This window comes from Actinacidiphila acididurans, from assembly GCF_016918855.1.
Taxonomy (GTDB): domain Bacteria; phylum Actinomycetota; class Actinomycetes; order Streptomycetales; family Streptomycetaceae; genus Actinacidiphila; species Actinacidiphila acididurans.
This window is the reverse complement of sequence record NZ_JADKYB010000010.1, coordinates 57,672-114,936: the sequence shown is the minus strand read 5'-3', so window position 1 is coordinate 114,936 and position 57,265 is coordinate 57,672. Positions and strand designations below refer to the sequence as shown.

Annotated in this window: 49 protein-coding genes and 3 pseudogenes (2 of these 52 only partly in view); 11 read left to right on the top strand and 41 right to left on the bottom strand. The window is 71.4% G+C overall.

Going from position 1 to position 57,265, the window contains the following annotated elements:
- A protein-coding gene (locus ITX44_RS19860) for a hypothetical protein (RefSeq protein ID WP_205358638.1) crosses the window boundary here: on the top strand, positions 1-1,070 show its 3' portion. Its footprint begins 46 nt before the window's first position; 1,070 of the gene's 1,116 nt are visible here — the last part of the coding sequence; the start codon falls outside the window, past its left edge; it ends in the stop codon at positions 1,068-1,070.
- 65 nt (positions 1,071-1,135) lie between these two features.
- On the opposite strand, the gene ITX44_RS43055 is transcribed toward ITX44_RS19860, so the two are convergent.
- Positions 1,136-1,717, bottom strand: a complete 582-nt coding sequence (locus ITX44_RS43055) for a transposase domain-containing protein (RefSeq protein WP_372440953.1) — start codon at positions 1,715-1,717, stop codon at positions 1,136-1,138.
- A gap of 109 nt (positions 1,718-1,826) precedes the next feature.
- Between ITX44_RS43055 and ITX44_RS43215 the strand changes: the two are divergent.
- A pseudogene (locus ITX44_RS43215) lies at positions 1,827-2,532 on the top strand (ISAzo13-like element transposase-related protein); the annotation flags it as partial.
- A 22-nt stretch (positions 2,533-2,554) separates the two neighbouring features.
- Here ITX44_RS43215 and ITX44_RS19840 read toward each other — a convergent pair.
- The 9 genes from ITX44_RS19840 to ITX44_RS19800 all read right to left on the bottom strand — a co-directional run bounded on the left by ITX44_RS19840 (position 2,555) and on the right by ITX44_RS19800 (position 12,100).
- Positions 2,555-3,670 carry a hypothetical protein gene (locus ITX44_RS19840; RefSeq protein WP_205358634.1) on the bottom strand — a complete coding sequence of 372 codons (1,116 nt, stop codon included), beginning with the start codon at positions 3,668-3,670 and terminating at the stop codon, positions 2,555-2,557.
- Positions 3,667-4,545, bottom strand: a complete 879-nt coding sequence (locus ITX44_RS19835) for a thiopeptide-type bacteriocin biosynthesis protein (RefSeq protein WP_205358633.1) — start codon at positions 4,543-4,545, stop codon at positions 3,667-3,669. The genes ITX44_RS19840 and ITX44_RS19835 overlap by 4 nt, the downstream gene beginning before the upstream one ends.
- Positions 4,546-4,561: 16 nt before the next feature.
- Positions 4,562-5,806: a lanthionine synthetase C family protein gene (locus ITX44_RS19830; protein ID WP_307795381.1), complete on the bottom strand. Its 1,245-nt coding sequence runs from the start codon at positions 5,804-5,806 to the stop codon at positions 4,562-4,564.
- Positions 5,803-8,832, bottom strand: a complete 3,030-nt coding sequence (locus ITX44_RS19825) for a lantibiotic dehydratase (RefSeq protein WP_307795380.1) — start codon at positions 8,830-8,832, stop codon at positions 5,803-5,805. Before ITX44_RS19825 ends, ITX44_RS19830 begins: the two co-directional genes overlap by 4 nt.
- Before the next feature lie 89 nt (positions 8,833-8,921).
- Positions 8,922-9,110 (bottom strand): FxLD family lanthipeptide, encoded by a 189-nt coding sequence (locus ITX44_RS19820; protein WP_205358631.1) that lies wholly within the window; start codon positions 9,108-9,110, stop codon positions 8,922-8,924.
- Positions 9,111-9,192: 82 nt separating this feature from the next.
- Complete coding sequence (fxlM, locus tag ITX44_RS19815; RefSeq protein ID WP_236061113.1) at positions 9,193-10,356, bottom strand: methyltransferase, FxLD system; 1,164 nt, start codon at positions 10,354-10,356, stop codon at positions 9,193-9,195.
- Positions 10,357-10,600: 244 nt separating this feature from the next.
- Positions 10,601-11,485 (bottom strand): endonuclease/exonuclease/phosphatase family protein, encoded by an 885-nt coding sequence (locus ITX44_RS19810; RefSeq protein ID WP_205358629.1) that lies wholly within the window; start codon positions 11,483-11,485, stop codon positions 10,601-10,603.
- A 76-nt stretch (positions 11,486-11,561) separates the two neighbouring features.
- Positions 11,562-11,801: a helix-turn-helix domain-containing protein gene (locus ITX44_RS19805; protein WP_205358628.1), complete on the bottom strand. Its 240-nt coding sequence runs from the start codon at positions 11,799-11,801 to the stop codon at positions 11,562-11,564.
- Entirely contained in the window at positions 11,798-12,100 is a 303-nt protein-coding gene (locus tag ITX44_RS19800) for a hypothetical protein (RefSeq protein WP_205358627.1), read from the bottom strand. The genes ITX44_RS19805 and ITX44_RS19800 overlap by 4 nt, the downstream gene beginning before the upstream one ends.
- Positions 12,101-12,808: 708 nt before the next feature.
- Here ITX44_RS19800 and ITX44_RS19795 point away from each other — a divergent pair.
- Entirely contained in the window at positions 12,809-13,015 is a 207-nt protein-coding gene (locus tag ITX44_RS19795) for a hypothetical protein (protein WP_205358626.1), read from the top strand.
- 89 nt (positions 13,016-13,104) lie between these two features.
- On the opposite strand, the gene ITX44_RS19790 is transcribed toward ITX44_RS19795, so the two are convergent.
- Both ITX44_RS19790 and ITX44_RS19785 read right to left on the bottom strand, forming a co-directional pair.
- Positions 13,105-13,530, bottom strand: a complete 426-nt coding sequence (locus tag ITX44_RS19790) for an ATP-binding protein (RefSeq protein WP_205358625.1) — start codon at positions 13,528-13,530, stop codon at positions 13,105-13,107.
- Entirely contained in the window at positions 13,523-13,993 is a 471-nt protein-coding gene (locus ITX44_RS19785; RefSeq protein WP_205358624.1) for a hypothetical protein, read from the bottom strand. Before ITX44_RS19785 ends, ITX44_RS19790 begins: the two co-directional genes overlap by 8 nt.
- A gap of 188 nt (positions 13,994-14,181) precedes the next feature.
- Here ITX44_RS19785 and ITX44_RS19780 point away from each other — a divergent pair, with 188 nt between their 5' ends.
- The 4 genes from ITX44_RS19780 (at position 14,182) to ITX44_RS19760 (ending at position 19,251) form a co-directional block, all read left to right on the top strand.
- Positions 14,182-15,447, top strand: a complete 1,266-nt coding sequence (locus ITX44_RS19780) for a helix-turn-helix domain-containing protein (RefSeq protein WP_205358623.1) — start codon at positions 14,182-14,184, stop codon at positions 15,445-15,447.
- Positions 15,444-15,995 carry a GNAT family N-acetyltransferase gene (locus tag ITX44_RS19775; RefSeq protein WP_205358622.1) on the top strand — a complete coding sequence of 184 codons (552 nt, stop codon included), beginning with the start codon at positions 15,444-15,446 and terminating at the stop codon, positions 15,993-15,995. Before ITX44_RS19780 ends, ITX44_RS19775 begins: the two co-directional genes overlap by 4 nt.
- 616 nt (positions 15,996-16,611) lie before the next feature.
- On the top strand, positions 16,612-17,016 hold the full coding sequence (locus tag ITX44_RS19765) for a hypothetical protein (protein ID WP_205358621.1): 405 nt from the start codon (positions 16,612-16,614) through the stop codon (positions 17,014-17,016).
- 3 nt (positions 17,017-17,019) lie between these two features.
- Positions 17,020-19,251, top strand: coding sequence for a tetratricopeptide repeat protein (locus ITX44_RS19760; RefSeq protein ID WP_205358620.1), 2,232 nt, complete (start codon positions 17,020-17,022; stop codon positions 19,249-19,251).
- A gap of 345 nt (positions 19,252-19,596) precedes the next feature.
- On the opposite strand, the gene ITX44_RS19755 is transcribed toward ITX44_RS19760, so the two are convergent.
- From ITX44_RS19755 to ITX44_RS19715, 9 genes are read right to left on the bottom strand one after another with little or no spacing between them, the layout of a single operon-like run.
- Positions 19,597-29,943 (bottom strand): helicase-like domain-containing protein, encoded by a 10,347-nt coding sequence (locus ITX44_RS19755; protein WP_205358619.1) that lies wholly within the window; start codon positions 29,941-29,943, stop codon positions 19,597-19,599.
- Between the two features lie 44 nt (positions 29,944-29,987).
- Positions 29,988-30,521 (bottom strand): hypothetical protein, encoded by a 534-nt coding sequence (locus ITX44_RS19750; RefSeq protein ID WP_307795379.1) that lies wholly within the window; start codon positions 30,519-30,521, stop codon positions 29,988-29,990.
- Positions 30,514-32,241: a type IV secretory system conjugative DNA transfer family protein gene (locus ITX44_RS19745; RefSeq protein ID WP_205358618.1), complete on the bottom strand. Its 1,728-nt coding sequence runs from the start codon at positions 32,239-32,241 to the stop codon at positions 30,514-30,516. The genes ITX44_RS19750 and ITX44_RS19745 overlap by 8 nt, the downstream gene beginning before the upstream one ends.
- A complete protein-coding gene (locus ITX44_RS19740) occupies positions 32,241-33,785 on the bottom strand; it encodes a putative type IV secretion/conjugal transfer ATPase (RefSeq protein ID WP_205358617.1) in 1,545 nt (514 codons plus the stop codon). The genes ITX44_RS19745 and ITX44_RS19740 overlap by 1 nt, the downstream gene beginning before the upstream one ends.
- Complete coding sequence (locus ITX44_RS19735) at positions 33,785-35,314, bottom strand: SCO6880 family protein (protein ID WP_205358616.1); 1,530 nt, start codon at positions 35,312-35,314, stop codon at positions 33,785-33,787. The genes ITX44_RS19740 and ITX44_RS19735 overlap by 1 nt, the downstream gene beginning before the upstream one ends.
- Positions 35,315-35,316: 2 nt before the next feature.
- Positions 35,317-37,158: a hypothetical protein gene (locus ITX44_RS19730; protein ID WP_307795378.1), complete on the bottom strand. Its 1,842-nt coding sequence runs from the start codon at positions 37,156-37,158 to the stop codon at positions 35,317-35,319.
- On the bottom strand, positions 37,155-37,931 hold the full coding sequence (locus ITX44_RS41210) for a hypothetical protein (RefSeq protein ID WP_236061111.1): 777 nt from the start codon (positions 37,929-37,931) through the stop codon (positions 37,155-37,157). The genes ITX44_RS19730 and ITX44_RS41210 overlap by 4 nt, the downstream gene beginning before the upstream one ends.
- On the bottom strand, positions 37,928-38,287 hold the full coding sequence (locus tag ITX44_RS19720; RefSeq protein WP_236061109.1) for a hypothetical protein: 360 nt from the start codon (positions 38,285-38,287) through the stop codon (positions 37,928-37,930). The genes ITX44_RS41210 and ITX44_RS19720 overlap by 4 nt, the downstream gene beginning before the upstream one ends.
- Positions 38,284-39,138, bottom strand: a complete 855-nt coding sequence (locus tag ITX44_RS19715) for a hypothetical protein (RefSeq protein WP_236061108.1) — start codon at positions 39,136-39,138, stop codon at positions 38,284-38,286. The genes ITX44_RS19720 and ITX44_RS19715 overlap by 4 nt, the downstream gene beginning before the upstream one ends.
- A 398-nt stretch (positions 39,139-39,536) precedes the next feature.
- Here ITX44_RS19715 and ITX44_RS19710 point away from each other — a divergent pair, with 398 nt between their 5' ends.
- Positions 39,537-40,595 carry a C40 family peptidase gene (locus ITX44_RS19710; RefSeq protein ID WP_307795377.1) on the top strand — a complete coding sequence of 353 codons (1,059 nt, stop codon included), beginning with the start codon at positions 39,537-39,539 and terminating at the stop codon, positions 40,593-40,595.
- Between the two features lie 203 nt (positions 40,596-40,798).
- Positions 40,799-41,380: a hypothetical protein gene (locus ITX44_RS19705; protein ID WP_205358614.1), complete on the top strand. Its 582-nt coding sequence runs from the start codon at positions 40,799-40,801 to the stop codon at positions 41,378-41,380.
- On the opposite strand, the gene mobF is transcribed toward ITX44_RS19705, so the two are convergent.
- The 6 genes from mobF to ITX44_RS19675 all read right to left on the bottom strand — a co-directional run bounded on the left by mobF (position 41,332) and on the right by ITX44_RS19675 (position 47,839).
- Positions 41,332-45,333 carry a MobF family relaxase gene (mobF, locus tag ITX44_RS42255; protein ID WP_205358613.1) on the bottom strand — a complete coding sequence of 1,334 codons (4,002 nt, stop codon included), beginning with the start codon at positions 45,331-45,333 and terminating at the stop codon, positions 41,332-41,334. The genes ITX44_RS19705 and mobF overlap by 49 nt on opposite strands.
- Positions 45,334-45,514: 181 nt before the next feature.
- Positions 45,515-45,802: a hypothetical protein gene (locus ITX44_RS19695; RefSeq protein ID WP_205358612.1), complete on the bottom strand. Its 288-nt coding sequence runs from the start codon at positions 45,800-45,802 to the stop codon at positions 45,515-45,517.
- Positions 45,799-46,866, bottom strand: a complete 1,068-nt coding sequence (locus ITX44_RS19690) for a hypothetical protein (protein WP_205358611.1) — start codon at positions 46,864-46,866, stop codon at positions 45,799-45,801. The genes ITX44_RS19695 and ITX44_RS19690 overlap by 4 nt, the downstream gene beginning before the upstream one ends.
- 46 nt (positions 46,867-46,912) lie before the next feature.
- Positions 46,913-47,158, bottom strand: a complete 246-nt coding sequence (locus tag ITX44_RS19685; protein ID WP_205358610.1) for a hypothetical protein — start codon at positions 47,156-47,158, stop codon at positions 46,913-46,915.
- Position 47,159: 1 nt separating this feature from the next.
- Positions 47,160-47,453 carry a hypothetical protein gene (locus tag ITX44_RS19680; RefSeq protein ID WP_205358609.1) on the bottom strand — a complete coding sequence of 98 codons (294 nt, stop codon included), beginning with the start codon at positions 47,451-47,453 and terminating at the stop codon, positions 47,160-47,162.
- A complete protein-coding gene (locus tag ITX44_RS19675) occupies positions 47,450-47,839 on the bottom strand; it encodes a hypothetical protein (RefSeq protein WP_205358608.1) in 390 nt (129 codons plus the stop codon). The genes ITX44_RS19680 and ITX44_RS19675 overlap by 4 nt, the downstream gene beginning before the upstream one ends.
- Positions 47,840-48,102: 263 nt before the next feature.
- Between ITX44_RS19675 and ITX44_RS19670 the strand changes: the two genes are divergently transcribed.
- Positions 48,103-48,369 carry a hypothetical protein gene (locus ITX44_RS19670; protein ID WP_205358607.1) on the top strand — a complete coding sequence of 89 codons (267 nt, stop codon included), beginning with the start codon at positions 48,103-48,105 and terminating at the stop codon, positions 48,367-48,369.
- 242 nt (positions 48,370-48,611) lie between these two features.
- Here the strand turns inward: ITX44_RS19670 and ITX44_RS19665 are convergent, their stop codons facing one another.
- From ITX44_RS19665 to ITX44_RS19610, 12 genes are all read right to left on the bottom strand, one after another.
- Positions 48,612-48,926, bottom strand: a complete 315-nt coding sequence (locus tag ITX44_RS19665) for a hypothetical protein (RefSeq protein WP_205358606.1) — start codon at positions 48,924-48,926, stop codon at positions 48,612-48,614.
- On the bottom strand, positions 48,907-49,365 hold the full coding sequence (locus ITX44_RS19660; protein ID WP_205358605.1) for a hypothetical protein: 459 nt from the start codon (positions 49,363-49,365) through the stop codon (positions 48,907-48,909). Before ITX44_RS19660 ends, ITX44_RS19665 begins: the two co-directional genes overlap by 20 nt.
- Complete coding sequence (locus tag ITX44_RS19655; protein WP_205358604.1) at positions 49,362-50,417, bottom strand: hypothetical protein; 1,056 nt, start codon at positions 50,415-50,417, stop codon at positions 49,362-49,364. Before ITX44_RS19655 ends, ITX44_RS19660 begins: the two co-directional genes overlap by 4 nt.
- Positions 50,418-50,451: 34 nt before the next feature.
- Complete coding sequence (locus ITX44_RS19650; protein ID WP_205358603.1) at positions 50,452-50,763, bottom strand: hypothetical protein; 312 nt, start codon at positions 50,761-50,763, stop codon at positions 50,452-50,454.
- Between the two features lie 63 nt (positions 50,764-50,826).
- Positions 50,827-51,072, bottom strand: coding sequence for a helix-turn-helix domain-containing protein (locus ITX44_RS19645; RefSeq protein WP_205358784.1), 246 nt, complete (start codon positions 51,070-51,072; stop codon positions 50,827-50,829).
- 73 nt (positions 51,073-51,145) lie between these two features.
- Positions 51,146-51,370 (bottom strand): WhiB family transcriptional regulator, encoded by a 225-nt coding sequence (locus tag ITX44_RS42680; RefSeq protein WP_307795375.1) that lies wholly within the window; start codon positions 51,368-51,370, stop codon positions 51,146-51,148.
- Between the two features lie 193 nt (positions 51,371-51,563).
- Positions 51,564-51,812, bottom strand: a complete 249-nt coding sequence (locus tag ITX44_RS19635; protein WP_205358602.1) for a hypothetical protein — start codon at positions 51,810-51,812, stop codon at positions 51,564-51,566.
- 564 nt (positions 51,813-52,376) lie between these two features.
- Entirely contained in the window at positions 52,377-52,859 is a 483-nt protein-coding gene (locus tag ITX44_RS19630; RefSeq protein WP_372440951.1) for a RusA family crossover junction endodeoxyribonuclease, read from the bottom strand.
- A 59-nt stretch (positions 52,860-52,918) separates the two neighbouring features.
- Entirely contained in the window at positions 52,919-53,623 is a 705-nt protein-coding gene (locus ITX44_RS19625) for a hypothetical protein (protein WP_205358600.1), read from the bottom strand.
- Positions 53,624-53,807: 184 nt separating this feature from the next.
- Positions 53,808-54,527: an exonuclease domain-containing protein gene (locus ITX44_RS19620; protein ID WP_205358599.1), complete on the bottom strand. Its 720-nt coding sequence runs from the start codon at positions 54,525-54,527 to the stop codon at positions 53,808-53,810.
- Positions 54,524-54,874, bottom strand: a complete 351-nt coding sequence (locus ITX44_RS19615) for a hypothetical protein (RefSeq protein WP_205358598.1) — start codon at positions 54,872-54,874, stop codon at positions 54,524-54,526. The genes ITX44_RS19620 and ITX44_RS19615 overlap by 4 nt, the downstream gene beginning before the upstream one ends.
- 257 nt (positions 54,875-55,131) lie before the next feature.
- Positions 55,132-55,674, bottom strand: a complete 543-nt coding sequence (locus tag ITX44_RS19610) for a helix-turn-helix domain-containing protein (protein ID WP_205358597.1) — start codon at positions 55,672-55,674, stop codon at positions 55,132-55,134.
- Positions 55,675-55,868: 194 nt separating this feature from the next.
- On the opposite strand from ITX44_RS19610, the gene ITX44_RS19605 reads away from it, so the two are divergent.
- Positions 55,869-56,348: a helix-turn-helix transcriptional regulator gene (locus tag ITX44_RS19605; protein ID WP_205358596.1), complete on the top strand. Its 480-nt coding sequence runs from the start codon at positions 55,869-55,871 to the stop codon at positions 56,346-56,348.
- Positions 56,349-56,651: 303 nt separating this feature from the next.
- Here ITX44_RS19605 and ITX44_RS41200 read toward each other — a convergent pair.
- Together ITX44_RS41200 and ITX44_RS41195 are read right to left on the bottom strand one after the other, a co-directional pair.
- A pseudogene (locus ITX44_RS41200) lies at positions 56,652-57,070 on the bottom strand (transposase); the annotation flags it as partial.
- A 55-nt stretch (positions 57,071-57,125) separates the two neighbouring features.
- Positions 57,126-57,265 (bottom strand): annotated as a pseudogene (locus tag ITX44_RS41195) (DUF4158 domain-containing protein) (its annotated part continues 370 nt past the right edge of the window); the annotation flags it as partial.

The following is a 57,265-nucleotide window of genomic DNA, read 5'->3' as shown; positions in this document are numbered from 1 at the left end:
TCGACATCGTGTGGACCGTGTTCCACGAACGGGACCGGTTCCCGGGCTTCTTCTATGTCGACCACATGATGCGCGAGCAGGAACGCGACGCGACGCAGACCCTGATGAGCTTCCCCGCAGTCGGCCAGCACCTCGTGGCGTACGGCTATCGCGCCGTGCACTGGATGAGCATCGGCGCCATGCCGGACCCCAACGGGCCTGTGCAGGTGACAGCGGCCGGCCTATACCACCTGCACAACCAGTCAGACGCCTTACGACGGGACGACGGGTTGGTGCAGGGCCTGCTCGCTTTTATGTCGCAGATCACCGCGCAGCGGCAGAAGATCAACAACAACCCCTTCGAGATGCCCAACGTCGATGTCGACCTCCGCACGGTGGACGCCCTCCTCGGCCGTGACGAGGAGTTCTTCGAGCGCCTGGCCCTAATCGCGCAGAAAGAGTGGCCAGGTCTCAACTACAACACCCACTCCTTCACCGGCAGCATGGGCCAGCTCTACAAAGCGGACTTCGTACGCTTGGACGACTACCTCGCCGCCGTCAGCGCTGCGCTCACCCGGCCCGAGCCGCCTCCGGCGGCCATGACGGTCACAGACCCGCGCTCCCTGGCGCGCGCCCTTGGTCACCTGGACGTGACCTGCGAACTCGTCCTCCACCGTGCCGTGGTGCCGCGGCCGTCGCTTGAGCGCTCCAGCACCCTCGTGCTGGGCGTCGACGACCAGGAAGGCTACAACTACGGCCTGGCCGTCCTCGCCGACCTGCTGCGTGACTTCGACGTGCCAGGCAGCAAACCCTCGCAGGGCCACAACCGGCTGCCTGGCTGGCTGGCCGGCGAGCTGCGCGGAATCGACCAGGACGCAGTCGTGCAGGCCGTACAGCTCCTCGACCAGGTCCGCATCGTCCGCAACAACGCGATCCACCCGAATTCGAGCCCGGACCTGGAGGCCGCGCACCGCGCCCTTGGCCTGCCCTGGCCGGTCCGTGACCACGCGGCGGCGTGGGACAGCGTCCGTGGCAACGTGGAGAAAGCTGTCAACGTCCTGCAGGAGACCATCCAGGCCGCCCGGCCCTGACCCGACCCTACGCGCGCGCACGGCCCGCCGTCCGGGGGCGGGCCGCGCTGCTGTTGCTCAAGGCGCTACGGTCTTGCCGGAGCGGCCGGTGCACGCGCCCTTGGGATGCCGAGCCAGCCAGTCCAATCGCCAGTTCCCGCTTGCCTCCGCTGAATCCGCCCACCACCGCATCGACCTGCGCATGCGTGCCGCACTCGGTCAGCGTCACCACCCGCACCTGCGGGAAGGCCGCCGGCTGCCCGTTCTTTACCGGGCCGCCGAACGCGGCCCGGTTGGCCGCCGTATCCGGCGCGTCCAGCTACGAACCCGTCCACTGCGGCCAGCCGCATCCCGCGGTAGAAGTAGCCCTCCAGACCGGCGGGGGCCAAAGGGCTGGCCAGCTCGCGGAACACGGACTCAAGGACCAGCGGCCCCAGACGCCTTCGCGCCCGCGTGAACGAGGACTTGTTCGGAATGCTCCCGCTCAACACCCCAATGGCGCCCACCAGCTGCTCCGCCACATCGTCATAGGAATCCTGCTGGAACAACGCCAGGGCAAGCGTGAAGTAGACCATGAACCCGGCCGGCAGTGCGCCGGGCTTCTTGTCCCGCACTCCGCACTTCTCCAGCACCCCGGCGACCAGTTCCGGGGTCACCCATCGGGTCACCACACCCACCACCCAAGGATGCCTGCCGAGCCCAACGACCCCGTTCCTCCAACGTCACTGGGAACTGCTTGACGAGCTCAAGCAACGGCATTGGCCCGGCGCCTCGAAGTGGAACAAGATCGAGCACCGCTCTTCTCCCACATCACCATGAACTAGCGCGGCAGGCCCCTGACCAGCGACGAAGTCATGCTCCAGACTGTTTCCTTGACCACCAACTGCACCGGTCTGACAGTGCACGCCGAGCTCGATAGCAGGGAGTACCCCGCTGGCATCCGCATCAGCAACGCGGCCATCGCAGCCCTGCAGATCACAAGGCACCGAACTACGCCCTCCACTCCGCGGATCACCCACCGTGTCCGGACCTTCCCCGGCAACACGGGCGGTTAGCCGAAGGCTCTCGCCCCCTCACGGTCCAGGATCTGCGGCACCCCGAGCTGACCGGCATGTCCCGAAAGCGACTCAGTGACCTGACCCGCACTTTGATCCCCGCGCTGGAAAAGCACCGCGAACAGTTCCGCCACGCAGCCCGGGGCGGACCACGCGGCGTCGCCCGCAGCACGGGCCGCAAACCCCCACTCACTCCCGCTGCGCAGATCCCGGCTACCACCCTCTGCCTGCAGAAACACACTCTTCAGGAGCTCCCCGGACAGCTCTTCAACACTGCCATGACCATCAGCCGTGCAGTCAAAGATGTCCGCTCGCTCCTGGATGCCCACGGTGTCACTATCCCCGCCTCCACAGCCCGTTTCCGCACGCCGGACGACATGGCCAGATTCCTTGGCCCCGACCAAACCAAGATCAAACCAGCATGTTGATTCCCGGCAAGCCCTTAACGAACTACCGGTAGCTGCGCTGAGCCCTTCGCAGGTTCTGGCGGATGACCTGATCGCCGACGCAAACCGCCTCCATCAGCTCGGTGAGGAGCCCGCCTGGAAGGGTTCCGGCACCCAAGGAGCAGTCCTTGACGAGCTGGCGATAGCCGGTCCTCCAGCCGGGCTGAGCGGCGGCGTCGAAAGCGAGGCTGGCCAGGCATTCGCGGGCGGCGTACCCGTCGGTTGTCGCGGTGCTGCGACGGTGGAGGCTCTCGGCGATCCGGTACGCGGCGGGGTGCTCGGCATGACCGATCGCGTCGAGCATCGAGAGCCCCAGACGCGTGGTGAAGACCGTCATCCCAGGTTCGGCGGGCATCCGTTCGTAGACGTCCGCCAGTCCGTCGAGGTCGTCCTCCACGAGCTGGCCGAGGGCGCGGTCGCAGAACACGGCGAGCGTCATGGTGACGGCTTGCTCCCACGGGTCTCCGGGCGCGGTGCCGGCCAGGAGCTCGGCGGCGCCATGGGCGTCGCCGGAGGTGAGCGCGGCCAGGACCGCGACCTGGCGGCCGTCCAGCATGCGCTTGCCGACTCCCCGGTGCTCCTTGATGTGGTCCAGGGCATCGGCCCATCGGCCGGCGGTGGTGAGGGCGCGGGTTCCGTCCGCGATGAGGACGCGCCAGAGCCACGCGCGGACCTCCTGCTGGTCCTGCGCCGTCGTGGTGAGGGCGGCCGGTACGTCGATGTTCTCGACTCGAGCGGCAACCCCGGCGGAGACGGATTCGTAGAGGGCGAGGAGGTGACGGCGGCCTTCGTCATGGCGGCCGGCGCGGATCAGCAGCCGAGCGAGGTTGACGACCGGCTCCAGGGCGCGGATCACGGTCGCCCCCGGCTGGGGGCAGGCATGGAGGTAGGCGGCGGCGTGCCGGTGGCACAGGTCGCTCGCCAGGTCCGAATCGCCGACGTCGGAGGCGAGGAGGGCGGTCTGGTTCAAGACGGTGGAGGCGACGCCGCTGTCGCCTCGTGTGACCGCAGAGTTGGCCAGGCTGGTGATGGACACGACGCGCTGCGGGAGGGGCAGGCAGGTTGGACGCCAGCGGGCGATGAGCGGGAAGCGCTGGGCCAGGGGGCCGTGCGGGTTCACACGGTCCCCCGGGGAGCAAGGGGAACGGGGGAAGAGACGCGGGTTTCTGCTGGTTCTGTGCCGGAAGGCACCGTGGCGTCGGGGCCGAACACGACGATCTTGGCGGTGGCCGCGAGGACGGCCTGGGTGTCGTAAGGCAGGCCGATCCGGTTCCAGGCGAAGAGCACGTGGTGGGCCAGGATGCCGCGTAGTCCGCGGTGCAGCGCTCCGGAGGCAGCGAGTTGCGCCAGTTCCTGCCCGGCGGTGGTGTAGGCGCGAGCCCACCCAGCGGCGTGGGCCAGGGGTCCGTCCTCGCGCGTCTGGTCTTCCGCGTCCACCGTGATCAGTCGCTCCACAGCGGCCTGCAGTCGGTTGAGGTGGCTACCGGCGGTCGTGGGCAATACCCGGTGTTCGGCAACTCGTGCCCAGACGTCGCCCTGCTCGTACCAGTCCAGGCCGGCGGACCGCATCAGGATGCTGCACAGCATGACGGACATCTCCCTCCGGTGGCCGCCAGCGGCCTGGTCGGGGCCTTGGAGGTGGGCCAGCAGGCTGCGGCTGTCGCGGTGGAAGAGGCGATGAGCGGCGGCCATGGCTTCGACTCCGCCGAAGGCGTGCACCTCGGGTTCGTAGATGGCCGTCGTCCAGCCGGCGATATGCCCTGCAGCCTCCAGCGCGTCCAGCTCCCGGCCGACGCGGGCGGTAGCGGCGGTGCCGGCGGCCAGGTAGCGCACTCGCCAGCACGGGCGTTTACGGATGAGGAACCATGCGTTGACCGCGCCTTCGTCCTCGACAGCGCACAGCAGGGGGCTGAGGAAGGTCAGCGCGGTTTGCTCGGCACGACTCCACTCGGGGAAAGCGATGTTGACCTGCTGCCAAGTGGGGGCGTTGTCCATCAAGGTCTCCAAGTGGTCACGCGAGGGCGAGAACGGCGTCCCAGTGCGGTGCGGTTGCGATTCCGGTGCCGACGATGTGCAGCGCGAGGGCCGCTCCGGCGGCGCCATCGAGGAGTTCGGGATCGTGGTCGGGCTGGTCCAGCGCGACGATCAGGCGGTCGGCCACGCGGGGAAGCTCCGCGATGATCGCGGGGCTGTTCGTCTGGTCGGCCATCCGCCAGGCGGCGTGCAGCAGACCGGCCGTACCGTGGCACAGCCCGATCTCGGGAACCCGGTCGAACTGCTCCTGATCGCGCAGGGCCGCCAGGATCGCGTTCTCTGCGACCTGAACGCGTGCGGGATCGCCCAGCGCCAGGCCGGCCAACTGCTGGGCGGGGGCGGTACCGCTGACGCCGTAGCACCACGAGGGCCGGGGCCGCAGCGCGGGATCGATCCTCCCGTCGGCGGCCTGCTCGATCGAGATGAGCCCTGGCCACCACGGGCCGGTCTCGTCACCCTGGCGCCACCGGTCGGTCCAGGCACAGATCCGCGCGACCGCTTCCGCCGTCCCCGGCACAGCCACGCCGCGCAGTAGCGCCAGCGACATCACGGACAGGGCCGAGCCGATGCCGTGGGAGAGTCCGACGTTGCCGTGCCCTTGGGGGTACTCGGAACTCGGTTCGCCGTTGGGTGCGACGCTCGTCCACCACGGCGGCAGCGCGTCTCCGTCGGTCAGCGGGCAGGTCAGGCGTACCAGGTAGGACAGGACGTCGCGGGTGATCTGGTGATCGGGATGGCGGCTGAGGTGGTAGGAGGCGAGGCCGGACAGGCCGCGGATCAGGTCGAATTCGGCCATGGGGACGCGCTCGGCGCGGTCGATGCGCGCGTGAGCTGCGGCCAGGTGATTGCGGGTGACGGTGAGGGTCGCCTCGTCCAAGCGGGCGAGGAGGCCGCCGTACCGGCCCGTTCCGCTGTGCGCGAGGTGCGTGACGAACGCGAGCGCCGGGGCGCCGAAGTACAGGTTCGCGTTGGACGCCGCGCTCACCTCGCCCTGGACGGATGCGGCCAGCCAGGCGTGCGCGGTGCTCCACTCGCCTCGCCCGGACCGGGCCCGCTCGATGTGCAGCAGGGTGATGCCCGCTTCGCCGCCAGCCAGGGACTGCGGCCACGATCGGCCACCGGGCGGCCGGCCGCCGGACCACACCCGGCTCGGATCGGCCAGCGTCTCGGCGACGTGGTCAGCCGCGTCCAGCGCGGCGGACGCGGACTCGGTGGTGATCACGATGTCCTCTTCTGTCGGGCCGTCCAGCTCAGCGCGGCGGCTCTGGCCAGGTGCAGGTGAGCGCGTTCCTCGGGCAGTCCAGGCCCGCTCATCCGGACGTGATGCAGGTGCAGCAGATCGGCGAGCACGTCCGGCGGGCGAAGCGTCCCGGAGCGCTCCAGCGCAGTGCGGTAGGCGGCCAGTGCCGTGCGGCGGGCGGCCCAGCTCACGGTGACGCGCGGGTCGAGGCGGGTGCCGGTGGTCGGATTGACCAGGGCGACGGCTTGGTCGTAGACGGTGCGCGGGGGCGCGGTCTCGGCGGTGCGGGTGCGCTCGATCAACCAGTGCATCGCCTCGTCGGCGCCGCCGATCAGGCCGACAGCGATGTCCACCAGACTTGCGGCGGTCACCGCGCGCACGTCGTGGGCGCCCTTGCCGGCCTGCGCCGCCAGTTGGGCTTGGGCGGCGGCCGAGTCGGCGGTGAAGTAGTCCTCGGCCGCGTCCATCGCCGCGGCGCCGCCGAAGCGCGCGGTCTCCGGGTAGTAGGTGTCCCAGCCCGCGTGGGTGATCAGGCCGTCGTGGCGAAGCCGCCGGGTCCACGCGCCGACCTGCTCGACTGCGGAGCCGAGGGCGCCGGGCGGGAAGGACAGGCGGACCCGCAGGTGTTCGTCGGGGTTGCGGTAGCGGACGAACCACCAGCGGGTCGCTCCCAGCTCATTGAGCAGGGACGGCAGGTGGCGAACAAGGAGGGGGTTCTGCCGGTCGGGATTCCCGTAGAGCTTGAGGTAGAGACGGCTGTCGCAGCCCGGCAGGTGGCCGTCCTCGCGGCTGACCGCATATCCCGGCCACCGGACCGGGGCGACAGCCTGACCGGTGGCGGCCATGGGGATGACGACCTCGTGGGCGCGCCCGCCGGTCCATCCCAGGTCCGTCGGCGTCGGCGCGGTCCGCAGCAGCGCCTTGCCGTGGCGTTCCAGGTGGGTCCGCAGCAGCGCCCGGTGCGAGGGCTCTGTCAGGTTCAGGCTCACGCACTGGTCGCCGTCGCCCAGGTATACGCGCTCGGGCAGGAGGGCATCCCGCCGCCAGCTTGTCAGGGCCTGCTCCCACTGCGGCCACGACGCCGTGGTGCCGGGCATCTGATCGGCGTCGAGTATCCAGCGGGCCGGAGAAAGGACCGTGCGCCCATAGCGCAGCGCGGGAAGGAACGGCAGGGCGGACGCGGCGCCCCAGGAGAACCCGGCGCAGGGGGCAGCCAGCGCCACCGGCGCCTCAAACAAGAACCGCGCCAGCGGATGGGTGTGGCGGGTCAGGTCCACCGCATTCAGCAGCATCGTGTGCACCGGGCGGCGGCGGGAGAGCGAGACCAGGTGCAGCCGTTCGGCGTCGGCGGTCACCGCCAAATCCGACACGGGAACGAGGCCCGCGTCCGGGTCGCGGTACTCACTGAGCGAGATCATCAGCTCTGCGGCCCGTGGGGCGCGCGCGACGTTCTCAGCGCGCACGTACAGCGGGGTGGTGCTGATCTGCGCGAGCAGCGCGCCCCGGTACACGCCGGGTATACCCGCGTACAGGTCGGTCATCCGGCGGCGGTCCTCGGGGTCGAACAGGTGCAGGAAGCGCCCGGTGGTCGCTCCGGCCGCACGTGCCACCCCGGTGACGTGGAGCGTGAAGTCGCCCTCTTTCAGGCTGGCCACGCTCGCGGAGTGGACGCGCACGGTGACCTCCGTGCTGGGCTGCACTGGTCGGTGCGCATCCACGACGCACAGCTCCGCGACCGACGCGTCATCGAGCTGGACTTCGAGGCGGCGCCGCATCACGGCGGTGTGTGCGAGCTTCAGCAGCCGTCTGTCCCGGTCGGTCACCGCCTCCTCTGCCGGGGTGGCGGTGGACCCGAGGTAACCGGACGGGTAGCCGAGCATGGCGACGGCGTCGAGGACGGGTACCACGGCGGTCGGTCCGTAGCGTTCGAGGAAGCGGCCATGCCAGGCAGCCCACCCCGGGCTCAGCACCGGCCGCACGGCCAGGCGGGTCAGCGCTGCGGCAGCGGACTCCGCTTCCACCGCGACCGCCTCCGGGATGACCAGATCCCAGTCCAGCCGCAGGTCAAGGGCGAGCATGGGTTTGGCCGCCGGAAGGAGCCGCGTCATCGCGGCCGTCGCCCGTGCGCGCTCGGCGTCGGCCGCTGCCGGATTGTCGGTCGCGGCATCATGCCGTGTCAGCGCCGCCGCGATCTCACGCAGCCCTGCGGCGACCTCGGCCGCGCCCGCCTGCTCGGTCCGCCTGACCAGGGCTGGGAGCGGGTCCGGCGCTGTCATCGCGGGGCGCAGGTTAGTGAGGAGGAACCGCTGTTGCACCAGGCCCGCGAGGAGGTTGTCGATCACGTCGCGCGGGGCGGTGGGAAAGTCGGCGGAGAGCTTTTCGGTGAGGTCCGTCCAACGGACGGGTGTCCGAGCGCTGTCCAGGGCTGCCCGGACCGGCGCGGTCGCCCGGATCTGCACCTGTACGGGAGCACCGTCGCTCGCGCCGTGGGGGCGGTGTTCGAGCCCCAAGTGCCCGTCGTGCTCCGACGCGAGGTCGTTCGCGAGCAGAACCAGGTGGGACCGCAGCTCGCCGCCCGCCTCTAAATGTTCGATGAGGGACGTGATCCATGCCGCATCGGTCCTGGTCGTCGTCCGGTGCGCGTTGCCTGCCCGCAACGACGGGGCGGCACTGATCCGGGCGGCCTCGACGCCGGCGAACAGGCCGAAGGGGGTGGCGCGGGTGCGGGCCCGCAGCAGATAACGCAGCACGGCGAGTACGGCACGGCGAACGGTGGGCTGGGGCATGGACGGGCCGGCGCAGATGCGGCCCACTTGCGCTGCCAGGTCCGGGCTGGCGGTTGCAACTGCGGTCGCGAAGCCAGGTATCTGCCAGACCTGCTCGAGCCAGGTCTGCCACGACGCGGTCGCGCTGTGCGGGTCGAGCAGCTCCGGCCAAGGCACGCCCTGGTACTCGTCGGACCAGGCCGTCGCCCGGACCACTGCTCCGTCAACGTAGCGGTACAACACCCCTCCTGTGGCCACGTGGCGTCCGGCCGGCCCGTACCTCGGGTCGGCCGGACGCCACGGTCATCGCGGTCCTGTACGAGCGAGCGCTACTACGGGCAGCTCACGCACGCGGTGGCGCACGTCGAGTTGCAGCCGTCGTTCGTCATGCGGATGAGCTGGTCGGCGGCGGGGCCGCCCTCGACGATGGTGACGTCGAGTTCCCACTCGGAGCCGGGAACCTCCTGGTCTCCGGCGACCGACTGCGCGGGGGCGACCGGGCGATCGAGTTGGACGGTCATGTCTCTCCTCGGTAGTGGCTGGTGGTGCAAGAACCCGCGGCCCGGCCGCGACACGGTGCTTGTGCGGCCGGGCCGCGGGGGTCTAGTTCCAGGAGACGGTGACGGTGCCGTGTCGCTTGGGCACGGTCCCCTGGGGCAGCGGGGTCGGGGCCGGGGTCGGCAGGTACCGGAAGGTCGCCGCGCCCCGACGACGGTGGTCGCGGGCCCAGGTCCGCAGCAACTCCGTGTAGTGCTCCGCGAGGGATTCGGCCTGCGGTCCGTGTGCGATCACGCCGCTCTCGAGGCCGCCGGTGTCCTCGTTCTCCCGCCGGGTGCGGTAGGCGATGCTGCCCTCACTGACGAGGGCCGGCACTCCGAGCAGCGCCGGGGCCGCGACGACCCCTTGGTCGATGACGTGCTGGGCCGCGTGCAGCCGGGCGGGCTCGGGGAGGTTGAGGGTCAGGTACAGCTCCAGCTCGTCCGGCAGGTCGTAGGCCGCTCCGGACCAGCGCTCTAGCCGCGGCTCGTTCAGGGCCTGGTCCAACGCCGTGGTGTTGAGCACGACCCGCGGGTCGTCGGTCTGCAGAGCGATGCCTTCGCGTAGCAGCACCTTGCGCTCCTCGGCCGCGCCCTCGCCCTGCATGGGCACGAACCGCGCGAGACAGTAGGAGCGACTGAGCAGCCCGGTGCCCTCACGGTCGAACGCGACCGAACGAGTCAGACCACACACCGTCAACGGGACGACGATCCGACCCTGTTCGGTAAGGTCGCTGATCCACGCTGGGGGGATGTCCCATGCGGCCGCGGTGACGAGGATCCGGTCGTACGGTGCGCCGTCCGGCACGCCGGCCTCGCCGTCGGCAAGCACCACCTTCACCCGGTCGTAGCCCGCGTCCGTCAGGCACGCACTCGCGCGGTCCGTGATGTCCTTGTCGATGTCGGCCGTGGTGACCGAACCCTGCGGGCCCACGATTTCCTGGATGAGTGCGGCGTTGTATCCGCCGGACCCAATTTCCAGCACCTTCATGCCGGGCTCGATCTGCGCCTGCTCCAGCATCACCGCCTGGAGGTGGGCCGCGGACATCACGCTGATCTCCAGACCGTGCTCGTCCCGCTTGGCCACCACGGTGCCGTTGGGGGCGTAGGAGGCTTCCAGCGTCGCGTCCGGTGCGAACCGGTGACGGGGCACTGCGGCGAAGGCGGCGGCCACCGGCTCGGAGGTGATCGCGCCTTGGCCGCGCAGTGAGTTGACCATGGCCGCACGCATGGCGGCGGGCTCATGAATATTTGAGTCGCTTACAGTAGTCATTCGGTTACCGTAGTTCCTTTGGTGATCTGCTCGCCTCGGCTCGGCGATCCAGGAGCGGTGATGGCGAGGTCTCGGCGGGGGAGTGACGCAACGTTGGTTTCGCGCCGGGCGGGGTTGCTGTCGGGCGGCCGCGCCATGCATTGTCGCTGCACGGTGCCTCCTCGCAACGGGTGGAGTGGGAGGTCTGCGGTGGGGCTGGCCTTCATGCGGCCAGGTGGAGGTCCATGAAGTGCGGCAGGTGATCGGACAGGTGGAAGCTCTCGTCGAACGGGTGGGTCCACACCGTGACGGGCTCCATGCCGACCGTGAGCCCGCGGTCGATGGCCCACGGGACTCGCTCGTTGACGTAGTAGTGGCCCACGGTCGGTGGCCGGGGGATGCCCAGCACGTGGTGCGGGTCCTGCCAGCCGGAATTGAGCAGGACACGGATCGCGCGCTGGTCCGTGTCGCCGAACGAGCCGTCCGGTAGGACGAGCCGGTAGCAGCTGTGCAGGTTCCTCGGCACCGCGGCCCAGCTATCGGGCTCCCGATCCGGCGTGTTGAAGTCGCCGATCGCGACGGCCCTGGAAGGCATGCCAGGGAACGCCCCACCGCTGTCCGTCAGCCAGCCCCGGACCTCATTGAGCCGAGCCTCGCCGTTGAAGGGGTTCAGGTGCGTGCTGAACACCGTGAAGTCCGCGGCCGGGTCGTCGCCGGCCGCCTTGGGGCGGAACCGGGCGCGGATAAGCGCGTGGTGGAAGACACCCACCCCGCGCAACTGCCAGTGGACGAGCCGGACGGACGCCGGGTTGTACAGCAGCGCGGTGGCATTCTTGCCGTCCCCGACACGGGTCTTGGCGAGGGTGGCGACCTTCATGCCCAGCGTGCCCGTGGCCAGGCGCAGCAGCCGCTGCTCGTGCTGGCTCCAGAACGTCGCCTCCGGCAAGCACAGCACGTCCGGGGCGCAGGCGGCTATGAGGTGAAGTTGGTCGGTCAGGCGCGCTTCCGACTCCCTGTCCACCCCGCCGTTCAGCAGGTTCCAGACCATGAATCGCAGGGTGCGGGGCGGCGCGGCGGGGATCAGCACGTCAGGTACGGCCGTGGTCACGGTGGTGCGGCTCCTCGGTGTGTGGTCACAGCAAGCTGCTGGCTCAGAGGCCGTGGTATTCAGGCGTTCCGGGCGTCTATTGCCGCTTGCGCTCAAGAATGACGAGAGGGCAGTTGAGGGCTTGAGCGATCTTTGCGAGGTTGGCCGGGGTGGCGTTGCGCCAGCCGGATTCGATCTCGCCCATGAGCTGTTCGCTGATGCCAATCCGGCGGGCGAGTGCGCGTTTGGTCAGGCCTGCCTTTTTGCGTGCCCAGGTGATGGCTTCCGGTTCGTGGTCCAGCGTGCGAGGGCGGGTACGTGTGCGGGTAGCGGTCATTGCGCGGGCTCTTCGGGGTTCCAGGGGTCGTCCACCTGCCAGGTGTGGGCGCCGTGGTGGAACTCGTACTCGGAGCAGGTCTCGTCCTGGCCGGGACCGGTGATCGGACAGTTGGGCAGGACGAGGACACTCTGGGGGCCGGCGCCCCGGCTCCATCGGGTCCACGCGCTGGTGGTCGCGGTGGTGCCGACAACGAATGCGTAGTGATCGCCGGTCCGATGTGCCTGGAGGGTGCAGCGCACGTCCTGGATTTCGATGGGATCGATGTCCTGCCGGTTGGCGTACCTCGTGGCCGTCAAGGCGAGTGGGTTGGATAGGGTCGCGGGCTCTCCGCAAATGGGCGGACGGTCTGCGTGAGGGTGTTGCGTTGCGGTCGTGCTGGCCATTGCCGTGAATTTGGTCCTTCGATTTGGCGGCGTGGGTCGGACAAGCCGGTGGTGTCAGCCCGAGGAGGCCCGCGGGACAGGATTTCGCGGGTCTGGATCGCGTCCTGGCCCAGGGATGTGCTCTCTCCGGGCGTCATACGGTCCCGCGCGGTAGGCAGTCCTCGACTTACCTCTCTCATCAGTGATTCGGCGGAGCCCGCCCCGGCCAGCGACCGGTCCTCCACGCGAGCGATGCACTCCGCGCAGGTGTGAAAGGCACCGGTACCGCGGTCTCTGCCCGAGGCTGAGCCACAGTCCCGGCCCGTCTGCGCTCTCGCAGCGCCAGCACAGACCTGGTCACCCATGCGCGACCCTGCATGGTCAGCCACCGCGGCGGCCCGGCGCGGTCCGCCCTGCGCCCGGCGCGGCACGCTTGCGCTTGGGGCGCGCGGCGGCGGGTCGGGCGCCCGGACGGTCGGATAACCGCCGGAAGGCGGCGGGACAACCTCGAAGCCGGTCAGCGTCTCGCCCGCGCGGAGGTACACAGGAGCGCGGCGGGACAGCTCGACCAAGCGCCCTGTCAGGCCCACTGCCCGCAGGTTGGTGATGCGGAATGCGTGCCCGTTCACAGCCACCCACTGGTTGAGCTTCAACTGGTTCGGCCCCACCGGTCTCGGGTTCACCAAGCGCGAGCCATCGGACAATGTCCAGCCAGGTGGCCACCGCTCGGCGGTGTTCGCGGTGCTGATGGTCGTTCACTCCTTCGATGTCGGTCTGCGCTGCCGGGTCACCGACCCTCAGCGGCGGCCGGGTGCGATCCGGCCGCCGCTGCACGCGGCTGCCGATTAGGCCCAACCCCGGCCTGTGCCACGGGGCGGGGGAACCACGTCGCGGCGCCCCGAGACGGGCACTGCTGGCCGGGGCGAGCGTCGTGGTCGTCACAACGCCTCCAGGTCGGCCCATACCCGCTTGCCGCCGGGCAGCACGTCGACGCCCCAGCCGGAGGATTCGGCGTTCACGAGGAACAAGCCGCGGCCGCCCTCCCCACCGGGGTCCGGCTCCTGCATCTGGGGGCGAGTGGAGTCCTGGTCGACGACCGAGACGCGCACACGCTGCTCGGTCAGCCGCGTGACGTCCACGCGCATTTCCTCGCCCTTGGCGTGCCGGATCGCGTTCGACACCAGCTCGGTCGTGATCAGCGCCGCCGTGTCGGCGAGCTGCGGAAGGTGCCAGACGTGCAGGGCCTCGCTGACCAGGTGGCGTGCGGCGGCAGCCGACTCCGGGACACGCTCGTAGCTCTTGGCGTACTCGGTCGGGACGGCGGGCGTGCGCGGCGGGCACAACGCCGCGCGGACGCTACGCATGGCTGTCCTCCCCGCCTACCGCGGTGGTCGGCCGGGCCAGCAGCGAGGCCAGGAGCGCCGACGTGCACAGCCTGTCCGGACCGTCGAGCGGTACCACCCACCAAGGGGCCTCCATCGTCGGCTCCAGCCGGTCCGGCGTAGGGATGACGAACCGGACTGCCGGCGGAAGCACGACCGTGCCGTGCACCCACCAGATCCGGGCCGCGCTCGCGGGGAGCAACACGGTGTACCCGGCACCCGGCCCGAACTCACCGGGCCGGTGGAACACCGGCCCGTCCGAGGCTCCAGGGGCGGCGGTCACGTATTGGCGGGCCGTACCCACCACGGATTCGTGCCGCTCCAGCACGATGTCCGCGGAGGCAGCAGTCGGCGTACGGCGGTGTGGGACAGTCGGCAAGTCCGCGGGTGGCAAGTAGCCGGGCAGATGTCCCGCGACCTGTTGCTTGGGAAACGTGGGTGCCATGGTGATCCCTCGGCGAAGAGGCCGGATGACGGGGCCACCGGTATCGAGGTCGACTCGGGTTGATGGCCCTTTCCCAGCCAAGCGCCGTCCGGGCAGCCGGGCACAGGCAATCACCGGTGCGGATTATGTGCGGGAAACCGGAAATTTTTACTCTCCAGCAGTAACACACAGTGCGCTACCGTAGGCAGATGGTGAACACGCTGCTGGCGCGTCGGATGGAAGATGCAGGCCTGACGCAACAGGAACTCGCGGAGGCCCTCAACCGGCGCATCGGCGATTTCACCGGCCGCCCGGGCAGCTTGACGGACCGGCACATCCGCAACTGGCTGGACGGAACCACCACTCGGCCTCAAGCAAAGCAGCGGCGCGCTCTGGAGGAGGAGTTCGGCTGTTCTGCGCAAGAGTTAGGCTTCGCAGCCAAGAGCAACCCAGCACCACCGGAGGACCCGATGCGGCGACGAACCCTGGCCAGCACGGCGGCCGGCCTGGCTGCTGGAGCCGCGCTACCCCGAAAGACCCCTACGACTGCACCGCGCGTCGGCATGTCCGACGCGGACCGGCTGGAGACGGAGTTCGCCAGGCTCGTCGCCGCTGACAACCAGTTCGGGGGCACCATCAATCTGGAAACCCGCGCATTGGCCTTCGCTCACCATGCGATGGAACTTCAGGCTGTGGGATACACCACGCAGCGCGTACGCGCACGCTTGTACGGCCTCGCCGCCGCATTCACCGGCACCGCCTTGTGGGCCGCGGTCGACGACCACGCACCCGACAGGGCGCAGCAGCATCTCGACCGGGCCATGACGCTGGCCGGACTGTCCGGCAGCCCCGAGATCCAGGTCCGTCTGTGGGGTCATGCAGCGGTGCTTGCGAATCAGCAGCGGCGCCCTCACGACGCTCTGGCCGCGGCCCAGGCAGGGCGCGCGTCTTCTGTATGCCGACGAGACCCGCTCTACCGTTCGTTGACGGCCGCACGCCTGGCGGGAATCCAGGCGCAGACAGGGCAGCGATCCTCAGCTCTACGTAGTCTCGGTCAAGCGGCCGAGGCATTCGAACAGGCCGACCACGGCGCGCCCCGGCCGGTTTGGATGGTCTTCTTCGACCGGTCCGAACTCGACGGTCTCGGCGCCATCGCGCTGGGCCGCCTCGGCGAACACTCTCAGGCCGAGGCGTACCTTCACCGTACGCTGTCGCGCTTGCGGCCCGGTTACGACCGCAACCGTGTGTATTACGGCGCCCTGCTCGCTCTCGCACAGCTCCGCCAGCGTGACGTCGAACAGGCATGTGCGACGGCGGCAACGGTGGCTGCTCCCGACAACGCCAAGGCACGGACCGGGCGCATCGCCAGGCTCCTGGACGAGTTCACGCGGGAATTGTCGGTCGCCACCCCTCGATCGTCCGTGGCAGCCCAGTGGAGGGAAACGTACACGTCCAGGCAGGGAGACCCACGATGACCGTCGAGATCACGCACTACACCGCCGATCACCTGCCACAGATACGGCAGATCCTCCTGGACGTGCACGCGGAAGTCCGGCACCGCGATTTCGGACTCACCGGGCCCTTTTACGACGTCGACCGTTTCAATGAGCGGTTGAACATCTACGCCTCGCGTCCCGGCTGGGACGCCGTTGTTGGCTACGAGGACGGGGAGCCGGTCGGCTTCTGCTTCGGTGTCCCGCTCGGCCCGGACACCCGATGGTGGCAGCCCATGACCGCCGCGCTTCCCGAGGAGTACATCATTGAGGATGGGAAGCGGACGGTCGCTCTCAACGAGATCGTCGTGCGCAAGCCGTGGCGTGGGCGCGGGGTCGCCTGGCAGATCCACGAGGCATGGCTGTCCCAGCGGACCGAGCAGCGCGTGACCTTGCTGGTCAACCCGGCGGCCGGCAACGGAGCGGTCCAGGCTGTGTACGAGGCATGGGGGTATCGCAAGGTCGGCGATCAGCAGCCCTTCCCCGACTCTCCCGTATTCGCTGCCATGATCCGGCCAGTGCGACGCTGACGGAGTACGCCCAAGCGAAGAGCAATCGTGGAGCTGGCGGTCCGTAAGCATGGCAGCGCGGCATCGCCGCCGCCTCCCAATCCGCACTCCTAATCCGCCTTCCTGGAGGCCGGCAAAACCGCGCGCGGGGCGTGGTCATTACGACGGTTTCCGCAGAACAGACGTCCACACCGTCCCCGTCTGCCTCATGACCGGTCGGGGGCGGCTCCACCGGGTCCAGAGCTTGTCCCGAAGTGCGCCGCGGCACTACTCCGACGTTCCACCGATCACCGTGGGAAGGGACCGAGGCTGATGGGCACGTGCTCGCTGCCGGACCTGGCGTACGACTACTCTGCGCTCGCGCCAGCCATCGCGCCGGAGATCCTGTAGTTGCAGCACTGAAGCACCAGGCCACGTACCTCAAGGGCGTGAACGACACGCTGGAGCAGATCACCGAGGCCCGGGAGAAGGACGCGATCACCCCGACCGGACCGGGGACCACCGACGTAATGGGCTGTGGCGGGTGAGGGAATGGGGCTGGAGGGTTCTGGCCCGTCGCTGGGGTGCGCGGGCGTACGGTCGGTGTGTACGTGCCGGGGGCGTTGTTGGGGGCGTTGTGGTGGGTGTGGAGTTAGCGGTGGGCTATCTGGTGGCGTGGGTGGTGGGCAAGGCGCGGAGGGTGGCCGGGCGTGCGGATGCCGAGGTGGACACGGTGCTGGATGCGGGCCTGGACCGTCTGCACGAGATGGTGGTGGCCCGGCTGGGCGGCGATCCGGCGCTGGAGCAGGCGGTGACGCAGGCGGCAGCGGGTGCGCAGGCGGTGTCGGATCGCACCCGCAGGCGCCTGGGCTTGGCGTTGGAGGAGGCGGTCGAGCAGGATCCCGCCTTCGCGTCGGCTTTGCAGGATGCGGTGGCCGCGGTGCGGGCCGCGGCGGAGGCTGCCGGACCGCGGGCGCGCGCGGTGTACGGGAACACCTTCAACGGGCCGGCCGCGTTGCAGGTCGGGGACCACAACACGCAGACCAATACTTTCGGGTCCTGAGCGGTGGCCGGCGACAGCTATCACGGGCCTACCGGCGCGCAGCGTGGTGACCACAACGTTCAGAACAACTACTTCCAGGGCGCGGTGCGGCCGCCGTTGGTCTGGCCGCATCAGGTGGGGGTGATTCTGCTGCGGGCGGGGGCGTTCCAGGACCGTGCGGAGCGGGCGCGGCTGCGGCTGGCGGTGGCCGGCGGTGGCACGGCCGTGCTCGGCCAGGCCGAGGGGGCGGGTTCGGCCCGGGAGCCGGAGCGTGGGCCGGTGCTGTCGGGGATGGGCGGTGTCGGCAAGACCCAGCTGGCCGCCGACTACGCCCGAACCGCGCTGACCGGTGGTGAGCTGGACTTGCTGGTGTGGGTGACCGCGGCGGACCGGGCGTCGCTGGTGGCGGGTCTGGGCCGGGCAGGGGTCGAGGTAGCGGGTGCGCAGCTCGGTGACCTGCAGGCGGCGGCCGAGGCGTTCACGGCCTGGCTGGAACCCAAGGCCGGCCAGGAGGTGTGCCGGTGGCTGGTTGTCCTGGACGACGTCTCCGACCCCGACCACCTTCAGGGCCTGTGGCCGCCTGCCAGCCCGCACGGCCGCACTTTGATCACGACCCGCCGCCGGGATGCCGCGTTCACTCTAGACGGCCGCACCCGTATCGACGTCGGGCTGTTCACCGAGACCGAAGCCGTCTCCTACTTGAGTACGGTCCTGGCCGCCCATGACCGTACCGAATCCGCCGAGGACCTGGCGGCGCTCGCGGATGACCTCGGCCGTCTGCCGCTGGCCTTGTCCCAGGCCGCCGCGTTCATGGCGGACGCCGGCATGACCGTCGCCGGCTACCGGGCGCTGCTGGCGGATCGGACGGTGTCGCTGGCCGACGCCAGCCCGCAGCCGCTGCCGCCCGGCCACGCCCGCGCGATGGCCGCTGCCTGGGACCTGTCCATCGAACGCGCCGACCGCATGCGCCCCGCGGGCCTGTCCCGGCTGCTGCTGCACCTGGCCTCACTGCTGGACCCCAACGGTATACCCGCCACCGTCCTGACCACCCCGCCCGCCCTGGCCTATCTGAGTGAAGAGCGAGTCGGCCCCGCAGAGCCGCACCGGCCCGGCCCTGCCCCCGCCGACGCGACCGCAGGCAACGTCACGGCGGGGGAGGTCACCGCGGGGCTGCGGGTGCTGCACCGCCTCAGCCTCATCGACCACACCCCCCAGGACCCTCACCGTGAGGTGCGGGTCCATGCCCTGATCCAGCGGGCCGTCCGCGACACCCTCACTCCCGAACAACAGCACCGCACCGCCCGCACCGCCGCCGACGCCCTGCTGGCGGCCTGGCCCGCGGTCGAACGCGACATAACCCTCGCCCAAGCCCTCCGAGCCAACACCACCACCCTGACCGAGCGCGCCCAGGACGCCCTGCACCGGCCCGACGCCCACACCGTGCTGTTCCGGGCCGGAAGAAGTCTCGGCGAATCCGGCCAGGTCAACGCGGCCCTCACCTACCACCAGCACCTGGCCGCCACTACAACCGAACACCTCGGCCCCGACCACCCCGACACCCTCGCCGCCCGCAACAACCTCGCCTCCTGGCGGGGGGAGGCGGGGGATGCGGCTGGCGCTGCGGCCGCCTTCGCGGAGCTGCTGGACGTCGTGGTGCGGGTGCTGGGTCCTGACCACCCCGACACCCTCACCACCCGCGGCAACCTCGCCGACTGGCGGGGGAAGGTGGATGCGGCTGGCGCTGCGGCCGCTTTCGCGGAGCTGCTGGAGGACCGGGTGCGGGTGCTGGGTCCTGACCACCCCGACACCCTCACCACCCGCCACAGCCTCGCCGACTGGCGGGGGGAGGCGGGGGATGCGGCTGGCGCTGCGGCCGCCTTCGCGGAGCTGCTGGAGGACCGGGTGCGGGTGCTGGGTCCTGACCACCCCCACACCCTCGCCACCCGCGGCAACCTCGCCTCCTGGCGGGGGGAGGCGGGGGATGCGGCCGGCGCCGCAACCGGCTTCAGCGAACTGCTGGAGGACCGGGTGCGGGTGCTGGGCCCGGATCACCCCCAAACCCTCGCCACGCGCCACAACCTCGCCTATTGGCGGGGGGAGGCGGGGGATGCGGCTGGCGCTGCGGCCGCTTTCGCGGAGCTGCTGGAGGACTGGGTGCGGGTGCTGGGTCCCGACCACCCCCACACCCTCGCCACCCGCGGCAACCTCGCTTACTTGCAGCAACAGAACGGCAAGGACACGGGTACACCGGGCTGATCTTCTCACCCGCCCGACCCAGTGGGAACCACCACCATCGCCCCGGGAAACGGTCCCAACCGTTCCGGCAAAGCCGCAGGTCAGAGAGTCCCGTCGGTGATCCACTGGGGCGGCCCGGAGAAGACCTTCGCCTTCAACCTCTCCGGGCACGATTTGCCGCGTGGTGACGATGCACGACTGCAAGATCGCTGCGCTGCCCGAGCAGCCGCCCGCCGGCGCCTGACCGCTCTGCCCGGCAGCCGGGCGCCGCCACCGCCGAGGCCGCCCTCGCCTTGAGGCGGCTCAGCTCCACTATCGGCGGGCCGGTGACGATGATCGGCCCGGCTGGACCCGTGCCAGGTCGGCCTACACCCCAGCCCGCGGTCCGTGGGCAGCCTGAGAAGCGGGAGCAGGTACCTGCGCCCGCGGCGTTGCCACAGCTGGTGGAGCCGCGGCCACGGCCGGAGTGCCCGCCTGGGTGCCGGGCAGGGTCACCGCCAGGCGTCCGGCGTGGGTGCTGGCCTCGGCGGACAGGGCACGCAGAGCCGTGACGTCCACGCGGGTGAAGCGGTCAGAGGCGACCGCGGCCTCCACCAAGGCCCGCGCCTCGACCGCGACCTTGCCGTACGGACCGGCGGCCGGGCCGGGCCCGGTGCGAAGGTCGGCGGTCGGCAGCCGGTGCCACGCCTCGCGGAACGCCACGACCTGCGGGTGGTTGGACTGGGCAAGCTCGCGGCCCATGGGCGTCTCGATCCAACTCCTGAACGACGCTGCGACGTTGTGGGACGCCCGGACTGCGTCCTCACGGGACTCGTAAGGCTGCGGCGGTTGCGCCTTGCGGGCGGCGCGTGCGGTCTCGGCAGCCTCAGGAGTCGCCGGGGGAGTGGCAGCCCGCGGCTGGTCGGGCCGGGCCTCTTGCCGAGACGGGACGGCGGGTTGGTCGATCTCGGCGCCGTCCGCCGGCGGGTCGGCGGGCGCAGCCGATCCACTGGCGGACGTGCCGTACGCGGCGGCTGCCCGGCTCACCTCCGCCATGGCGTCGGCTGCGGGGCGGTCTGCGGCCACACCGGCACGGAGCTTGTCGGCGATCGTGCTGGCCAGATGAGAGATCGCCTCCGCGGTGCGGATCGAGACCGCGCGCCAGAACCCCTGCACCCGGGCGTCACTCCAGAAGTCCTTCCAACGCTCGCCTGCACGCTTCCGGCAGGTGTCGAGAAGGTGCTTCGCAGCGCCCCGGACGGTCTGGAGGCGCTGCCATTCCGGCAGGTCACGCAGACGATCGGCGTGGGAATCGGCAGCAGCGATAGCCGTGCTCACCGCGGCGGCGGCACCCTCGGCGGGCGTCGCCGCGCTCTCGGGAGGCGGCGCCGGCGCCGTGCCGACGACGGAGTCCCAGCGGTCGCCATCGGGCCGGGCGGCACGATCCAGCGCCTGCAGATCGTCGGTGAGAGCGGTGCGCAACTCGTCAGCCGTGCCCTGCTCGGCAGGCATGTGGTCGGCCCACGCCTGGAGCATCTGGTCGAACCCGTCCCAGAGGTCAACTTGGGGCGGGCCGGGGTCCGGCGCAGCAGGCGGCGGTGCAGTCTCCTGGGGCTCCCCGCTCCCGCCGCCCCGCGGTGCTTCGTCGGTCCACAGAGGCGGCAGCTCGGGGCCTTGCGGCGGTGTCGGGGCGGCAGGCGCAGCCTCCGGCTCCTGGTCAAGTGATGTGGTCATCGACTCTCCTACCTGGGGTGCCGCTTCGGCGTCCTCTACTTGGGCTTGGAGGTGGTCCTCCCGCATGGCCCGCGCCCCTTCGGCACCATCTCCGAGCCAGTCCTCGAGCGAGGCGTAGCCCGACGGCACCCGGCTTGTACGGGCGTACTGCTCTTGGTCCTCGCGCCGGTCAGGGCCGAACTCGCCATCATCATCCGGCTCGGCGGCCGCGGACTCCGGCCCGACCACCGCGGCGGGCGGCTCCTCCACCACCGACACGGCGGTCGCGGGCTCCTCCTGGTCGACGTCCTCTGCGTCATCGAACAGCCCGAGCTGCTCTTGGACGGGCGCGGTCTGCTCGATCCACGCCGGCGGGGGCACGTAGGGTTCGGGCCGCCAGGCGCGGGGGTCCTGCGGGCGGATGGCGGCCAGTAGTTCGGCCAGCTCTCCGGCAGCCCTCGACATGTACGGCCCGGAGGTATTGGTGAGGCCGGTGGCCCAGAGTAGCCCGTCGTGCGCGAGGACCAGGTCGTCCGCGAGGTCGGCGCTGGTGAGCTGGCCAGCGCTGAGGTTCGCCACGACTTCCCGCAGGGCCGACAGGCGGTCGGCGCCCTCCTGGTCGTCACCGGGGTAGACGGTGGGGACTCGGATCGTGCCGAGCTTGGCGTCCAGCGTCCAGGCGGTGTCCGGGTCGATGGCCTCACCGGGTACGGGGACCTGGAGGGCTCGCGCGACCAGCTCGGCCACGGCCGCGCGGTCGTCCACGAAAAGCGCCGACACGTTGTCCCTGTGCCCGAACGGCGGGCGGCTCTCGAAGCGCGGCCCGGCCGGGCGCCGCATCTCCTCCGACCACGACAGGTCGCGTGCCGAGCCGCGCGCCCATTCGAGATCGGAGACGAATCCGATCAGCCGCCCGTCCAGCCAGACCGTGGTGGTCACCCTGCTCGTGCGCAAGAGGTGCGCCCGGTCCGCGTACTCGCCCAACCGCTCCGGGCCGCCGAACCGCTGCTCCGACTGGGCGAGGGACTCCGGCTCGTCTCCCAACGACCTCGGCGGAGTGGCGAACACGATGGGCGGCGTGGCGGCCTCCGGGGGCTCGGGCGCTTCGGCTTCCGGCGCGGCTGCGGCCGGTTCGGGCTGGACCTCGTCCATAGTCATCTGCCCCTCCGGGACCTGGTCGGGCTCCTGCTCCGTCTCTGCTTCCTGGTCGATGGCCTCTGGGTCGCCGTCGTCCGGCGGTACTACCGCAGTCGTCGGCTCGGCGGTCGCGGGCTGCGGCTGCTCGAACAGGGACATCGTGTTGAGAGGCCCGAGGTCCGGGGGAGTGGTGGCCTGGTCGACGTCCTCCGGCTCGACGGCCGCGGGCAGCGGGGCTCCCAACCCTGCCTCCCGGTTCTGCTGGAGGATGATCTGCTGCCGTTCTCGCCACTGCTCGAACGCCTCGTCGGTGTCGTTGTCCTCCGTGAAGGTGTTGACGAGCTGCACGGGCTCGGGGGCGGGGTTCGTCGCGTCGAATGCGGTCAGCTCCGCGGCCGCCGCGTCCACTTTGGCCTGGTGGGGTGCCCGCTGCTCGGTGCGTTCCTGGATGGCCTTGCGGCGGCTGTCGGGGGTGGAGTGCTTCCTCGGGTCCAGCATCGACTCGGTCAGCTCGGGGAGCTTGTCCCGTTCGGTGATCGCCCCGACCACGGCGTCCAGCAGCTCGACGCGGCGCCGGGCGTGCTCGATGGCGGGGCCGTAGTTCACGGCCTCCTGCTGAGCGGTCAGTACCGCGATTTCCTGCTCCAGGCCGGGAAGGCGCTCGCGGTCCATGAACTGGTGGTCCTCGGCCTTTTCCAGCGCGGTGGCCAAGCGCCCCAGCATGGTGCCGCCGATGTTCGTCTTGACCAGGTCCTCCACCGAGACACGCGATTCGCTGTGGCGCAGCTCGGGGAACCCGATGTGCGCGCGGATCTCGCCGCTGCCGGGCACGATCTCCGGCTGGACCGCGAAGTCGAGTCCGCCGAAGGTGCCCAGCTTCTTCCACGCGCCAAGGCCCTCGGTCTGGTGGGCGCGGACAGCCTCGGTGACAGCCTGCCGCAGCACCGGCCCGGCCTCGCCTCGCTGGTCGAAGTCGCGGCCGCCGATGCGGATGCGGAAGGCATCGCCGCGGATGGTGTCGGAGATCTTCGGCAGGGCCTTGTCGCGGGCTGTGATGGCCAGGCGGGTGCCGGCCAGCTCGCCTTCTTTGAGGCCCAACAGCTCCATCTGGCGGACCCGGTCCGCGGCCGCGTTGCGCCGGTCGGCCTCCAGGCCCTGGAGGTGGAGCTTGGCCTCCATGAACTGCCGCATGAAGGGGTTGCCGCCGATCTCGGCGGCCATCGTGGCGAAGTCCCAGTCACTCTCGCCGATCTCCTCGACGGTGTCGCCGTCGTCATCGCCGACGCCGGGAGGGCGCTGGATGTCCCGCAGACCCTCCGCCTTGGAGGTGAGCAGCCCGACCTGCCAGGCGTCCATGCTGCCCTTGGTGGCCAGGAAGTAGATGTTCACCTCCTCGTGCTGGTTGCCGGGCCGGATCACTCGGCCGTTGCGCTGGATCATGCTGGCCGGGGTCCAGTCCTGGTCCAGATGCATCAGCGCGTAGGCCCGGTTCTGGCCGTTGAAGCCAGTGCCCAAGACCTCGGTGGAGCCCATCAGGACCGCGATGCCGCCGTGGTTGGCGGCCTCCGCCATCGCGGCCTTCTTCTCGGGGGTGGCATTGTCCTGGGCGAACTGCACCATCTCCCGCGGCACGCCGCGGTCGGCGAGCAGCTCGCGCAGCTCGGCGTAGGCGTCGAAGCCGCCCTTGTTGTTGCCGCCGGGCGTCCCGGAGTTGGCGAAGACGAAGAACAGCCCGCCGGGGACCGGGTGCAGCGGGGCGTCGACCTTGTTGGAGACGGCGTAGGTGCGGTCCTTGTGGGCGTGGTACCCGGCGGCGATGATGTCGGCCGCCGTGACCAGCTTGTTCGCCGCGGGCGCGCCTGCGTCGACCAGCCGGGGGTCCAGCGCGACGGCGCGGCCCTCGCCGGAGACGGCCAGCATGTTGTCCTCGTCGCGGGTGACGTCGCCGGCGTGGATCGCCTGCCCGCGGGCCACCAGCGACAGGAGCCGGGCCTTCTGGTCCGCTGTCGGCTCCACCAGCACCAGCTCGGGGGCGCCGCCGGCGAGCTTGGGCCGCACCACGCCGACGTCGTCGCCGGTCTTGGTGTCGGTGGCCAGCCCCCATTTCGTCTTCATCGTGGACTTCGAGATGAACCGGGAGTACCGCTCCACGATCACCAAGCCGCTGCCGTCCGGGGCCATCTCGATGCGCTGGACCTTCTGCCCGAAGGTCTCCGACCACAGGTCCGGGCCGTGCACCCGGAACTGGTCTAGCAGCCACGGGCAGAACATTTCGATCAGCTTGTACTGCTCGAAGATGCTGTTCTCCATCGGCGTGCCGGTACCGGCGGTGGCGGTAGGACGGCCGCCAGCCAGCTCTGCCATCTGGTGATGCCAGTTGAGCTTCTGGTGCAGGTCCACTGCGCGAAGGCTCGCGGTCTCCCCGCCGGCCTCCTTGGACCGAACCTCGATCGCGGTGAAGCGGTGGGCCTCGTCAATTAGCGCGTAGTCGAACCCGAGGTCGTCCCAGTACACCTCGCCGGGGGTGCGCATCGGCGCGTCGTTGCGCCGGATACGTGACTCCACGGTGGCCAGGCGCTGTTCGAGCTTCATTAGCGCGAACGCGTTGTGCGGCACGCCGCGCTCGCGCTCCAACTGCTCTTTCAGCGACTCGATCTCGCGGAAGAGGTACAGCTCCTGCTGCTCCGGGCTCATCCGGATCGACCCGAACGCGCCCTCGGTGAAGATCACCAGATCCGGGGTGTTCGCGCGCAGCCACTCCAGGACCCGGCGCCGGTTGCCGTCCGCGAGGTCTTCGGAGGTGATCAGGTGGATCTCGGCGTTGTTGGGGTAGAGCAGTTTGGCCTCGTCCAGCCACTGCCGGGCCAGGTGAGGCTGGACCACCGCGAACGGCTTGCTGATCTGCCCGGAGGCCTTGAGGGCCTGGGAGCCCATCACCATCGTGGTGGTCTTGCCGAGACCGACCTCGTGCGCGAGGACGACGCCGCGCTCGAACTGCATCCGCGCGGCCGCCGAGAGCTGCCACGGGTGCGGTGTCCGCTCGGTGGTGAACCCCTCCAGCGTCGGGGCCAGCCCGTCGTAGCTGCGGACGACGTGCCCGTTCATCGTCCGGTTGTAGGCGTCGGTGAGCTGCGTGACCCGGGCGGTGGTGGCGGTGCAGTAGTCCTCGAACGCCGACCGCATCGCGTCGGCCTTGTAGCGCATCGCGCGGGTGGCGTCCTCGTCCACCCCCGCGCGTTCGTCCAGGTGGTTCACGACCAGGGAGCCGCGCCCCAGCAGGGCCTTGGCGATGTGCGCGGCGGACCGGCGCTCGGTGCCCTTGAGCGCGTTGACCGCGTCAGGCACCTTGCCGATGGCCAGGGACCAGCCGTACCGCTCGTTGTGGCTGACCTGGAGCGTGGGGTCGCCGAGGTACTCGCGCAGGAAGCCCTGCACCAGCGGGGCGGGGATCCAGTGCGCGCCGAGCTGCGCGGTGAACTGCCCCAGCCGCTTGGCCGGGGGCTGGACCGCCTCCAGCGCGGCCACGTTCACCGCGTACGCCGGGTCCGTCTTCGCGGCCTCGCGTGCCTGGTCCAGCTTCTGCCGCACCGGCCCGGACAGGTAGGCGCCGGCGTGCTCCAGCTTCTTGGTGACCGGGTTGTCGAAGACCTCGGTGCCGAGCGCGGCGCGGGCCTGCTCGGGCGTGGTGCGCAGCAGGGAGGCGATCAGCGGCAGGTCCACGCGGCCGGTGGCGCCCATGACGGCCGACAGTGCGGTCTTCGGGTCGTCGGTGGGCTCCAGGTCGCCGCGGCGGGCGCCGGGGCGCCGGGTGAGGACCTCGGAGAGCACCGGCCGGTCGTTCGCCCGGTCCCAGCTCTCCAGACCGAGGACGACGCCGGCGTTCGGGTCCTGGCGGAACCAGCCCCAGCCCGTGCGCAGCCGCTCTCCGTCCGCCACGACGACGCCGGCGTCACGCGCGGCGGCCGCGGCCTCATCGGTCGGCAGCGCCGTGCGGGTCTGCCGGGGCTTGGACAGCGGCCCGTACGCCGCGGTGTACGAGGCGTGCAGCCCGGCGAGCTGCCCCCGGACCTCGGTCGCGCGGTCGGGGTCCTTGCCGCTGCGGTCCAGCTCTTGCAGCTCGCTGGCGATGTCCCGCAGCGCCATCAGCGCCTGCAACTGCTTGGCGCCCTCGGTGCCGTCCGCGGGGACGACGCGGACCGGGTCGGCGCCGTTGACGTGCTGCCAGATCCGCCCCTGGTCGTCGACGTAGAGGCGGCCGGTGAAGTCGGTGGCGTGCTTGTCCCGGGCGGTCTGCAGCAGCAGCGGCGCGCGGTCGGCCCCGTCCTCGTGCGGGACGTAGCCGCGCCCGGCCGCGACCGCCGCGGCGGCACTGGCCTGCATCCGCTCGCGCAGCAGCCGCGGCGCGGCGCCCGGATCGCCCTGCACGGTCACCCGCGGTCCGTACGGGCCGGTCGTGGACGTCAGCCGCCCCAGCACGTGGTCGGGGTGGTCGGTGAAGTACGCGTTCACTGCCAGAAGGTAGCCGCCGAGGTCCCGCTCGGGGGCGTCGATCCACCCCTGGTCGCCCGGCTCCTCGCCCTCGGTACGGCGCCGGAAGACCAGCACATCGGCCACCACGTCGGTGTCGGCGGTCTCGCCGAAGGTGCCCGCCGGCAGCCGGTAGGCGGCCGCCAGGTCACCCCAGCGGGCCATGGCCCGGCGGGCGGCGGGGTCCTCGCTGTCCAGCGTCCACCGCGAGGTGATCACGGCCATGTAGGCGCCCGGCCGCAGCAGCGCGAGCTGCTTGATGATGAACCCGTTGTGCAGGGAGTGCCCGGTCGCGCCGTAGCGTCGCTCACCGAACGGGGCCTGCGCGAACGGCACGTTCCCGATGATCAGATCGAACGTGCCCGTCGGTGCGTCGGTATCGGTGAAGTTCTCGGCGAGCACGTTGGCGTGCGGGTAGATCCGGGCCGCGATCGCCGCGGTGGTCGGATCCAGCTCGACACCGGTCAGCCGCGCAGACTGCGGGGCGACGCCGAAGAACGCGCCGGACCCGCAGCCGAACTCTGCCGCCTCCCCGCCGTCGAAGCCGTACCCGAGCAAGCCCAGCCACATCGCCTCGGCGAGGCCTTGCGGGGTGTAGTGGGCCGACAGCACCGCGCGGGACGCCGCCCGCCACTCGAAGGGGTCCAGCAGTTCACGCAGCTCGCCGCGCACCTGCGAGTAGGACTCCCAGCGGGCGTGATCGGCCTCGAAGCGGCCCTCCCATTCCCCGCCGGGCGCGTAGATCGGCTCATCGGGGTCCGGCTCGTCCAGGAACACCGTCGGCACCGAGCCCCAGCCCGACCAGCGGGCCAGGACACGCTTCTCCTCGGTGGTGGCGCCGCGGCGGGCCTTCTCCAGCTCCCGCAGCACCTTGACGGCCGCCAGGTTCGCCTCGGCGCGGGCCAGCGGGCCGCGCGGCAGGTCCGCCGGATCGGGGCGGAACCGCGCTACAGGTTCTCCAGCTCCCTGCGGATCGCGGCCAGCTCCTCCGCCTCCGGGCTGATCGGCGCCGCCGTGTTCTCCTCGGCCTCCGGCGGCGGCAGCATCTCGCGCAGCACCTGCTCCCGCGCCGTCGCCGCGATCTGCTGGAGCTGCCCCACCCGGGCCTGATAATCCGTCTCCGGCTCCAGGGTCTCCTCCAGCTCCTCCTGCGCCTGCGCGATCGCCTCGCCCATCTGCATCCCCAGCGTCCGGAAGTACCCCTCCGGGTCCTCCATCTGCGCCAGCTCCCGCGGCCGGAACTCCTCCCAGTGCCGGCGCAGCAGCGTCGCGTACTGGCTGTTCATCGTCATCCGCCTCGTCTCCCTCCTGATCGTCGACGGTACCGGCCAGCGCCGCCATCTGCGCCGCCAACCGCCCCTGGTCCACCCCGCGCCGCTCGACGTCGCCGCCGGCCGCGCGCACCTGCTCGATCACCGCGTTGATGCCGATGAGCGCGGCGCCCATCGCCGGGATGCGCCGCTTGGCGGCCTCCCGCTCCCGCTTGGGCAAGTTCTCGTTGAGGGACTCCTCGCGCAGGTCCTGCGTGGTCCGCTCGGCGATCCGCGCCAGCTCCCCGAGCAGCCCCTCCTCGAAGCTGAACGGGTAGGCCCGCATCACCTGGCTGTTGAGCGGGTTCATCACCTTCGTCTGCGTCGGCAACTCGTAGGTGCCCACGATCTCCAGCACCCGGGCGAACTCGCGGGAGACCTCCCCCGGCCTGCGCCGCAGCCACGACACCAGTGGGTCGTGGGCGCTGATCGGCAGCATCACCTGCCGCTCGGTGCCCCAGGTGCGCCGCGGCAGCGTCTCCGGGTCCTGGTCGTAGCGCTGGACCAGCGCGGCCATCGCCGCCGGGCCGGAGTCGAAGTCCCCGATGCGGCTGCGCTCGTCGTAGTCGGACAGCGCCCGGAACTTCTTGCCCAGCCTCTCCACGTAGCCGTAGCCGCGATGCCACCCGTCGATCAGGACCTGCCGGCGGCCGCCGATGTTCGAGCCCAGCTGCGCGCGAGCAGCCTCCGGGTGCTGCTCCAGGCCCCGGCGGTCCCACTCCGTCTCAACGGCCCGCAGACGGGCGCCCCGGGCCTCCTTGACCGCCTCGCTGTAGTTGTACGCCGACTGCTCGTTGCGTGCCCCCAGGATCGACTCCAGGTCGCCGTGCTCGGCGATCAGGTCCTCCAGCGCCATCTCGCCCACCGGCGTCCGCTCGCCGTAGGACCGCGCCCGCCGCGCGCTTCGTTCCTCCTGGGCGGCCTTGCGGAAGCCGACGACCTGCTCGTGCAGCTCGTGGCTGGTGTGCATCTTCGACCAGACCTGCCCGACCTGCTCGTGGGCGCTCTCCAGCGCGGCGTCGTCCAGGTCGGCCACGGCAGGGCCCGACAGCAGCGCGTGGGCGATCCGGCCGTTCTGCTCGCCGGTCACCTCGGCGCGGCGCTGCTGCATGGCCTTGTGGTTGTCGTGGGAGGAGTGCCACGGCGTCTTGTAGATCGCGGTGTCCCACCACTGGCTCTCGGCGGCCAGCTCCTCGTCGCTCAGCTCGCCGACCGGCGGCGCCGACGCCACCCGGTCCAGCAGCCGCTGCCCGCGCTCGCGCTGCAGCGCTACGTACCGGCCCGACGTCAAGGCGTTGTAGTCCTGCGACCGCTCCGTCGCCGCGGCGGCCTGCGCCGTCACCAGGTCCTCGTACGACAGGTCGCTGAAGTCCTCCGGCTCGTAGACCGGCTCCGGCTCCGGGTCCGGCTCGGCGGCCGCCGGCGGAATCTGCGGTGCGGCGGCGGCCGCGGCCGCCGCCGCACCCGGGGTGCCGCCCAGGTCCTCGGGCTCCTGGCCCGGCCCCAGCACCACGACGTTGCGGCCCTGCCGGGCGAACGCCACCAGCACGCGACCGAGGTTGCGGTCGCGGGTCTCCGGATTCCACTTCCGCCCCGTGGCCCAGCCCTGCCGCTGCCCCGACCAGTACAGGTTCCCGGCCTTGACCGCCCGCCGGTCGGCGTCGCCGTGCTTGTCGGTGCCGTACACCGCGTAGACGCCGTCTTCCTCCCAGCGCACCCACACGCGGTCGCGGACGTCCGGGTCGGCGGCCGCCCGGTGGTGCCGGGCGGCGACCTCGGCGAACGACGTCAGCCGCCCGTCGCCGATCCCCTCGCTGGCCAGCCGGGCGTCACCGACCCGGCCCACCGTGGCGGCGCCGTAGCTCCGGCGGGTGGTGGCGATCTCCGTGCCGTCCGGGCCGAACACGGTCACCTCGCTGCCCTTGATGAGCGCGTGGTACCCGGGCACTCCCTCCACCGGCCGCGCTCCTGCCGGAAGCTCCCGCGGGCCGGGCGGCGCGGCCGGATCTCCCTCGGGGGTGGCCTCCACTCCCGTGCTGGTGCTCATACGTCCCTCCTCGGTCCGTCGCGCCGCAGGCGATCAGCCAGCGGCTACAGGGGCTGGTCGGCGGCCGCGGCCCGCCGGGCCAGTTCGGCGGCCGCCGGATGGACGGCCGCGGTGGTCATGTGCGTCGAGGTCGCCAGGAACGTCGTCACGTCGTCCGCCGGCGGCGCCGGGGGCGGGGGTGGCGGCGACTGGTGGGTGCCGGCCGCGCACGCCGCCAATTGCAAGCGCGGGACGAACCCGTGCAGCGTGTTGATCCAGTCGGCCTCGCTCACGCCGGTTCCCGGGTCACCGGCGTAGGTGCGCAGCCAGCCGACGTACAGCGCGGTCAGGTGCTCCACCACCGGCGGGTGCCGGTACCAGCACACCGGCACCTGGTTGTGCAGTTCATGCGTGCGGCGGAGCCAGTCCACCCACACGGCCAGTTCACGCATGCGCTCGCGGCGCTCGGCCGGTTCCATGGCCGCCCACACCCACCGCTGCACGGTGGAGTCCGCCGGTGTTTCGCTGTCGCCGGCCGGCCACAGGTCGGCAGGTGTGTTCCAGTCGTCCGGGATGGCGGGCAGGTCGTCGTCACTCACCGGTGCCCCCGGCCGCCGCGGCGGCCGGCTCCGCCTTGGTCAGATCGACGCCTGAGACCTGGTCGTCACCGGCCACGGCGAGCAGCCGCCGCAGATCCTTGTCGCGGAAGGTCAGGCGCATCTTCACCTTGATCGGCGGCAGGTTGCTGTACTGCGCGATGGCGGTGCAGTCGGGGAGCTGCTGGAGGGAGTGGATCGGCGCGAGGTCGGTCTCCTGGGGCGAGGTGTTCGTGCTGAACCCGCCCTTGGACTGCCCGGTGCTGGTCTTCATCTGCTCGGTGCGGCCGTAGAGGCCGGAGAAGTACCGCAGGGTCTCCAGGTCTCCGCAGCCGGGCAGCAGCATCCGCAGGCCCGAGGCGCTGAGCACGGTGTTGGCCTTCTGCTGTCCGAGCCGGTCCCGGAGCTGTGACAGGTCGTGCCACACCGTCAGGACGTTGATGCCCACGCCGCGGCCGGTGGTCAGGATGTTCGGCAGCCGGGGGTAGCGCAGCATGTTGCCGGCCTCGTCCACCATCACCCCGAGGGAGGGGGCCAGCGGGCGGCCGGTGGTGTTGTAGCGCACCTCGGCGCCGTGGATGATGCTGGCGATGATGCTGGTCAGCAGCGGAGCGAACCGCTCGGCGTCCGCCTCGGACGCGATCAGGCACACGGTTCCGTTGAGGTCGAGCAGCTGCTCGACGGTGAAGTCGGTGCTGGCGCACGTCTCCCGGACCTCCTCGTCGGCGTAGACCCGCGCGAGGACGTTCAAGGAGAACTGGACCGACCCGACGCCGTCCTCGTGCAGCCGCAGCCAGGGGCCGGAGTAGTCCTCGGCGACCTCGGCGTAGCCGTGCTGCAGGAGGACCGCGCGCACGTGGTCGACGGCGTCCTTGCCCAACCCGAGCCAGCGACGCATCTCGTTGATGCGGCCCCCGGACAGGTGGCTGGCCAGCAGCACGCCCTTGAGCACGTTGCGGGCCTGGTCGATCCAGGGCGCCGCCCTCTTGTCGTCGCCGGAAGAGGACGCCTCCGCCATCCAGGCCGCCATCCGATCGGCCGCCTTGGCATCGGTGCAGTAGTCCACGGGGGACCAGTGGTGGGTGGCCCGGCCGGGGATACCGGCCGGGGCGATGACCCACACCGGCCCGAGCGCCCGCCGGCGGGCGTAGATGATGTCGAGATCGGCGGCCTTGGTCGTGGTCACCACCAGCGGCCCCTGCCACTCCGCCGCGTTCGGCAGGACCAGGCCCGTCGTCTTCGAGCTGCCCGGCACGCCGAAGACGGTCGCCGAGATGTTGGGCTGGGCCGCGACGACCTTCTTCGTGGCGAGACCGCGGCCGGCCGTGATGCGGTTGGCCCGGCGGGCGGGGTCCTCCGGCGCCTGCAGCTTGCACTCCACTTGCTTCCCGCCCCACTGCGCCCCGCCGGTCTTCCCACGGTTGAGGAGTGAGATGGCCTTGGTCGCGAGCAGGGCTAGGGCGGCGACGAACAGCACGACCAGCACGTAGAACAGCCACTTGGGCCCGGCGGGGGAGAAGGCGGCGGCGGGCCCGTGTGCCAGGGCAGTCACCACGGTGACGGGGATGCTGCTGCCGGTGCTGTGTGCCCAGCCGTGGCCGGAGAACACGGCGCAGACCGGCCCGGCCAGCATCACCGCGGCGCCGACCGAGACGACCAGGCCCGCGCCGAGCGCGGCGAGGAACGTGCTGTCGTCCACCGCGCTCGCACTTCCCTGAGCCATCACACCACCATCCGTTCGTCGGTCTCGAACAGGGCGCGCTCCGTCTGGCTCAGCACCAACTGCACGGCGTGGCTGCCGCCGCCGCGGCCGACCTTCCACAAGGCCCTGCCACGCTGACCGGCGCCCCACGACCCGATCAGGTCGCACTCGGCGTCCGTGAGGCCGATCGCCTCGCGGGTGATCTGGAGCGGCCGGGTGTCCTGCGCGAGTTGGATGCGCGTCTCGCATGACGCGATGAGGTCCCGCGCGATGGCGACGGCCTCGCTGCCGGCCGCACCGACCTGCTCGAAGTCGCTCAGGCGGTGCGTGGCGAGGACCTGGATGGTGCCGGTCGCGCGAGACAGGCGAAGGTCGGCGTCAATCTTCCGCACCATCGCGGCACCGCCGCTCTGCATCTGGCGCCACAGTTCGTCACGCACGACGATCCAGGGCCGTTCGCCGGGCCGGTCGACGGCGGCCTGCGCCCACGACGACACGCAGGTGAGCACCATGGCCACGACTTCGTCGCCGTACTGCTGCAAGGCGCTGATGTCCACGCTCTGGATCGGGGCCGACCAGTCCAGCCCGATGGACGTCTCCTCATCGAACAGCCCGCCCAGGTACCCGGTGATCATGCCGCCGAGTGCGGAGCGGATGCTGGCCATCTGCTCGCGGGCGAGCTGGATGTCGCCGTCGCGCACCCGCAGTTCTCTGGCCATCAGCTCGGTGGGGTCTTTCAGCTTCTCGTAGACCAGGGGCAGGGTGGGCGTGCGCAGGGTGGTGTTGCCGGTCAGCTCCCCGGTGACCTCCCGTACGGCCAGATCGAGGCACTCCTCCTCCTGTGGAGCGATCGTGCGGCGGAGCTGCAACTCCAGCAGCGCCTTCAGCAGCGTCAGGCGCCTACGGTGAATTTCCTTGAGCCTGGCGGCCAGCTCGTCACCGGAGGCGTTGTCCAGCCCGGCCCCCAGCGGTCCGGCGTCCAGCGGGTTGAGCCGTCCTGGCCGGCTGGGACCGAGCCGCACCGGCTCCACGCCCAGGTGCTCGCACAGCGCCTGGTACTCGCCCTTCACGTCGCCAGCGATGAGCGTGCGGTGCCCCAGCGCCATCAACCTGAAGCACAGGGCCTTGATGTGGGCCGACTTCCCGCTGCCAGGGATGCCGGTGATCATGACGTTGGGATTGGTGACCAGCCCCTCCTGGACCCACGCCGCCGGGTGCGCTGAGAACGCCCCCTGGGTCATGGTGTTCCACCCGATGTAGATGCCGACTGGCGGCAGGCTCGCGGCGTGCAGGAACGGGTAGATGCCGCTGGCGCGCTCGGTGTCGGCCCGGTAGACCTCCACTCGGGCGGTGTTCGCGGCCCGCCCGGAGAACGGGGACGACCAGCCCTTGCGGGGCGCGATGCGCATGGCCCGCTCGGGGTCCTCCAGCAGTCGGGCACGGCGCTGCTCGCGGGCGCTGAGCGGTGGCGGCGCCGGGACGGGGTCCCTGGCGTCCAGCAGCTCGGCGAGCGGCGCGGCCGTCAGCGTCGTGTCATCGCTGGGTGCGCGACGGAGAAGGGCCATTAGATCCCCACCCGCCTCTCGGGCAGGCCAAGCCCCAGCGGCAAGGCAGCGATGGTGAACGCATCGTCCTGCGCCCCCCACGCCCGGCGCAGGTACAGCCCGGCCTGCGAAGCGTCCGCCTGGAGTTCGGCGCACGCCGTCTCCAACTGCTCGTAGTCCGTCACGGTGACCGCGAGGACGGCCGTCAGCCGGACCACGCCGTGACCCGACGCCCGCGCGACGTCCTGCGCGCGGGCCGCCTCCGCCTCGCGGCGTTCGTCCTCGGACTCCACTCGGCCGGTCTTGGCCCGGAGCTGCCGGGCGGCGTCACGGCGGGTGCGCTCCCGGGCGAGGTCCGACCTCGCCTTCGACGGCCCGACCGGCTCGTACACCAGGGACAGCGACCGGCGAGCGTTGGCCCGCGGCCGCAGCAGCGGCTGGAGGAAGGTCGCGTAGACCTCGCTCTGCGGCCAGCCGCGGACCTGGTACGAGACGGTCCACGCGCCGTCGTGCCGGTACAGGCCCCACCCGGCTTCGGCGGCCGCCGGTCCGGCGAGGCCCGGGTCAAGACCGGGCTCGACGCCGGTCCAGCCCGGCTCCTTCCCTGCGGCGTTGGAGGCGGCGAGAGCGAGCTGGGCCTCCGGATCGAACGCCCTGCGGATGATCGCGGCGACATCGCGGGGGTCCAGCCACTTCGTCACGTGCAGTCCGGCGCTGCTGAGCGTGCCCTGCATCGCGGCCAGCTCGCGGACCAGCACCGCGGCGGCGCCGGTCTGCCCGCCGCCGGCGCCCCGCACTGCCAGCCGGGCGCGGCCGGAGTTGAGCGTGATGGACAGATACGTCTCGCGGGCGGTCACCGCGGGACCGGCGCCCTCCATCAGCTCGTCCAGGACCTGCACGGACGCCGCGGGCGCCTCGCCGCTGATGTGGCGACTGGTCCAGGACCGCAGCGCGGCGCCGTCGTCGGGCAGGCTGCGCTGGTGGACGCTGATCCGGGTGATCGCGCCGTCCTCCGCGCACTGCGAGCGCAGGAAGGCAGCCCACCCAGCCACCCGGCCGTTCTGCTTCTCCGTGTCGATCAACGCCAACCCGGGCGCGTTGACGCGGGCGATCGCGGTGTACGTGTTCTCAATCGGGTTGTGGACAATGCCCATGGTGGCGCCGAGCCCGTCCGGGGCCTCCAGGATGCGGAGCCGGGCCAGGCGGCCCGGCAGATCCATCGGCTGCTCCCCGCCCTTGGTGCGCGGGGCGAACAGGCCGCTGACGAAGACGTTCTTGCTCGTGGCCACGGCGATCTGGTGCCTTACGTAGAGGACGATCCACTGGTCGGCGGACAGCCCCAGCACCCGCCCGAAGGCCAGGAGCAGCAGGACCGCCGCGGTGGGCAGCGCGATGAACGCGCTGCGCCAGGAGTGGGCGTAGACGGGCATGAGCGCGATGACGGTGGCGGCCGCCATCAGCACGAAGCCCGGCCCGCTGAGGTTGCCGATGAACCCCACGCGCTCGGACTGCCAGCCGCCGTACGTCGCGGGCTGGGACTGGGATGCCATGGTCAGCTCCCTCCGTTCGGGCCGCTGGAGGACGGCATCACCGGCGGTTCGGCCGCCGGCGTCGCCGGGGCGGGGCTGGCCGGTGTCCTGGAGCCTCCCGACCGGGCGCCGCCGCCGCGCGGCGGGATGACGACATGGCGGCCGCCGGCGTTCGGGCTGTCGAGTCCGCCGTGGGCAGCCGCGTTGCTCAGGCCGCTCTCTGCCGTGTCCTTGCCGATCGCGGCGGCCTGGAGCCCGAGCCCGACCGTGGCGCCGACCTGGCTCATGAAGCTGCCGCCGGGCCGGCCCTTGAAGAACCCGCCTCGGCCGCCGCCTCCACCGCCGCCAGAGGCTTCCGCGGCCGCGCTCTGCGAGCTGTTCTCGCCCTCCAGCGCCTTGGTGTAGCCGCCGCCTCCGCCGATGCTCCCGGCCCCGGCCAGCGACGGCTGCTGTCCGCCGAACATGGACGTGACGGAGCTGCCCGCGCTGCTCATCAGGCCCGAGGCCATGCCGGCGCCCGCGCCGACCGTGGTGAAGGTCATGAACTTGGCGATCACGGGCCACGCGAACCCGGCGATGACGAACACCAGCAGCCCCACCAGGACGTTGCGGACGCCGTCCGCGCCGGCCATCGCGTTGAAGCCGATCGAGAAGCACAGGACGATGACGGGCTTCATCAGGATGAGGCTGATCAGCGCGTTCCTAGCCTTGGGCCACCACTCCTTGGTGGCGTCCGACATCTGCCCGGACAGGGCCAGCGGCATCACGGCCACCAGGATCATGATCCCGGCCTGTCGCATCAGCATCTCGACCCACAGAGCGCCGATCGCCAGGATGCACAGGATGCTGATCACGATGACGACGCCGACCGCGCTGGAAGCGATGCCGCCGCCAGTGATCAGGGCACTGCCTGCGGCCGCGCCGCCGTCGGTGCCCACCAGGCCGCTGAACAGGGCTCCCAACTGCTTCTGCATGGACGCGGTCGCATCGGCGGTGCCGGAACCGCCCCCGGCGAAGGTTTGGTTGGTGATGGCTGTGCTGAGGGTGTCGCTCCAGTTCAGGGCGGTCTGTGTGGCGACGACGTAGACGGCCAAGATCGCGCACCACTTGGCCAGGCCGGTGATCGCGGTGATCAGCGGGCCGCCCTGCTGCGACACGGCGAGCTTGCCCATCTGCACCAGCATCAGGAACGTGGCCACCAAGGCACTGAGACCGGTGGTGATGCCCATGACGGGGCCGATGCCGGTCTTCCCGAGCTGGATGGTGCTCATGCTGTTGAAGGCGTCGGCGAACTGCTTGAGCAGCCAGACGACCGAGTGTCCGAGGGCCTGTGCTGCCTCCTGGAGCGCGTCGGCGGCCAGCTTGCTGACCTTGCCTCCGACCCAATCCATGATGCTGGGCGTGGGCGGCGGGTACTTGAGGACGCCCTCGTTGAAGCAGTCCTGGAACGCCCTTTTGTCGGTGACAGCGCATTTGTTGAGGAAGGCGTTCAGCTTGTTGTAGTTCGACAGGTTCTTGTCGGTCGTCCGCTCCCAGTGGTGGAGCCGACCGACCTCGTACTGGTGCTCCTCATCGTCGGCGGGGCTGCCGTTGCCTTCCCCGACGCACACCGAGGTCTGGGCGGGGAAGTCGTCGCAGTCCTTCGGCGGGCGGCAGTCGCCGGTCTTGTCGGTGTCGACGTCGCAGTATTCGCCGGTCGCCTTCGAGATGCCGATCTGGTCGCCGACGTCCTTGTCGTGCTGGATCGACTGCGGGTACGGGCCCGGCGGCTTCGCGCCGGCGTCGGCGAAGGCCGAAGTCGGCGCCGCCAGCACCAGGAACACCACGGCGACCAGCGCCGCCAGGCAGGTCAGGAAGCGCCTCACTGGGAGACCACCTCCCGCCACCCGTCATCGAACGCGAACGTGCTGTGCGGGTCGTAGGCGACCGGGCCGTACTTGTGGTCCACGTACTGGGGCGCCTCGGTGACCTTCCAGTCCCCGTCCTCCCACGTCAGGATCAGGTCGTCCTCCTGGTCGGTCAGCGGCGCGTTGTCGGCCGCCTTGTCCGCCGGGAGGGTGGCGTACCGGTCGTAGAACATCCAGACCTCGATCACGTCCCCGGAATCGTCCATGCTGCGCATCAGCGCGGCCTTGACCACGGCGGTGAAGGACAGCCCGGCCGGGGTGCCGCCGGAAGGGGGCAGGCCCAGGCCCTCGCGGACCTTGCGGACATCGGTCACGTGCTTGTCCACGATGCCGGGCGAGGTCTTGGAGGTGATCTGCGTCCACTGCTGGCGCGCGATCCCGTCATCCAGGATGTCCAGGTCCTGCCAGTAGTTGATGGCCGCGGACTCCGCGCCCACCGCGGTGTGCGGGAATCCCACGCCGATCCCCTGCTTCACCTCGCGCGGCTTGAGCGGCGCGACCTTCCGCGGCGATGTCTCCGGCGTCAGCTTCCTGGCCGGGGCGGACGGCGTGGCCGTGGTCGCGCCCGACGCCGTGGGCGCGGCGCTCTTGGTGTCCTTCGCGTTCGCCTTGCCGTGCCCGCCGCCCATGTTGACCGCGGCCACCGCCCCGAGGGTGACGGCCGCGACGGCGGCGATGCCGATGACGGCCAGGCGGACCCGGGCGCGCAGCGCCCTGTTGGTGGCTTTCACGCGGTCGCCATGGTGTAGAAGGCGGTGACCAGCCCCGAGGTGACGGCGATGCCAACGCCGGAAATCAAGCTCCAGACGACCGCCTGCTTCCCCCTCGCGGCCAAGTTCGCCCGCTCCGTGTTGTGCCCGATGGCCACGCAGCCCCAGCCGCTCAGACCGCCGAGCACAGCCAGGGCCAGCCCGACGCCCGCGGTCCACCCCAGGATCGTGCCGGTGGGCGTTTGGAGCACGGACGGGACGGACGGCGAGAAGCCCGGGATGACGCTCCCGGTCCTTCCGTCGGACTTCGTCTTGTCGTCGCCCGCGGCGAGCAGCAAGGTGTGGGCGTGGGCCAGCGCGATGGCCAGGATGGTCATGGGCGGTGCACCCCTTCGGCGTAAACGTGGGTGGGTGGGACCTGGTCCGCGGGGAGTACGGCCGGGACCGGCGCGGGAGGCAGCGGGTCACCCCACTGCCGGTGAGCGGACGCAAGGACGGCTTGGGCCAGTCGGTCGGCGGTCTCCAGCGGGGCGCCGCGCAGCCGGTCGGACGCGGCGAACGCCTGGGAGCGCAGGCCGACATCAGCGAGGACGGTCACTACGGCAGAGACGTGGGACTGGAGCATCGTGGCGGCGGCGCGCACCGTCGCGGTGGGCCGCCCCTCGGCGAGCGAGACCAGCACCACGACGGTGTACTGGAGGGGCAGCCCTTCGGCCGCCGCGATCCGCACGGCGGTCTGGAGGGCCTGGACGCCGTGGCCGGTGGCGGCCGCGCACAGCACGGGCACGGAGACCGGCAGCGAGCACCAGGCCGCGGTGAGCGACGTGCGCCCGGCGTGCCTGGCCGCCACGACGTCGTGGGCCGCCGCGTGGGTGGTGTCGGCGATCGCGGCCTGCCAGCCGCCGGCCGCGGCGAGCTGGTACCAGGCACCGGGGTCCGGCGGCAGTACCAGCGGGGCGGCGCCCCAGTCCTGATGGTCGGTGAGCACTTGCCAGGACCGGTCGCTCGGGCCGCGGCAGAGCGAGGTCGCGGCCTGGATCCGCCGCCGGGAGGCGGGCTTGGTCGGGGGGATCGACGCCAGCCCGGCGCCGGGCTCGCTGGCCCAGCCCGGCCAGGGCGAGGCCAGGCGGGTGGCGGTGTCCAGCACGACGGTGCTGCCGACCTCAGCGAGTCCGCAGCCGAGCAGTCCGGCTACGGTCGAACGCCCGCTTCCGCCGACCGATGCCATTACCGGGACCATCAGGCGGGCGTGCGCGGGCAATGGCGATGCGGGTTGAGCTTTCCTAGCCACCGGTTCCCCGTTTAGCAAGTTCATTTGTGAGCGGTTACGGGCCGCCCGTCAGGCTGCCAATCTAAGCACGCCCCGCTGACAATATTCGATGCTCAGACCGTGACTGCGCTCCGATTTACGTATCGAAGCATAAGCGTGTGCAGTTCCGCCGTATATGACGCCGGTGGCGCGAATGGTGCTCACGGAGAGCACATCGCATCGGAACCTCGCCTCTAGATCGGTGATCGAAAATTCGGTGTGGCAACCTTGGGCCGGAGATGTGCGACTCTCGTGCTCCCGTCGTGCGCGCCAGGAGGCAGTGGCGGCTGCATCGAACGATGGATTGGGAGGCGGGGGTGCAATTCAAGCGGGGGCTCATCATCGGCTCTACCGCATTTGTGATGAGTCCGGTTGCTCTGGGCCTGGCGGTTATCATGCTGGTGGCCACCACGGGCAGCAATTCCGGGTCGGAGCTGACGGCGGACTCGTTGAGGATCGGGGGCGGCGGCATGCCTGCTGAGTACGCCGACCTCATCCGGCAGGCGGCGGATTCCTGTGACATCGGTCTTCCGGCCGCCGTCCTCGCCGCACAGCTCAAGCGTGAATCGAACTTCAATCCCGAGGCGGATTCCGGGCAGGCGCAGGGAATCGCGCAATTCACGCCCGCTGCCTGGGAATCAAGCGGAATCGACGGGAACGGCGACGGCCGGATAGACGTGTGGGAGCCGGAGGACGCGATCCCGTCCCAGGGGAATAAGATGTGCGCCCTTTTGAAGCTGGGGCAGAAGCACCCGGACTACAATGGCAGTGCGATAGAACTCGCGCTCGCCGGATACAATGCGGGATGGGGCCGGGTTGATCATTTCCGGGGTGTTCCCCCGAAGTCCTTCGCCAAAGGCCAGACGTACTACTACGTGCAATCCATCATGGCGCTGGTCCCACAATTCGAGGGACCTCTCGACACGGCCGGGAGCGATATCGTCGCGGACGCGCCGGCCAGCGTGCAAACCGCCATCGCGTGGGCGCTCGCGCAGCGCGGCGGGTGGTACAGCTTCGGCGGGGACTGCACGAACGCCCTGGGCAGCGCCCCGGCGCACCGGTGCGACTGCTCGTCGCTCATCCAGCGCGCATATGCAGCTGGGGGGATCACCATCCCACGCGCGACGTACGACCAGGTCAATATCGGCCACGTAGTTGATATCGACCACCCGCAGCCGGGCGATCTTGTTTTCAACCCGGGCAGCGACGGCAGCGACGCAAGTCCGGGACACGTGGCCATGTATATCGGCGGCGGCAAGCTGATCGAGGCGCCCCACACGGGCGCTCAGATCCGCGTCGTCACCTATTCGAGCTGGCGCGACTCCACCAGCGACGAAACGCGGATCGCGAAGGTGGTCCGGGTCGTCCAGTCGTGACCAAGTGGAACCAAGAGGTGATCATGAGTAGCGAAGTGGATCAACTGATGGGCCCTTGGGGCACGGTGGCTCCGGGCTTTTGGGACAGCGGCGAACAGAACGCCGCGGCGGCCCAAGTCCAAAATGCGTCGGTGACGCCCGCGCCCGTGCCTCCCGAGATTCCTCCCGAGCCTCCGAAAGCGCCCCGCGCGGCGCTGGAGGCTGTGCCGACCGAGCCGCCGGCGGTCGCACCGGCGGAGCCTCAACCGGCTGTCCGGCCGGACGCCGAGGCCGCGGTGGACCCATTGGCCGGGCCGCCGCCGGAGTACGCGGCCCGGGTCGCGGCCGTGTTCCGCGCGATCGAGAACAAGGCCGACGCCGCGGGCCTGGCGGCGGCCGGGGTGGAGGCACAGAAGCTGGACCAGGAGATCACCGGCCGGTTCGGCGAGGTCCATTCCCACACCATCAGCATCCGGGAGATACGCGGGTGGCTGGCCATGGAGACCCGGCAGGCCGAGACCGCGGTGCGCTGGTACCTGCACACCATCGGCCTGCAAGCGCGGCTGTGGCCCGCGGGCAGCGAGTTCATCACACGGTCGGCGGAGCGGGCGGTTTACGCCTGGAGCGTCGTCGCCGACCCCGAGCGCTCCCAGGTGCTCGGTGGCGAGGTCCTGATGATGCTCCAGCACGCGCTGGGGGAGGACCACCAGTTGGCCGTGAAGGTGCGGCGGCACCTGGAGCGGCAGGCGGCCGCCGGTCAGCGTCCCGGACCGGGCACCGACCGTCCGGCGGACGGCGGCTCGTAGCGGGGCTGCTGCGGCTCCGGCCGCGGCTGCGCCGGCGGGGCGGCGAGTCGGGCCGCCTGGGTGCGGGCCTGGGACTCCGCAGCGTTCAGCCATGGCGCCAGCTGCCCGATGGCCGCGCGTAGCTGCTGCTCGGCCTGGATTCCCGCGGCGGCCGCGGTGTGCTGCTCGGCGCGCTGCAGGCGGCCCCCGGCCTGCTGGCGCAGGTAGCGGGCGTCGTCGGCGGCCGCGGCGTCCACCCGGCTGGCGACTGTCGGGAGTTGCTCGCGCAGCTCCCGCAGCTTCGCCTGGAGGTCGGCAGCCGTCCGCGGCGCGGCGGTGCGGGTGTCCACTCCGGCCATGTCGCCGACCGGCGTCGCGGTCTCCCACGCCTGCCGGGTCGCGGTGCGGGCCTTGGCGTCGGCGCTGTGCGCGGCCGCCACTGCCTCGCGCTCCTGCTGCTGGTGCTGCGCGACGATCTGCTCGGTCTCCCGGCGGCTGGTGCCGGCCAGCCGCAGCGCCAGCCGGCCCTTGTTCAAGCTGCGGGCGACCTCCTCCCACACCCCGCGGGCGCGGGCGGCGGCCGCGGTCTGCTGCTCGGCGCGGGCCGACTGCTCCGCTGCGGTGACCGCGAGCCGGTCGGCGGTCTCCAGCACAGCGGCCGCAGCGGCGGCCCGTGCCTGGCCCGGCGTTGGAGTGGCTGCGAGTTCCGTTTCCCGGGCGGCGGCGCGCCGTTCGATCTCCTTGGCTTGGCGGCGGGCGTCCTCCGCGCGGCCGACCGCGTCGGCGAGCTGGCGGTCCAGGTGTACGGCGGGCACCGCGCCGTACGGGCGGTTCCGCCAGTCCGGGAACTTTGGCTCGGGCTCGGCGGCGGGGGTGGTACTCGCGCTCGCGTACTCGTGTACGGGCTCGATCCCGGGGGCCGAGGCCGGCGCGGCCGGGCCGGGCTCGCGCACGGCAGGCGGCGGCTCGCGGTGGACGGCGCCGTCGCCGGCGGCGAGCTGGTCGCCGACCATCCCGTCCGGCTGGTCGTCCTCCAGGCTCGCGGCGTACGCGGCGACCGCGCGGTGCAGCAGCTCGGTCTCGGTGCGGGCCTCGCCGAGCCGGATGCGGGTGGCCTGGTCCTCCACGACGTCGGCGGGCAGCCACAGGTGCGTGTCCTGCCGGGCGCGGGAGATCGCCGGGTAGAGGCTGTAGGCGTCGGCGCCCACCCCGTAGACCAGGGCGTGGTCTGCGGTCAGGCCCTGCGCTGCGGCGATCGTCATGGCGTAGCCGTGGCTGAGCGCCCCGGCCGCGATCTGGTCCGTGGTCAGTACCGCGTCCTCGACTACGGTTCCGCCCTCGACTTCGCGGCGCCACTGCACCCGGGCGCCCTCCGGGCCGACTCCCACGACCACGCCGCGGTAGCCGTTGAGGACGTCCACCTCGCCGGTTCCGCGGCGGCCGCGGTAGTCGTTCTTGCGGGCGCGCACCAGGTCGCCGACCGCCAGGTGCAGCCGCTCCCCGCCGGCCAACGCGAAGGCGCGGCCGCCGGTCAGTTCTCCGGCCTGCTGCCGCAGCGCGCGGGCGCCGCGGTTGAGCAGGTCCACGTCCTCGTTGCGGGCGGCCAGCACCACCAGGCCCTCGACCTGGTCGTGCGCGTCGGGGCCGGCCTGGTCCCGCAGCTCCCACCAGGTGGCCAGCATCGCTTCGTACGCCTGGTCTGCGGTGCGCACGGCGTGGATGCGGCCGTGCTCGGCGAGCGCGGCCAGCGCGGTGCGGCGGGCGCCGTCCCGCCACGTCTGGAGCGCGGCCCGCTCCACCGCGTCGGTCTGCCTGCGGTTCTCGGTGAGCTGCACCCCGTCGACCAGCTCGTGAGCGCGGCGGAAGCCTCCGCCGATGCCGATGGCGCGGAGCTGCATCCAGTCGCCGACGCCGACCACCTTCGTGCCGGCGGTGTTCGCCGCGGTGAGCAGCCGGGCCAGCGCCCGGTCGTCCACCATGGCGGCCTCGTCCAGCACCAGGACGTCGGTCACGGCAAGGCGGCGGCCGCCAGTGTCCAGGTCATGCAGCCACGCCGCGACGGTGTAAGAGGGGATGCCGGACCCGGCGCGCAGGCCCGCGGCCGCGACCGCCGCGGTGGACGCGCCGGCCACCCGCAGGCCCGCGGCCTCCCACCCCGTGCGGGCTGCCGACAAGAGCGTCGTCTTCCCTGCCCCGGCGACGCCGACGACGACGTCCAGGCCGTGACCGGCGGTCAGCAGCCGGTGCACCACCGCGCGCTGCTCGGCGGACAGGCGGAAGGGCCGGTCGCCGGACGACCGGGTCGCCTCGAAGACCGACACAGCGAGGTCGGCGGCCGCCGGGGTGACCTGTCCGGCGCCCTCGGCGAGCCGGGCCGCCGCGGTCTCCTCGATGACCTGCTCCGCGGCCAGCACGCTGACGTGTGTGTACCGGCGGCTGTTGGACATGTGGACCGCGCCCTGCGGCGGCAGCGCGACCGCGTGGCCCGGCACGGCGAGCACGGCGTCGGTCAGCGCCTCGGCGGCCGCCGCGTCCGGCAGGCCGTATGGGCAGGCGTCGATCACCGCGGCCAGCACGTCGGCGCGGCTGACGGCCTTCCGGTGCTCGGTGAGCCCGCCGTCCTGGCGCCAGATGTACGCGGCGATGTCCGTCGGCGGCGGCACCAGCGGCCCGCCGGGGCCGATCCCGGCGCCGCTGCCCGGCTGCGGGCCTGGCATCGCGGCCGCCACCATCGCATCGACGTCGCCAACGATCTGCTCTGCCCGCTCGCGCCACGACGCGCGGACGTCGGCCTGCTCGGTCACGACGTCCTTGGCCTCGGCGAGCTGGGCGGCCAGCAGCTTCTGCTCGACGGTGGTGGCGCCCTCGGCGGCCGCCGCGGTGATCTGCCCGGCCCGGCGGCTGAACGCCCTGCGCAGGTCCTCATCAATGGCGACGACCTCCCACGCCCCGGTCTCGGGGTGGCGCTCCCACCGCATCCCGAACCGCTCGGCGGTCAGGGCCCGCAGCCTCGCCTTCACCAGCGCGTCGGCGGCGTGGGCGTGCCGGTGCAGATCGCGGCCGCCCGCCCCGAGGGTGCGCCACTTGCCGTCCTCGGCGTGCACCAGGTGCGCCAGCGACACGTGGACGTGCAGGTGCGGGTCGCCGGGGACGCCATCCACCGGGCGGGCGCTGTAGTGGACGGTCATCCAGCCCAGCGCCCCCGACGTCCGCAGCCGGTCGGCGGCCTGGCCGTCGCCGTGGTGACCGGTCATCGCGTACGCCGCCCAGTCCTCCACCGCGGCCACGGTCTCGCGGGCCGCCTCCAGGAAGGTGGCCCGGAGTTCCTCGGCGGCGTCCTCCCCGGCGAGTGCGACCAGCGTGGAGTACGACTTGCTGAGGTCCAGCGTCAGGTCGAAGCCCCTGTTGCCGACCCGCACCCGGCGGTTCCGGAACCTGCGGGCCTCCGCCAAGTCCGCCGCCCCGTACACCGCGGTGATGTCCACGCCGGCCGCAATGGCGATCGCCTCGGCGTCGCTGACCGGCAGCCGGTGGGCCTCGCCGTCGCGGCGCAGTCCGCGCTCCAGTCGGGCGAAGCGCTTGGCGAGCCGGTCGTTGGCGAGCAGCTCGGCGGGGGACTGCCCGCGGGCGTCGGCAGCGGCGGTGACGGCGGCCACCAGCTCGGTGGCGGACAGCTTCGCGCGGGGGTCGACGGCCATCTTCGGCGCGACCAACTGCTCACCGGTCCGGGGGTCGCGGCCGTCCATCAGGGCGCGGGCCGCGTCCGGGTCGACGTGGCCGCCGGGGGTCAGTCCGACGTCCGGCAGGCCCCGGCCGATCCATTCCAGATCGCGGGACTCACCGAGCCGGTAGTCGACTTGCGCGTCGGGGCCGGTGGCCTCTTCGAGCGCGGCGTGCCGGTGGTCCATGTCGCAGCCGCACTGCTCTGAAAGGCGGTACTCGATCTGCGCCATGTCGGGTCCGAGCGTCGTCACCCATGCCAGTGGATTCACCTCCCGCCCATGGCGCCGCTGTTGATCATGTATCGAAGATACCTTGGTACTTCTCCGGCTTGAAGCAACCGAAAGAAGGCCACCAGACGCGTCGAAACGGCGCTAGAAAGTGCCATACAGGTGGTGGAAGGAGCACAGCGGCGACGAGTCCTGAGTCGGCGACTCAGACGGCCTGCTTCTGCCCGGCCTCGGTCCGGATTCGGGCGATGTCCACGCGCACCCTGGCGATGACGGTGACGATCGCGACGCCGCAGCCGACGAGGAGAACCCTGGTATCGGCGGCCCTGCCGGGCGCGGGCTGGGGGCGATGCCGAGGAGCGAGGCGAGCCGCAGCAGGGGAGCGCCGGGCCTGGTGGGCGCGGGCGGCGGCCGAGGCTCCCGCCCGGCCGCCGCGCCGATGCCTGAAAGACCAGATGGCGACTGCCAGAGCGGCCGCCGCTGCGAGCGTCACGAGGCGTTCCTCTTCTTCGGTTTCTCGATGCGTGTGCGCGTGCGGCGCACCGTCTCGGCCAGGTTCTTCTGGTGGCCGTGGACAGCCGCGACGCGCTCGGTCAGCTCGGCGTTGGAGATGCCGGGTTCGGCTTGCAGGACATCGCGGACCGTCGCCGCGATGGGCAGCGAGGTCGGCGACGCCGCCTGTCCGGCCTCGCGTCCGGGCGTGTCTGCGCTGTCCGGGACGATTTCGCCGGACGGGCCGGGGACAGGTCCGGACACAGGCGGGACAATCGGGGGCGCTGGGGTGCTGGCCTGCGCGGACACCGTCCGGACGGGCTCCGAGTTGGCCGTGTCCAGGCTGTCCGGGCTGTCCGTGCCGGCGAGGCTGCGCTGCTGCTCGGCGCTGTCGAGGATCGCGGTTACGGCATCGAACTCCCAGCCGCCCACGGCCCGGTAGAAGGCCGCGCGCCGGTTGAGGCGCAGCAGCCTGCGGCCCAGCAGCTCCCGGCCGGCCAGCTCCTGCTCCCGCTCGGTGACCCAGTGGGCGACACCGTCGTCCAGCGGCACCGCGTGATAGCCGACAAGCAACGCCCACAAGCCCTTCGACAGCAGGTCGATGCACGCGCCGACACCGCCAGCGACTGGCTGCCCCAGTGTGACGCCGTAGGCAACGACCGCGCCCATGCTCACGCCCAGGGCAAGCCAGCCGCCGACCCGTGCCAGCTTCGCCCGCTCGGGGTTGAGCCGGTTCAGCCACTCGATGCCAAGACAGGCCATCCACGCTGACGTGAAGACGGCGCCCATGGCGTAGGCGACCGGGGCGGGGACCATGCGAGACAGCAGTCCGCCGACGCCGGCGGTAGTGCCGGCGACGGCGATGACCGTCACGGTGATCGCGAGCACCGTGACGCCACGCAGGATCAGCTCGTCCCACTCCCGGGGCGGCACCGGCTCCCACGCCTCGTACGGCACTTCTCGCGTCGAGGGCTTCCCGTCAAGGACGGTGGTCACCTCGCGGGTGCGGGCCACCTTGCGGTAGCGCACGCCCGGAACGCGGGTTTCCTGCGGGCCTTGGCCCATGGTCGCTGCCTTTCTGTGGTGGCGATACAGGTGAAGGCCGGGCACGCTACTCGAAAGCAGCAGGCCCGGCCGGTGTGCCGCCAGCCGCCTCAGCGGCCTCGGAATCCGCGGCGGCCTCGGACGCGGGCACCGCGGATTCCGGGGCCTGGCCTGCTGCTGCGGCCTTCGGGATGCCATGGCTGCGGTGCCGTTCGCACAGCCAGCGCGGGGCCTCCCCACTGGCGGACTCAGGTCCCACGCAGTCGGCGGCGAGCTTGCGGTCGTTGCCGGGAAACCAGTCGAGAGCGCCCACGTCAGTCGTCTCCCTGGGCCTGGAGCTTGCCGCGGGCGGCTTCGAGCGCGCGCTGCTGTTCGTAGTCGGCCCTTGCGCGCGCTTGCAACTCCTCGACCGTGGCGTTCGCGTCCTTCGCGACAGGGGTGATCTCGGCCATATCAGAGCCAGCCCCGTTCGCCTGGGTCGCCTCGCGGGCGTGGCTGCGGGTGGTGGCGTCGGCTGTCCGGACTGCGGCGGGGGCGCGCTGGGCGGCCCCGTCCCGGTAGTCCTGGGCGGCGCCGCGGTGCAGTTCGGCGGCGCCTTCCTCGCTCATCGGGCAGCACCGTTCTGCTGGGGAGCGCCGGGCTGCTCACGGCGGGGATGGGGGATGCGCGGGATGACCGGCCGGTTGTCGTCGTCGGTCCACTCACGGCCAGCCGGGGCGAACTCGCGGCGCAGCCCCAGCGCGTACTCACCGCGGGTGATGCCGACGGCCACCTGGGGCGCGGCGGCCTGAGCAGCCCGCGACAGTTCGACGGTCCGGCGGCCGACGCTGCGCCCACAGGCGTCGTACGCCTCGGCGCTGATGATGACGAGCAGCATTTCGGTGTCCAGGACCTCGGTGGGCAAGATCTGGGTGAAGTGCTCGGCGACGGCGAGCAGGACGCGGACGACGTCGTTCTCGGTGTCCGCGCAGGTGTGATCAGTACAGTGGGGCACTGCGTCGGCTCCTGTCGGTAGCAGGTCTGACGTGTCCCGGTCCGTGTGCGACCACGGCCGAGGTTGAGGAGGTGCCCGGCGTGCGACCACCGGGCACCTCCGTTTCCAGCGACCCCGGACTTCGTGTGCGACCACTAAGCCCGGGGTTTTGCTGGTACTTGAAGGCTAACGACTTATTTGCATTGACGCAAATAAGTCGGAAGGGTGTCGCTATGTCCGATTCCCCCCAAGGGAGCGCGACCAGGGAGGAGCAACCCGAGTTGGTGTCGATTCCCGAGATGCCGGACCGGCTCGAAGCGGCAGGCATCAAGCGCGTGGAGGCGCCGCGGATTCGGCAGCTCGCGGCCACCGACGACTTCCCGCGCCCGGTGTACGAGCGCGGTCGCCTACGCCTGTGGGACTGGGCAGCAGTGCTGGCCTTCTTCGGTGGCCGGACGCTACGCCAGGGGGAACGGACCGATCTCAAGCGATCGGCCCAAGAGGAAAGCACCCGAGGCGACCAGGGCCCAGTCTCCGGCGGAGACCGCTAAGCCGGGCCCGTGCTCCAGGTGACCAGTGCTTTTCCGTGCAGGCCGCACACAACCAGGGCCCGCTGGCCGGGTGGCTCCACTCGGCCAGAGCCGTGTCCGTCGAGGCGGTGGCGTCGCAGCCGGGGCCGCCGCAGTCGAAAGTGGGGCCGGGCTGGGCGGGCGGCGTGAGCAGCCCCAGGTGGTGCAGACGTTCGGCCATGGCCCGGTACTGGTGATTGGTCTGCCATCGGGTCTTGGGCACGTCAGTCTCCGTCTCGCTGGTCGAAGGTTGTCGGGAAATCGGGTGAGGCGGCGGCCATGGCGCGCTGTGTCGGCAGCTCGGTGATCCATGCCAGGAGCGCTTCGGCGTAGGAGACGCGGGCTTCGGCGGCCAGCTCCTCGGCGACTGTGACGTCGGCGTGCAGGGCCGCCAGGTGCGGAGCGTGCTCGGCGAGGTGGCCCAGCAGCCAGTCCGGCATGACCACGGTGAGTTCGGTGGGGGTGCGCCGATCCCGGCCGAGGCCGGGATCGAGGCACATGCGCAGGAATCCACGCACTTCATCGGGCGTGCTGAGCATCACTTCGCTCCTTCGGTGTCGTTGTGTGGCCGGCCGGCACAGCGGGCCGCGGGGTCGAGAGGCGGCGGTGGGCGGTGACCAGGGCTCGGGTGACGGCCTGTGCGCCGTAGCGGCGGGTGCCGGCGTCCTGCCCGAGGGCGTGGAGGAACCGCAGGACTTCGCTGGGTGCGAAGTCGTTCGGCAGCGGGCGGCCCGGGCGCCGTTCCTGCGTGCCGCACAGCAGGCAGCCCTTCGGCGTGGTCGGGTCGACCGGCCCGCCGGGATGGCCGGTGCACGCGTTGGCCCACCGGGCGCCGCGGGCTTGGGCGACGAGCTGCCGGGCCCGGTCGACTTCGGCGCAGATCTCCGCCAGCGCCTGGTCGTTCACCTCGTGCCGCTCCGCGTAGGCGCCCAGGGCGCGCAACGGCCGGTGCAGGGCCGGCAGGAAGTCCGGGTTCACCGGCCCACCGCCAGACCGAGGTCCTGCTGTTGCGCGGCATGCACACAGGCCGGGCAGCAGTCGGAGCCGGTCAGCCGGTACTCGCGTCCGCAGGCGCACACCCGGGCCGGTGCCGCAGGGTCCTCAAGTGGCCACTGAGCGTTCCAATGAGCCTTCGGAGGATCTCGGCGGGCTCCTCCGGTCAGGGGCAGTAGGAAAGCACCTTGTACCGGCTTCTGGGCCGTTTTACGGAGGCATCCGCCACACTGGTTCCGGTCCGCTCTCAGCAGCCGCTGGCCGCAGGCACAGAACCGCCGCGTCTGCGCGGGGTCGCCGCCGCCGGGCCGCGCAGCGGTCCCGGCCGGCCCGTCGTGCTCGGGGGACTGATCGTCGGCTCGCGCGCCCGCGCGCTCCTGTGGTTGGGGTACTACCTCAGCCACTTCTTGGGGTAGTTCCTGGTTACTTCCTGGGTTATTCGGGCCACGGCGGCCCGAACCAATCGGGCCGCCGTGGCCCGAACCCATACGGGCCGCTGTGGCCCGAACTTCATCGGCGTCAGTTAGGGCCGCCGTGGCCTGAACCCAGCCCTCCTCGGTTCGGGCCGCCGTGGCCCGAACCTCCACCTCGAAGTTCGGGCCGCTGTGGCCCGAACTCTCCACGGGCTCGGGAGCCTTGCGGGTCCGCCTGGTCGCCCGCAGATGCGCGGCCCCCGCCTCCCAGTGCTGTACCGGCCCGAGGACCAGTGCGTACAGCGTCGGCTTGCCTCGCCGCCGCTCGCCGATGACCGCCACGACACCGGAGAGGACCGCGGCCTCCAGGTAGCGCCGGGCGTCCTTCTCCCGGCAGCCGGCGGCCTTGGCGATGTCCTGGATGCGGATCGGCCTGCCGTCGCCGGAGAACCGCAGTTCACCGGACGCGGCGGCCATCGCCCGCATCGCGTACAGAAGCGTCAGGAACCCGCCCTTAAGCGTCGGCGGCATCTCGCGCGTCCACTTCCAGGCCAGGGCGTTGCCGAACTCGTGCGGCGGGCAACCGGTCAAGCACCCCGGGGGCTGCTCCTGGTCGTTGCTCACGGCATCTCTTCTCGGTTGCTGTCCAGCGGTGAGCTCATCGGCCTTTGGCCTTGCGTCGGTAGGCGGTGAAGTCCGCGACACCCGGTGGCAGCACCGGCGGCGTCGCCGGCGCTTCCTCGGCGTGCTTCGGGCAGGTGGCGACGTGCGGGACGTACATCCGCTCCCACGGTGCGGCCGGAAGCTCCTCGGTCGGACGACGGGAGCGGTACGTGCCCGCGCCGTCCCGGAACACCGCAGTGTTGCCCTCCTGCGAGGGCTGCGGGTCCACCGCCAGCCGCCTTCCGGTCTCGGTGACCGTCCACAGCACCTCGCGCTGGCAGCGCCAGCACCGTGTGCGTCTGGGCATACGTTTCCCTCGTGCGCGCCCCGGCCGCGCCCGCCCGTCGTGGCAGCGGCAGGCACAGCGGGGTCAGTGGGCGTCGGTCACTCCGGCCGGTGAGGGCTTGTGCTTGCGGGTGCGCAGCTCGACGCCCGCCTCCAGCAGCAGGACGCGCGTCAACCCGTACGACAGGTCGTGCTCGGCGGCTAGGTTCCGGATCGACGCGGGCCGCGCGTAGCCCTTCTTTAGTTGCGCGCGCAGCAGCTCTCGTTCCTCGCCCCTGCGCCTCGGGCGCCGCTTCTGGGGCTGCACGTGGCCGTTCAGTTCGCTGATCATGGTGCTGCTGTCCTTCGTTCGTTGGTGTCCTGGACGGCCGGGCAGAGGGCCCGTCCGCGTGCACGGGGCGGGGCTACGCCACCGCGCCGGCGGCCCGCTCGCGCTCCCTGGCGCGGCGGCGCTGCCGCTCGGCCGCCAGGCGGGCCTGGCGGATCAGGCCGGCCCGCTTGTTCTTCTCCAGGCCGCCCCACACGCCGTAGTCCTCGCGGTGCGTCAGGGCGTGCGACAGGCACGTGGCCCGTACTGGGCAGGCGTCGCAGAACGTCTTGGCGTACTGGGCTTCGGACTCGGTCGACACCCGTTCTTCCCGGTCGGGAAGAACACGGCGGTCTCGACCCCGGCGCAGGCGGCGTCGTCTTTCCAGGTTCGGGCGCGGGGGAGGGTGTCCGGGGCATAACGGCCGGGTCGCGGCATGATCAGCTCCTTGCTTCGTAGTGTCCGGACACGTCCGGACCGGCCCCGCCGGACACATCCGGACAGGTCCGTGCTGGTCAAAGCCCCCCTCCGTCCTGCTTGTCGGCGTGTCCGGACGCAGGTTCGGCGTCTTGTCCCGGGTGCATCCGGACCGTCCCGGACATGTCCGGCCACCTGATGCGCCGGGCCCGCCGGCCGCCGCCCACCCAACGCCATCCGGCGATGGCGGGTACCCCGGCCAGCAGCACTGGCAGCCACGTCCAGGCCAACGTCCAGGCCGTGTTGATCACCGCGACTTCAAGGACGAGCAGGGGCAGTCGGATCACGACCTGCCTCCCCGCCGGCGGGTCACCCTGCGGTCCGCGACGCTCAGCCGGTCGTCGTTCTTCTGCGTGGACCAGCCCGCGGCCGTCTGCTCCGCCCGGCGTACCGCTGCTCCTCTGCGGTCAGCTCCGGGCACGGCCACTGCCGCGTCATGGCGCGCTGGACCGCGATCAGGTCAACGCCGCGGTTCCACGTCGCGCCCGGCAGCGTCACGGCGCCACCTCGTTGCGCCGCAGCGGCCGGTCCGCAAGATGTCCACCCTGCACGCACCCCGGGTAGCCGCACGTCGGGCGCACGTTGCTGAGGCTTCCGGCCGTGGTGCCACCCGAACGCCAGCCGATACGCGGTTGCGACCTGGCTCGCGTGTGCCACCACCGGCGTGCCGCGCGTGCTCGTCGCCCCAGTCCAGTGCAGGTCGCCGCCGGTGATGGCGACAGCCCGTTCATCGAACAGAACCCGTCACGGATCGGCACTGGCCGCCGGCTGCGGCTGGGCCAGGTGCGGCGCCTGGCCGTCGACCAGGGACACGCCGGCAGCGTCGAGGGCCGCCGCGATCTCCGCGCCCGTCACGGCCTATCACCGCCCGGCGAGGCCACTGCCGCCCGGTACAGCCGGATCACGGCACCCTGCAACTCCAGCACATCCGGCACCCGGCCGGGGTCGGTGGCGTACCGCTTCTCCAGCCGCCGGTAGCCCACCAGCAGCGCGTCATCGCGGTAGGCGCCGGCCGTCGTCAGCGCATCCTCCGTGCTGCGCGCCAGCTTGCTGAGGTGCGGTGTGAAGTCCAGGCGGGGCGGAGCCGAGGGCTGCAGCAGGCCCGCGTTCCGGCCCGTGCCGATGGGCCCTTTGGGCCGGGTTAGGGAGAACACCATCGATGTTTCGCGCGGACCGGCCAGCGCACTCCACCCCCGCCTACGAATGATCGCCTGCCGAGCCGCCCACACCACCGCCTCCCGCCACGGCTTCACGGCCGCCGACGACTCGACCATGCGGCCGCCGCCCTCGTAAGACTTGCTGCCTTGCAGCGCCGGAAGGCCGAGCACGACCATCGTCAGCACCGCTTCGTCGTCTGGCGCCAGCTCGGGCCCGAACCGCTGCCGAGGAAGCATCACTCGTCTTCACCGCCGTTCTCGCCCGTCCAGCCGGCGGGCAACAACGCCGAATTGCGGAACCCGTTCAGCACCAGGGCATCGGCGGACTCGGCGTGGCGGTTCGCCTCGCCCGACTGCCAGCGGCCCGTCAGCTTGTCGGCGGGCAGGCCCGTGTCGTCCACGACTTGATCGAGGAACACGGTCACCGGCTCACCTGGCTCCCACGGCGAGACCTCGACCAGCACGGTCCGCGCGCTCGTGTCCACGCACCTCACCCACACGGCGGTAGCGGCTCGCACTTCATCGCGGGCGGCCAGGTACGTACGGCCCCGCTCGGTGATCTCCAGCCGCCGGGAATCGCCGGCCCGGACCAGTCCACGGACCTTCAGCTGTGGAAGCGGTCCGCCCGGATCCTCCACATCTTCGGCCAGCCCAACGCCCCACAGGGACCGAAGCAGCACCTCCGCCTCGGCCGTCAGAGGCCGCTCCCGCGCGAGCCGGGTGACGCGGACCCGCGCCGCCTGCCATGCCGCGGTGTGCCTGGTCGTTTCCGCCGAGCACGGGCAACCCGAGACGGTGTCACGGAAGCGGTCGGGCGTCAGGCCTGCGCACTGCACGATCCGGCTCCGGCCCCGCTTGCACAAGTCCTCGGTACAGCAGCCGCAGTGCGGGCAGTCCTTCTGCTTCGGCCGGACGTATTCCGGCCCGAACGGCTCATCCATGAGCCCACTCCTCGGTTGTCGTACTCGTTTTGTAGGACAGACGGCGGCGTCCCTGCCCGTCGGCCACGTGCGGCGTTCAGAACTGCTCGGCCGGGCACCAGGACCACAGGGCACCGAGCGGGCGGGCTGCCCGGGGCCGGGCGGCCCGGCAGAACCCGGACGGCCACGGCCCGCAGACGGTCGATTACCGCGCCAGCCCGTCGAGACTCGGCCGCATCGGTGGGATCAGCGGCCACTCCGTGCGCACCCCAGCGGCCCGGTGCGTCTTGCCCGGCGTCTTCGCGAAGCGCTCGCGCAGGCCCTCCTGCTGGCCGACCGCCCACCGCACTTGCCGCTCGTGCAGTTCGTCCAGCTCCAGCGCCGCCAACTCCGAGTGCGCGCTGCCGATCGCCGTCGTGACTGCGCACGCCGCGACCGCGTCCGCGCCCGCCTCGTGCGCGCCGCCGTGCGCCACTCCGTAGCGGCGGCAGAGGTCTTCCAGCCGCCTGCGGCCGAGCCGATAGCAGTCGACGTGCTTGTCCAGCACGCGCGGAGGCCGCACCGCGTGCAGGCCCGGCACCCCGTGCCGGGCCGCCTCGGCCTCCAACAGCGTCAAGTCGTACGGGGCGTTCATCACCACCAGCGGCCACCCGGCCACGCGCGTGGCGACCAACTGCTCCACGACCTCGGCCACGACCTCCGCCGGCCGGCGGCCTGTCGTGCGGGCCGACTCCGTCGAGTAGCCGTGGATCGCGGTCGCCTGCGGCGGGATCTCCGCCCCGGGGTCGGCGACCCACGTCCGAACCCTCGGCGGCTGGCCCCCGCCGAACCGGCAGACGGCGGCCGTCACGATCCGCGCCTGCTCGGGGTCGATCCCGGTCGTCTCCAGGTCAAAGCCCACCAAGAGCCCGTCGAGCCACGTCACCGGCGCTGCCCCCGAACGTGGCCCTTGCGGGTGATGCGCGCCCCTTCGTACTCCCGGCCGCTGCCCCGGTCGCACACCTGGTACGTCCTGGTGTGCGGGCGCGGCTCCAACTCCGGCATCCCGTGCACATACCGCGCCCGCACGACTGTGTCGCCGTCCTTATGCTGCGCGGCGTACGCTTCGTACGCCGCGGCGGGCAGGCAGGCCGGGGCCCGCTCGCCAGGGGGGATACGCAAAGCCGTGTTCCTGACCACCTCACGGCTGGGGTAGGTCTCCACGAACACGCCAGGGTTGTCTTTCGCGGCAGCAGCGGCCGCTCTGTGGTTGATGAGGGTGTGGCGCGGCATCAGCAGCCACTCCCGCCCTGACGCTGGCCGACGCGGCTCTGCCGCGGGATCGCGGACAGGGCCCGGCGGACTTGCTGCTGCGACGGGTGGCGCATCGCGCTGCACACGCGGCAGGTGCTCGGGTCGTGTTCGGGGCTACAGTTCTGATTCACGGTGCCTCAGTTCGCCTAGTGGTTGAGGTTCCGGGGCGCCGGGGACGGCGATCAAGGCCGGGCTGGGGCCCGTCGTCCCCCGGTGTCGTCCGCCGGTGCGGTCGCTTACGCGCTGCGGGCCTGGACGGTCTCCGCCAGCGGGCGCACGGCTGTCATCTCGCTGATCTCGCAGATATTTCGACCGGTGAAGGTCACCCGGGCGCCTCCGCCGTTGAACGGGACCTCCCTGGCGTACGCCTTACGTTTGAGCTGGAGAGCCGACCAGGGCAGGAACGTGGCCGCCTCCTCGGGGGTGTAGTGGAAGAACGAACCCTCCGGCGTGCCCGGATACGGCACGGCGCGACTGCCGGTCTCCGTCGCGGCCGACGCGGGCCGCTGCTCCCTCACTCCTTCATGAGGTCGCGAGTCCTTGGCGGCGTCCACCGGCCGCCTCTCCTTCATGGCCACAACTTCTCCTCGGGTGATGTCGACCACCGGGACGGCCAGTGCCTCGGCCAACCGGAGGGTCAGGTCATCTCCGGCGCCGGCGCGCCCCCGCTCGATGCGCGAGAGCTGGCTCGGTGACGTCTGCGCGAGCCGGGCCAGGCGCCGCAGGCTCAGACGCTGACCGTGCCGCAACGCTCGAATCGCCGTTCCGTTCAGTGTCATGCTCGGTAACTGTACGTAGACTGCGCGTAATCAGGGGGATTTCGGGTACTTCTGCGTTCAGTTTCTGCGCATTCACCCGAGTGGCCGCACTCGGTCGATGGGCGTACCCCTGGCACCCTCCCTGCAACGAATGCGCCCATCCGCGCTGTTCGTGCGCCCCTGATGTTGCAGGGGTGTGGGGCATGATGAGGCCCATGGACAGGAACTGGGCCCGCCTCGGCGAGACGCTGAAAGCGGCACGGTCCGAGCACGGCATGGAACAGCAGGACGTCGCGGGGCGGATCGGCGTGAAGCGCGGCGCCCTCCGCAACATCGAGCGGGGCGCCATTGTCAAGGTCACGCCCACCGTCCTCGCCTACGCCCGGCTGGTGGGGTGGGCGGAGAACTCCGTCGAGCGTGTCCTCGACGGTGGTGACCCCGTCCTACGCGAGGATTCCGGGCCGAATCAGGCAGTCGTGCCCGAACCGGCAGCGGAGGCATCGGACCTGTCCATCCGCGTACAGCAGGCGCTGAGGGAAGGCCCGCTGATCGATTCCCGCGTAACCGAGGTGACCACGCCGTCCGGGCGCGTGAAGGCGACGATTGTGGTCCGAGGAGAGGATGGCACCCCAGCGGACCAACTACTCGCCGTTCTCAGGTTGTTGAAAATCGACGTGACCATAGAGGGTTCATAGTTAAAATCGGGGCCCGCGAATTTAGTAAGGGGTGATGCGTCCCCCATGGAGCTCGTAACGCGATCTTGTACGGCAGCGTGGCAGTCGGGGTCCGCAGTCTTACGGTGTGGACACCGGGCTCAACTGTGTGGAAGACGGCTGGGACATCCGCTCGATGCGTGGGATCGGCATTGGCGAGATGATCACCGGCAGCGTCCTGCGACTTTAGAGCAATTCGAACCGAGTTGAGGTTCACAGAAGCTTCTATATCTCGTCAAGCCCCGCGGTAGCCGTTGCGGCGTTGTTGAGGTGTCGGTAGAAGCGTCAGGCGAGGTAACGCTTGAGACAGCGGCGGATCTCGCGGTCCGTTTTGCCCTCAGTGCGTCGTCTTTCGGCGTAGGCGCGGGTTTGGGGGTGGTGCACCATACGGACCATGGCGATGACGTTCGGGGCACGATTGAGGCGCCTGTCGCCGCCTCGGTTGAGTCGGTGGCGGGTGGTGTTGCCCGAGGAGGCAGGAAGTGGACTCACTCCAGCGAGGGCGGCGAACGCGGCTCATTGCGGATCCGCCCTGAATGGGACCAGGCGACCAGAACCGTGGCAGCCGTAACGGGGCCGATGCCGGTTTCCTCGAGCAACTCGGCAGCAGGGCTGGCATCGACGAGCCCGCTTATCCGGTCCGCGTTGTCCGCGATCTCCGCGTCGCCGCGGTCCAGCCCCAGCCCCCGCCCGCGCCAGGCGGCCGGCGGCCTCGGCGACGGCGCGCTCGTCGGCCTGGTGCAGCGCGGAGCGGATGACCGTGTCGACCTGGGCCGCGGTCGGCGGCTCGATCATCTCCGCGCGCATCTGCCGCAGCAGCTCGGCCCGCACCTGCTCCTCGCGCCGCTCGTCGTGCCAGATCACGTCCACCAGGTGCGAGACGAGCTTGACCAGGTCGG

Bases quoted from the DNA above. Each gene is read 5' to 3' on its own strand.
- ITX44_RS19625 (WP_205358600.1), bottom strand. From the start codon at position 53,623: ATGGATGAGCCGTTCGGGCCGGAATACGTCCGGCCGAAGCAGAAGGAC.
- ITX44_RS19735 (WP_205358616.1), bottom strand. From the start codon at position 35,314: ATGGCATCCCAGTCCCAGCCCGCGACGTACGGCGGCTGGCAGTCCGAG.
- ITX44_RS19720 (WP_236061109.1), bottom strand. From the start codon at position 38,287: ATGACCATCCTGGCCATCGCGCTGGCCCACGCCCACACCTTGCTGCTC.
- ITX44_RS19715 (WP_236061108.1), bottom strand. From the start codon at position 39,138: ATGGCATCGGTCGGCGGAAGCGGGCGTTCGACCGTAGCCGGACTGCTC.
- ITX44_RS19780 (WP_205358623.1), top strand. From the start codon at position 14,182: ATGGTGAACACGCTGCTGGCGCGTCGGATGGAAGATGCAGGCCTGACG.
- ITX44_RS19605 (WP_205358596.1), top strand. From the start codon at position 55,869: ATGGACAGGAACTGGGCCCGCCTCGGCGAGACGCTGAAAGCGGCACGG.
- ITX44_RS19630 (WP_372440951.1), bottom strand. From the start codon at position 52,859: ATGGTCGTGCTCGGCCTTCCGGCGCTGCAAGGCAGCAAGTCTTACGAG.
- ITX44_RS19690 (WP_205358611.1), bottom strand. From the start codon at position 46,866: ATGGGCCAAGGCCCGCAGGAAACCCGCGTTCCGGGCGTGCGCTACCGC.
- ITX44_RS19680 (WP_205358609.1), bottom strand. From the start codon at position 47,453: ATGAGCGAGGAAGGCGCCGCCGAACTGCACCGCGGCGCCGCCCAGGAC.
- ITX44_RS19785 (WP_205358624.1), bottom strand. From the start codon at position 13,993: ATGGCACCCACGTTTCCCAAGCAACAGGTCGCGGGACATCTGCCCGGC.
- ITX44_RS19835 (WP_205358633.1), bottom strand. From the start codon at position 4,545: ATGGACAACGCCCCCACTTGGCAGCAGGTCAACATCGCTTTCCCCGAG.
- ITX44_RS19610 (WP_205358597.1), bottom strand. From the start codon at position 55,674: ATGACACTGAACGGAACGGCGATTCGAGCGTTGCGGCACGGTCAGCGT.
- ITX44_RS19740 (WP_205358617.1), bottom strand. From the start codon at position 33,785: ATGGCCCTTCTCCGTCGCGCACCCAGCGATGACACGACGCTGACGGCC.
- ITX44_RS19615 (WP_205358598.1), bottom strand. From the start codon at position 54,874: ATGCCGCGCCACACCCTCATCAACCACAGAGCGGCCGCTGCTGCCGCG.
- ITX44_RS19775 (WP_205358622.1), top strand. From the start codon at position 15,444: ATGACCGTCGAGATCACGCACTACACCGCCGATCACCTGCCACAGATA.
- ITX44_RS19645 (WP_205358784.1), bottom strand. From the start codon at position 51,072: ATGATCAGCGAACTGAACGGCCACGTGCAGCCCCAGAAGCGGCGCCCG.
- ITX44_RS19745 (WP_205358618.1), bottom strand. From the start codon at position 32,241: ATGGCTCAGGGAAGTGCGAGCGCGGTGGACGACAGCACGTTCCTCGCC.
- ITX44_RS19665 (WP_205358606.1), bottom strand. From the start codon at position 48,926: ATGCTCAGCACGCCCGATGAAGTGCGTGGATTCCTGCGCATGTGCCTC.
- ITX44_RS19805 (WP_205358628.1), bottom strand. From the start codon at position 11,801: ATGACCGCTACCCGCACACGTACCCGCCCTCGCACGCTGGACCACGAA.
- fxlM (WP_236061113.1), bottom strand. From the start codon at position 10,356: ATGCGTGCGGCCATGGTCAACTCACTGCGCGGCCAAGGCGCGATCACC.
- ITX44_RS19650 (WP_205358603.1), bottom strand. From the start codon at position 50,763: ATGCCCAGACGCACACGGTGCTGGCGCTGCCAGCGCGAGGTGCTGTGG.
- ITX44_RS19790 (WP_205358625.1), bottom strand. From the start codon at position 13,530: ATGCGTAGCGTCCGCGCGGCGTTGTGCCCGCCGCGCACGCCCGCCGTC.
- ITX44_RS19755 (WP_205358619.1), bottom strand. From the start codon at position 29,943: ATGAGCACCAGCACGGGAGTGGAGGCCACCCCCGAGGGAGATCCGGCC.
- ITX44_RS19820 (WP_205358631.1), bottom strand. From the start codon at position 9,110: ATGACCGTCCAACTCGATCGCCCGGTCGCCCCCGCGCAGTCGGTCGCC.